Annotated in this window: 65 protein-coding genes (1 of these 65 running past the window's edge); 36 read left to right on the forward strand and 29 right to left on the reverse strand. The window is 69.1% G+C overall.

Translation table 11 applies throughout. The annotated features are described in order from the left end of the window. Window positions 1-45 precede the first annotated feature (45 nt). The 3 genes from sucD to V6M51_RS04705 form a co-directional block, all read right to left on the reverse strand. Window positions 46-924 (reverse strand): succinate--CoA ligase subunit alpha, encoded by an 879-nt coding sequence (sucD, locus tag V6M51_RS04695; protein WP_332765065.1) that lies wholly within the window; start codon window positions 922-924, stop codon window positions 46-48. Further along, window positions 924-2,123 carry an ADP-forming succinate--CoA ligase subunit beta gene (gene sucC, locus V6M51_RS04700; RefSeq protein WP_332765066.1) on the reverse strand — a complete coding sequence of 400 codons (1,200 nt, stop codon included), beginning with the start codon at window positions 2,121-2,123 and terminating at the stop codon, window positions 924-926. The genes sucD and sucC overlap by 1 nt, the downstream gene beginning before the upstream one ends. A gap of 151 nt (window positions 2,124-2,274) precedes the next feature. Continuing rightward, on the reverse strand, window positions 2,275-2,775 hold the full coding sequence (locus tag V6M51_RS04705; RefSeq protein WP_332765067.1) for a DUF2306 domain-containing protein: 501 nt from the start codon (window positions 2,773-2,775) through the stop codon (window positions 2,275-2,277). 165 nt (window positions 2,776-2,940) lie between these two features. Between V6M51_RS04705 and V6M51_RS04710 the strand changes: the two genes are divergently transcribed. Continuing rightward, a complete protein-coding gene (locus tag V6M51_RS04710) occupies window positions 2,941-3,714 on the forward strand; it encodes a LytTR family DNA-binding domain-containing protein (RefSeq protein ID WP_332765068.1) in 774 nt (257 codons plus the stop codon). Here V6M51_RS04710 and V6M51_RS04715 read toward each other — a convergent pair whose 3' ends face one another. After that, on the reverse strand, window positions 3,715-4,254 hold the full coding sequence (locus tag V6M51_RS04715; protein WP_332765306.1) for a GNAT family N-acetyltransferase: 540 nt from the start codon (window positions 4,252-4,254) through the stop codon (window positions 3,715-3,717). It lies immediately after the preceding gene. A gap of 119 nt (window positions 4,255-4,373) precedes the next feature. On the opposite strand from V6M51_RS04715, the gene V6M51_RS04720 reads away from it, so the two are divergent. After that, on the forward strand, window positions 4,374-5,099 hold the full coding sequence (locus tag V6M51_RS04720; RefSeq protein WP_332765069.1) for a lysozyme inhibitor LprI family protein: 726 nt from the start codon (window positions 4,374-4,376) through the stop codon (window positions 5,097-5,099). Window positions 5,100-5,137: 38 nt separating this feature from the next. Here the strand turns inward: V6M51_RS04720 and V6M51_RS04725 are convergent, their stop codons facing one another. Further along, complete coding sequence (locus V6M51_RS04725) at window positions 5,138-6,124, reverse strand: malate dehydrogenase (protein ID WP_442957837.1); 987 nt, start codon at window positions 6,122-6,124, stop codon at window positions 5,138-5,140. Between the two features lie 131 nt (window positions 6,125-6,255). On the opposite strand from V6M51_RS04725, the gene V6M51_RS04730 reads away from it, so the two are divergent. Beyond that, a complete protein-coding gene (locus tag V6M51_RS04730) occupies window positions 6,256-6,663 on the forward strand; it encodes an HIT family protein (protein WP_332765071.1) in 408 nt (135 codons plus the stop codon). On the opposite strand, the gene V6M51_RS04735 is transcribed toward V6M51_RS04730, so the two are convergent. Both V6M51_RS04735 and V6M51_RS04740 read right to left on the reverse strand, forming a co-directional pair. Further along, the gene (locus V6M51_RS04735) at window positions 6,660-7,313 is read right to left on the reverse strand and encodes a hypothetical protein (protein WP_332765072.1); all 654 of its coding nucleotides are present in this window, start codon (window positions 7,311-7,313) and stop codon (window positions 6,660-6,662) included. The two genes, V6M51_RS04730 and V6M51_RS04735, sit on opposite strands and share 4 nt — an antisense overlap. 10 nt (window positions 7,314-7,323) lie before the next feature. Next, window positions 7,324-8,175 carry an HpcH/HpaI aldolase/citrate lyase family protein gene (locus V6M51_RS04740; RefSeq protein WP_332765074.1) on the reverse strand — a complete coding sequence of 284 codons (852 nt, stop codon included), beginning with the start codon at window positions 8,173-8,175 and terminating at the stop codon, window positions 7,324-7,326. A 58-nt stretch (window positions 8,176-8,233) separates the two neighbouring features. Here V6M51_RS04740 and V6M51_RS04745 point away from each other — a divergent pair, with 58 nt between their 5' ends. Then, a complete protein-coding gene (locus V6M51_RS04745) occupies window positions 8,234-8,617 on the forward strand; it encodes a DUF2237 family protein (RefSeq protein WP_332765076.1) in 384 nt (127 codons plus the stop codon). A 158-nt stretch (window positions 8,618-8,775) separates the two neighbouring features. Here V6M51_RS04745 and thpR read toward each other — a convergent pair whose 3' ends face one another. After that, window positions 8,776-9,312, reverse strand: a complete 537-nt coding sequence (gene thpR / locus V6M51_RS04750) for an RNA 2',3'-cyclic phosphodiesterase (RefSeq protein ID WP_332765078.1) — start codon at window positions 9,310-9,312, stop codon at window positions 8,776-8,778. Window positions 9,313-9,439: 127 nt separating this feature from the next. Between thpR and V6M51_RS04755 the strand changes: the two genes are divergently transcribed. Continuing rightward, a complete protein-coding gene (locus tag V6M51_RS04755) occupies window positions 9,440-10,189 on the forward strand; it encodes a Bax inhibitor-1/YccA family protein (protein WP_332765080.1) in 750 nt (249 codons plus the stop codon). 63 nt (window positions 10,190-10,252) lie between these two features. Here the strand turns inward: V6M51_RS04755 and V6M51_RS04760 are convergent, their stop codons facing one another. From V6M51_RS04760 to acnA, 3 genes are all read right to left on the reverse strand, one after another. Continuing rightward, window positions 10,253-10,585 (reverse strand): DUF2794 domain-containing protein, encoded by a 333-nt coding sequence (locus V6M51_RS04760; protein WP_332765310.1) that lies wholly within the window; start codon window positions 10,583-10,585, stop codon window positions 10,253-10,255. A gap of 353 nt (window positions 10,586-10,938) precedes the next feature. After that, on the reverse strand, window positions 10,939-11,619 hold the full coding sequence (locus V6M51_RS04765; RefSeq protein WP_332765082.1) for a DUF1223 domain-containing protein: 681 nt from the start codon (window positions 11,617-11,619) through the stop codon (window positions 10,939-10,941). Between the two features lie 242 nt (window positions 11,620-11,861). Continuing rightward, window positions 11,862-14,552, reverse strand: coding sequence for an aconitate hydratase AcnA (acnA, locus tag V6M51_RS04770; protein WP_332765084.1), 2,691 nt, complete (start codon window positions 14,550-14,552; stop codon window positions 11,862-11,864). 313 nt (window positions 14,553-14,865) lie between these two features. Between acnA and ccmA the strand changes: the two genes are divergently transcribed. The 8 genes from ccmA to V6M51_RS04810 all read left to right on the forward strand — a co-directional run bounded on the left by ccmA (window position 14,866) and on the right by V6M51_RS04810 (window position 19,181). Beyond that, a complete protein-coding gene (gene ccmA, locus V6M51_RS04775; protein ID WP_332765086.1) occupies window positions 14,866-15,468 on the forward strand; it encodes a heme ABC exporter ATP-binding protein CcmA in 603 nt (200 codons plus the stop codon). Continuing rightward, window positions 15,465-16,130 carry a heme exporter protein CcmB gene (gene ccmB, locus V6M51_RS04780; RefSeq protein ID WP_332765088.1) on the forward strand — a complete coding sequence of 222 codons (666 nt, stop codon included), beginning with the start codon at window positions 15,465-15,467 and terminating at the stop codon, window positions 16,128-16,130. The genes ccmA and ccmB overlap by 4 nt, the downstream gene beginning before the upstream one ends. Window positions 16,131-16,192: 62 nt before the next feature. Beyond that, complete coding sequence (locus tag V6M51_RS04785) at window positions 16,193-16,699, forward strand: Spy/CpxP family protein refolding chaperone (protein ID WP_332765090.1); 507 nt, start codon at window positions 16,193-16,195, stop codon at window positions 16,697-16,699. A 153-nt stretch (window positions 16,700-16,852) separates the two neighbouring features. Continuing rightward, window positions 16,853-17,449 carry a Spy/CpxP family protein refolding chaperone gene (locus V6M51_RS04790; protein ID WP_332765092.1) on the forward strand — a complete coding sequence of 199 codons (597 nt, stop codon included), beginning with the start codon at window positions 16,853-16,855 and terminating at the stop codon, window positions 17,447-17,449. A 40-nt stretch (window positions 17,450-17,489) separates the two neighbouring features. Further along, window positions 17,490-18,218, forward strand: coding sequence for a heme ABC transporter permease CcmC (ccmC, locus tag V6M51_RS04795; RefSeq protein ID WP_332765093.1), 729 nt, complete (start codon window positions 17,490-17,492; stop codon window positions 18,216-18,218). Window position 18,219: 1 nt separating this feature from the next. Further along, the gene (gene ccmD / locus V6M51_RS04800; protein WP_332765094.1) at window positions 18,220-18,363 is read left to right on the forward strand and encodes a heme exporter protein CcmD; all 144 of its coding nucleotides are present in this window, start codon (window positions 18,220-18,222) and stop codon (window positions 18,361-18,363) included. Continuing rightward, window positions 18,360-18,878, forward strand: a complete 519-nt coding sequence (locus V6M51_RS04805) for a DsbE family thiol:disulfide interchange protein (RefSeq protein WP_332765095.1) — start codon at window positions 18,360-18,362, stop codon at window positions 18,876-18,878. Before ccmD ends, V6M51_RS04805 begins: the two co-directional genes overlap by 4 nt. A 60-nt stretch (window positions 18,879-18,938) precedes the next feature. Next, window positions 18,939-19,181 (forward strand): hypothetical protein, encoded by a 243-nt coding sequence (locus V6M51_RS04810; RefSeq protein ID WP_332765097.1) that lies wholly within the window; start codon window positions 18,939-18,941, stop codon window positions 19,179-19,181. A 6-nt stretch (window positions 19,182-19,187) separates the two neighbouring features. Here V6M51_RS04810 and V6M51_RS04815 read toward each other — a convergent pair whose 3' ends face one another. The 3 genes from V6M51_RS04815 to ftsY all read right to left on the reverse strand — a co-directional run bounded on the left by V6M51_RS04815 (window position 19,188) and on the right by ftsY (window position 21,381). Beyond that, on the reverse strand, window positions 19,188-19,742 hold the full coding sequence (locus V6M51_RS04815) for a MarR family winged helix-turn-helix transcriptional regulator (protein WP_332765099.1): 555 nt from the start codon (window positions 19,740-19,742) through the stop codon (window positions 19,188-19,190). A 98-nt stretch (window positions 19,743-19,840) separates the two neighbouring features. Further along, window positions 19,841-20,449, reverse strand: a complete 609-nt coding sequence (locus V6M51_RS04820; RefSeq protein WP_332765101.1) for an inner membrane-spanning protein YciB — start codon at window positions 20,447-20,449, stop codon at window positions 19,841-19,843. After that, window positions 20,446-21,381 (reverse strand): signal recognition particle-docking protein FtsY, encoded by a 936-nt coding sequence (gene ftsY / locus V6M51_RS04825; protein WP_332765103.1) that lies wholly within the window; start codon window positions 21,379-21,381, stop codon window positions 20,446-20,448. The genes V6M51_RS04820 and ftsY overlap by 4 nt, the downstream gene beginning before the upstream one ends. A 47-nt stretch (window positions 21,382-21,428) precedes the next feature. Here ftsY and V6M51_RS04830 point away from each other — a divergent pair, with 47 nt between their 5' ends. Then, on the forward strand, window positions 21,429-22,073 hold the full coding sequence (locus V6M51_RS04830) for a trimeric intracellular cation channel family protein (RefSeq protein ID WP_332765105.1): 645 nt from the start codon (window positions 21,429-21,431) through the stop codon (window positions 22,071-22,073). Between the two features lie 130 nt (window positions 22,074-22,203). Here V6M51_RS04830 and V6M51_RS04835 read toward each other — a convergent pair whose 3' ends face one another. Genes V6M51_RS04835 through dapF form a run of 4 tightly spaced genes read right to left on the reverse strand, consistent with a single transcriptional unit; the run spans window position 22,204 to window position 25,379 of the window. Continuing rightward, window positions 22,204-22,677: a GFA family protein gene (locus V6M51_RS04835; protein ID WP_332765107.1), complete on the reverse strand. Its 474-nt coding sequence runs from the start codon at window positions 22,675-22,677 to the stop codon at window positions 22,204-22,206. Further along, complete coding sequence (gene mtaB / locus V6M51_RS04840) at window positions 22,674-23,969, reverse strand: tRNA (N(6)-L-threonylcarbamoyladenosine(37)-C(2))-methylthiotransferase MtaB (protein WP_332765109.1); 1,296 nt, start codon at window positions 23,967-23,969, stop codon at window positions 22,674-22,676. Before mtaB ends, V6M51_RS04835 begins: the two co-directional genes overlap by 4 nt. A gap of 1 nt (window position 23,970) precedes the next feature. Then, window positions 23,971-24,555: a signal peptidase I gene (gene lepB, locus V6M51_RS04845; RefSeq protein ID WP_332765111.1), complete on the reverse strand. Its 585-nt coding sequence runs from the start codon at window positions 24,553-24,555 to the stop codon at window positions 23,971-23,973. Continuing rightward, window positions 24,552-25,379: a diaminopimelate epimerase gene (gene dapF / locus V6M51_RS04850; protein WP_332765113.1), complete on the reverse strand. Its 828-nt coding sequence runs from the start codon at window positions 25,377-25,379 to the stop codon at window positions 24,552-24,554. Before dapF ends, lepB begins: the two co-directional genes overlap by 4 nt. 83 nt (window positions 25,380-25,462) lie before the next feature. Here dapF and V6M51_RS04855 point away from each other — a divergent pair, with 83 nt between their 5' ends. Then, entirely contained in the window at window positions 25,463-27,514 is a 2,052-nt protein-coding gene (locus tag V6M51_RS04855) for a prolyl oligopeptidase family serine peptidase (RefSeq protein ID WP_332765115.1), read from the forward strand. After that, window positions 27,514-28,014, forward strand: a complete 501-nt coding sequence (locus V6M51_RS04860; protein ID WP_332765116.1) for a GNAT family N-acetyltransferase — start codon at window positions 27,514-27,516, stop codon at window positions 28,012-28,014. Before V6M51_RS04855 ends, V6M51_RS04860 begins: the two co-directional genes overlap by 1 nt. Here the strand turns inward: V6M51_RS04860 and V6M51_RS04865 are convergent. The 4 genes from V6M51_RS04865 to V6M51_RS04880 form a co-directional block, all read right to left on the reverse strand. After that, on the reverse strand, window positions 28,011-28,298 hold the full coding sequence (locus V6M51_RS04865) for a DUF2218 domain-containing protein (protein ID WP_332765117.1): 288 nt from the start codon (window positions 28,296-28,298) through the stop codon (window positions 28,011-28,013). The genes V6M51_RS04860 and V6M51_RS04865 overlap by 4 nt on opposite strands. Window positions 28,299-28,312: 14 nt before the next feature. Then, window positions 28,313-28,876, reverse strand: coding sequence for a PadR family transcriptional regulator (locus tag V6M51_RS04870; RefSeq protein WP_332765119.1), 564 nt, complete (start codon window positions 28,874-28,876; stop codon window positions 28,313-28,315). Window positions 28,877-28,986: 110 nt separating this feature from the next. Then, window positions 28,987-29,478, reverse strand: coding sequence for a hypothetical protein (locus V6M51_RS04875; protein ID WP_332765121.1), 492 nt, complete (start codon window positions 29,476-29,478; stop codon window positions 28,987-28,989). A 42-nt stretch (window positions 29,479-29,520) separates the two neighbouring features. After that, a complete protein-coding gene (locus tag V6M51_RS04880; RefSeq protein ID WP_332765123.1) occupies window positions 29,521-30,420 on the reverse strand; it encodes a hydrogen peroxide-inducible genes activator in 900 nt (299 codons plus the stop codon). Window positions 30,421-30,539: 119 nt separating this feature from the next. On the opposite strand from V6M51_RS04880, the gene V6M51_RS04885 reads away from it, so the two are divergent. Continuing rightward, on the forward strand, window positions 30,540-31,097 hold the full coding sequence (locus V6M51_RS04885; RefSeq protein ID WP_332765125.1) for a peroxiredoxin: 558 nt from the start codon (window positions 30,540-30,542) through the stop codon (window positions 31,095-31,097). A gap of 101 nt (window positions 31,098-31,198) precedes the next feature. Further along, window positions 31,199-31,735, forward strand: coding sequence for a carboxymuconolactone decarboxylase family protein (locus tag V6M51_RS04890; protein WP_332765127.1), 537 nt, complete (start codon window positions 31,199-31,201; stop codon window positions 31,733-31,735). Here V6M51_RS04890 and pdxR read toward each other — a convergent pair. Then, complete coding sequence (gene pdxR / locus V6M51_RS04895; protein WP_332765128.1) at window positions 31,732-33,183, reverse strand: MocR-like pyridoxine biosynthesis transcription factor PdxR; 1,452 nt, start codon at window positions 33,181-33,183, stop codon at window positions 31,732-31,734. The two genes, V6M51_RS04890 and pdxR, sit on opposite strands and share 4 nt — an antisense overlap. Before the next feature lie 99 nt (window positions 33,184-33,282). On the opposite strand from pdxR, the gene V6M51_RS04900 reads away from it, so the two are divergent. Beyond that, window positions 33,283-33,981: a pyridoxamine 5'-phosphate oxidase family protein gene (locus V6M51_RS04900; protein WP_332765129.1), complete on the forward strand. Its 699-nt coding sequence runs from the start codon at window positions 33,283-33,285 to the stop codon at window positions 33,979-33,981. On the opposite strand, the gene V6M51_RS04905 is transcribed toward V6M51_RS04900, so the two are convergent. Further along, a complete protein-coding gene (locus V6M51_RS04905; protein ID WP_332765131.1) occupies window positions 33,978-34,511 on the reverse strand; it encodes an SRPBCC family protein in 534 nt (177 codons plus the stop codon). The genes V6M51_RS04900 and V6M51_RS04905 overlap by 4 nt on opposite strands. A 12-nt stretch (window positions 34,512-34,523) precedes the next feature. Further along, window positions 34,524-35,375 (reverse strand): glutamate racemase, encoded by an 852-nt coding sequence (locus V6M51_RS04910; RefSeq protein WP_332765133.1) that lies wholly within the window; start codon window positions 35,373-35,375, stop codon window positions 34,524-34,526. Between the two features lie 212 nt (window positions 35,376-35,587). On the opposite strand from V6M51_RS04910, the gene V6M51_RS04915 reads away from it, so the two are divergent. From V6M51_RS04915 to rimM, 6 genes are all read left to right on the forward strand, one after another. Continuing rightward, window positions 35,588-35,851 (forward strand): hypothetical protein, encoded by a 264-nt coding sequence (locus V6M51_RS04915; protein ID WP_332765135.1) that lies wholly within the window; start codon window positions 35,588-35,590, stop codon window positions 35,849-35,851. 14 nt (window positions 35,852-35,865) lie between these two features. Further along, entirely contained in the window at window positions 35,866-36,510 is a 645-nt protein-coding gene (locus tag V6M51_RS04920) for a TetR/AcrR family transcriptional regulator (RefSeq protein WP_332765137.1), read from the forward strand. Between the two features lie 86 nt (window positions 36,511-36,596). Continuing rightward, the gene (locus tag V6M51_RS04925; RefSeq protein ID WP_332765139.1) at window positions 36,597-38,714 is read left to right on the forward strand and encodes a M3 family metallopeptidase; all 2,118 of its coding nucleotides are present in this window, start codon (window positions 36,597-36,599) and stop codon (window positions 38,712-38,714) included. Between the two features lie 254 nt (window positions 38,715-38,968). Then, window positions 38,969-40,510 (forward strand): signal recognition particle protein, encoded by a 1,542-nt coding sequence (gene ffh / locus V6M51_RS04930; protein ID WP_332765141.1) that lies wholly within the window; start codon window positions 38,969-38,971, stop codon window positions 40,508-40,510. Window positions 40,511-40,529: 19 nt separating this feature from the next. Beyond that, the gene (rpsP, locus tag V6M51_RS04935) at window positions 40,530-41,108 is read left to right on the forward strand and encodes a 30S ribosomal protein S16 (protein WP_332765143.1); all 579 of its coding nucleotides are present in this window, start codon (window positions 40,530-40,532) and stop codon (window positions 41,106-41,108) included. Window positions 41,109-41,137: 29 nt separating this feature from the next. Then, entirely contained in the window at window positions 41,138-41,671 is a 534-nt protein-coding gene (gene rimM, locus V6M51_RS04940; protein ID WP_332765145.1) for a ribosome maturation factor RimM, read from the forward strand. Here rimM and V6M51_RS04945 read toward each other — a convergent pair. Then, window positions 41,668-41,874: a hypothetical protein gene (locus V6M51_RS04945; RefSeq protein ID WP_332765147.1), complete on the reverse strand. Its 207-nt coding sequence runs from the start codon at window positions 41,872-41,874 to the stop codon at window positions 41,668-41,670. The genes rimM and V6M51_RS04945 overlap by 4 nt on opposite strands. 79 nt (window positions 41,875-41,953) lie before the next feature. Here V6M51_RS04945 and V6M51_RS04950 point away from each other — a divergent pair, with 79 nt between their 5' ends. The 3 genes from V6M51_RS04950 to V6M51_RS04960 all read left to right on the forward strand — a co-directional run bounded on the left by V6M51_RS04950 (window position 41,954) and on the right by V6M51_RS04960 (window position 44,337). Next, the gene (locus V6M51_RS04950; protein WP_332765149.1) at window positions 41,954-42,250 is read left to right on the forward strand and encodes a putative quinol monooxygenase; all 297 of its coding nucleotides are present in this window, start codon (window positions 41,954-41,956) and stop codon (window positions 42,248-42,250) included. Between the two features lie 87 nt (window positions 42,251-42,337). Beyond that, window positions 42,338-43,873, forward strand: a complete 1,536-nt coding sequence (locus V6M51_RS04955; RefSeq protein ID WP_332765151.1) for a sensor histidine kinase — start codon at window positions 42,338-42,340, stop codon at window positions 43,871-43,873. Between the two features lie 17 nt (window positions 43,874-43,890). Then, the gene (locus V6M51_RS04960; RefSeq protein ID WP_332765153.1) at window positions 43,891-44,337 is read left to right on the forward strand and encodes a response regulator; all 447 of its coding nucleotides are present in this window, start codon (window positions 43,891-43,893) and stop codon (window positions 44,335-44,337) included. Between the two features lie 4 nt (window positions 44,338-44,341). On the opposite strand, the gene V6M51_RS04965 is transcribed toward V6M51_RS04960, so the two are convergent. Next, window positions 44,342-45,202 carry an acyl-CoA thioesterase gene (locus V6M51_RS04965; protein WP_332765155.1) on the reverse strand — a complete coding sequence of 287 codons (861 nt, stop codon included), beginning with the start codon at window positions 45,200-45,202 and terminating at the stop codon, window positions 44,342-44,344. Between the two features lie 117 nt (window positions 45,203-45,319). Between V6M51_RS04965 and trmD the strand changes: the two genes are divergently transcribed. The 6 genes from trmD (at window position 45,320) to V6M51_RS04995 (ending at window position 48,606) form a co-directional block, all read left to right on the forward strand. Next, window positions 45,320-46,012, forward strand: coding sequence for a tRNA (guanosine(37)-N1)-methyltransferase TrmD (trmD, locus tag V6M51_RS04970; RefSeq protein ID WP_332765157.1), 693 nt, complete (start codon window positions 45,320-45,322; stop codon window positions 46,010-46,012). 37 nt (window positions 46,013-46,049) lie between these two features. Beyond that, on the forward strand, window positions 46,050-46,457 hold the full coding sequence (gene rplS, locus V6M51_RS04975) for a 50S ribosomal protein L19 (RefSeq protein WP_332765159.1): 408 nt from the start codon (window positions 46,050-46,052) through the stop codon (window positions 46,455-46,457). A gap of 116 nt (window positions 46,458-46,573) precedes the next feature. Further along, window positions 46,574-46,936: an ArsR/SmtB family transcription factor gene (locus tag V6M51_RS04980; protein ID WP_332765160.1), complete on the forward strand. Its 363-nt coding sequence runs from the start codon at window positions 46,574-46,576 to the stop codon at window positions 46,934-46,936. After that, a complete protein-coding gene (locus V6M51_RS04985; protein ID WP_332765162.1) occupies window positions 46,933-47,376 on the forward strand; it encodes an SRPBCC family protein in 444 nt (147 codons plus the stop codon). The genes V6M51_RS04980 and V6M51_RS04985 overlap by 4 nt, the downstream gene beginning before the upstream one ends. Further along, window positions 47,376-48,140: a hypothetical protein gene (locus V6M51_RS04990; protein ID WP_332765164.1), complete on the forward strand. Its 765-nt coding sequence runs from the start codon at window positions 47,376-47,378 to the stop codon at window positions 48,138-48,140. Before V6M51_RS04985 ends, V6M51_RS04990 begins: the two co-directional genes overlap by 1 nt. Before the next feature lie 70 nt (window positions 48,141-48,210). Further along, window positions 48,211-48,606, forward strand: a complete 396-nt coding sequence (locus tag V6M51_RS04995; protein ID WP_332765166.1) for a YciI family protein — start codon at window positions 48,211-48,213, stop codon at window positions 48,604-48,606. Between the two features lie 324 nt (window positions 48,607-48,930). Here V6M51_RS04995 and V6M51_RS05000 read toward each other — a convergent pair whose 3' ends face one another. Then, complete coding sequence (locus V6M51_RS05000; RefSeq protein ID WP_442957653.1) at window positions 48,931-49,401, reverse strand: GFA family protein; 471 nt, start codon at window positions 49,399-49,401, stop codon at window positions 48,931-48,933. Then, entirely contained in the window at window positions 49,398-50,285 is an 888-nt protein-coding gene (locus tag V6M51_RS05005) for a LysR family transcriptional regulator (protein WP_332765169.1), read from the reverse strand. The genes V6M51_RS05000 and V6M51_RS05005 overlap by 4 nt, the downstream gene beginning before the upstream one ends. 80 nt (window positions 50,286-50,365) lie before the next feature. Here V6M51_RS05005 and leuC point away from each other — a divergent pair, with 80 nt between their 5' ends. Continuing rightward, entirely contained in the window at window positions 50,366-51,790 is a 1,425-nt protein-coding gene (gene leuC / locus V6M51_RS05010; RefSeq protein WP_332765170.1) for a 3-isopropylmalate dehydratase large subunit, read from the forward strand. 1 nt (window position 51,791) lies between these two features. After that, on the forward strand, window positions 51,792-52,421 hold the 5' portion of the coding sequence (locus V6M51_RS05015) for a hypothetical protein (protein ID WP_332765172.1). It continues 102 nt past the right edge of the window; the window shows 630 of its 732 coding nt (coding positions 1-630); it begins with the start codon at window positions 51,792-51,794; the stop codon falls past the right edge of the window.

Here is a 52,421-nt window from a genome sequence, read left to right on the forward strand (position 1 = left end):
TCGGAAGAAGGAGCCGAGCGCGGACCGCCCATACTTAATTAGCCGTCAGGCGCTTTTCAGCACCTCGAGGAGGGTCTCGCCCAGTTTCGCCGGCGAAGGCGACACGCGGATGCCCGCAGCCTCCATCGCCGCGATCTTGTCCTCGGCGCCGCCTTTGCCGCCGGAGATGATCGCCCCCGCGTGTCCCATGCGCCGACCGGGCGGCGCGGTGCGACCCGCGATGAAGCCGACCATAGGCTTCTTGGTTGCTGAATTCTTGATGAACTCCGCCGCATCTTCCTCGGCCGAACCGCCGATCTCGCCGATCATGATGATCGACTCGGTCTCAGGGTCCTTCAGGAACATGTCGAGGATGTCGATGAATTCGGTGCCTTTGACCGGATCGCCGCCAATTCCGACAGCGGTTGTCTGTCCAAGACCCACCTGGGTGGTCTGGAACACCGCTTCATAGGTGAGCGTGCCGGAGCGCGAGACCACGCCGACCGAGCCCTTGCGGAAGATGTTGCCCGGCATGATGCCGATCTTGCAGGCTTCCGGCGTCAGGACGCCGGGGCAGTTCGGGCCGATCAGGCGGGACTTGGAGCCCGACAGGGCGCGCTTCACCTTGATCATGTCGGCCACCGGGATGCCCTCGGTGATGCAGATGATCAGCGGGATTTCGGCGTCGATGGCTTCCAGGATCGAGTCGGCGGCGAACGGCGGCGGGACATAGATCACGCTGGCGTCGGCGCCGGTCTGCTGGGCCGCCTCATGGACAGTGTCGAACACCGGCAGGCCGATGTGGGTGGTCCCGCCCTTACCGGGGGTGACGCCGCCGACCATCTTGGTGCCGTAGGCGACGGCCTGTTCCGAGTGGAACGTGCCCTGGGCGCCGGTGATGCCCTGGCAGATGACCCGGGTTTCCTTACCGATCAGGATGGACATTACGCACGCTCCCGGACGGCTTTGACGATCTTCTCGGCGCCGTCGCTGAGATCGTTGGCGGCGATCACGTCGAGGCCGCTCTCATTGATGATCTTCTTGCCCAGCTCGGCGTTGGTGCCCTCGAGGCGCACCACCAGAGGCACGCTGAGGCCGACCTGCTTGACCGCGTTGACCACGCCGTTCGCCAGGATGTCGCAGCGGGCGATGCCGCCGAAGATGTTGACCAGGATGCCCTTCACGTTCGGGTCGGCCATGATGATCTTGAAGGCCGCCGTCACCTTCGGCTCGTCGGCGCCGCCGCCCACGTCCAGGAAGTTGGCGGGCTCGGCGCCGTAGAGCTTGATGATGTCCATGGTCGCCATGGCCAGGCCCGCGCCGTTGACCATGCAGCCGATCTCGCCGTCCAGGGCGATATAGGAGAGGTCGAACTTGGCGGCCTCGATCTCCTTGGGATCCTCTTCGCTCTCGTCGCGCAGGGCGACGATGTCGGGGTGCCGGAAGAGCGCGTTGGAGTCGAAGCTGACCTTGGCGTCCAGGACCTTCAGGTGATCGTCGCCGGTGACGATCAGCGGATTGATCTCCAGCATGCTCATGTCCTTGGCCAGGAACGCGGCATAGAGCTGGCCAAGCAGGGTCGCGGCTTCCTTGGCGAGCCCGCCGGAGATGCCCAACGCCTTGGACAGGGTCCGCGCATGGTGCGGGAAGACGCCGGTGGCCGGATCGATGGAGAAGGTCACGATCTTCTCGGGGGTCGAATGGGCGACCTCCTCGATGTCCATGCCGCCTTCGGTGGAGGCCACGACCGAGACCCGGCTCGTTTCGCGGTCGACCAGCAGCGACAGGTAGAATTCCTTGGCGATATCGGCGCCTTCCTCGATGTAGAGGCGGTTCACCTGCTTGCCCTTGGGACCCGTCTGATGGGTCACCAGAACCCGGCCCAGCATCTCCTCGGCGTTGGCGCGGACGTCATCGGCGGACTTGACCACCCGAACCCCGCCCTTGGCGTCGGGGCCCAGGCCCTCGAACCGCCCCTTGCCGCGACCGCCGGCGTGGATCTGGGACTTCACGACGAAGACCGACCCTCCGAGGTTCTTCGCGGCCCTGTAGGCCTCTTCGGCCGAGAAGGCGGCGTAGCCGCGTGGGACCGCCACGCCGAACTCGGAGAGGACGGACTTGGCTTGATGCTCGTGGATGTTCATGAGGTCGCGAAACGCGTTGTCTGCAGCCCGCCCGGTGCGGCGAGTGGCCGGGGTTATAGGCGCCGCACCCCCCTGTGGCAACCGCGCCACGGGAAGAAAAAGCCGCATTGCAGCAAAGATTTGGCGAGCCCCTCCGTCAGTTCCATTTTCATCATCGGGCGAAAAACACAGCCCATAGAATCCGCCCCGGCAGGAAGGCCAGGCCGCCCGCCAGGAACATGCCGCCGACATACATTCCAATCATCGCGCCACGGTGGGCGCGGACCTTGTGGCGCCGCGCCGCGTAGAGCGCCGCCGGCAAGGCGATGATCACCCAGCCGGAGATGGCGTGGATGAAGCTGAGGCCGCCGGGATTGAGCTCGCGGATGAACAGCGAGCTCACCGCCGTGATCGCCATGGTCGCCGCCCAGGTCCAGCCGAGGGTGCGATGCGGCAGGGTTCCCTTGGGCCCCAGCAGCAACACGGCGCCGATCAGGAAGGTGGTGATCGCCGCCGTCAGGTGGATCTGGATCTGGGCAGAGGCCGCCGCGATGGGCGCGAAATCGGGCGCCCGCAGGCTGGAGGCCGCGGCGGCGAGGCCGGCGCCGACGGCGAGGGCGAGGCTGACGGCCAAGGCGTGGCGGCTGGCGGCAGGTCTGGTGGGGTTGGCCATGGACAGGCTCCGGACTGAGGCGACGCCCCTTCCTGCCGCCCTGCCTGTCGCCGTGCAGCAGCCTCTGCACGAGTCGCCGCGCCGGCTGCGCGAACGGCCAGGGTCGCCGCTCGCGCTTCGTCGACCGTCTTCTCACGGGGCCCCAATCATGATCTCAACAGGCCCATGGCGGAGGCGCGAAACCTGAAGACCTTTAGCTGGGGGCCGTATGGCGACCGGGCCGGCTTCCTGCGCAGCCTGCTGGTGGCGGTCATCGCCGGAGGGTTCCTCGCCTTTTCAGGCGCGTTCGGCATGGACGACATGACTCTCGCCCGGCGCCTCGCTTACTGGATCCCGCTGATGGCGGCCGGCACCCTGTGGGGTTCGCTCGCCGCCCGCCTGGTGTTCGGCGCCGATCCGGACGGGTCGCGGATGATCGCGCGCATCCTGGCGGCCGGACTGCTGATCGGAATTCCGTTCACCGGCGTCGTCTGGATCACCAACAACCTGTTCATGGGCTCCCAGATCGGACCTCGGCAGGCCCTGTCGCTCTGCGTCACAGTCACCGTCGTCTCGGTGGTCATGGTGGCCATCAACGCCCTGGTCGCCCGGGGCGACCGGCGGGCCGCCGTCCAGCCGCCCGCGCCGCCGCGCTTCCTGGAGCGCCTGCCGCTGAAGCTGCGCGGCGCCGAGGTCTGGGCGGTGGAGTCGGAGGACCACTACCTGCGACTCCACACTTCCAAGGGTCAGGACCTGATCCTGCTGCGGCTGGCCGACGCGGTCGCCGAGCTGGAGGGGATCGAGGGAACCCAGGTCCACCGTTCCTGGTGGGTGGCCCGCGACGCCATCGCCGACGCCAGGCGCGGCGATGGACGGGCGACCTTGACGCTCAAGGACGGGTCCGAGGTTCCGGTCAGCCGGACCTATGCGAAGATCATCCGCGAGAAAGGCTGGATCTGATCAGCGCCGCCGGGCCCGCCACTGCTCGCGGGTCTGGCCCCAGACGTCGACGCTGTCGTTCAGGGGCGGCGGCAGGACCGCGTGGCGCAGGATCGAGGACCCCAGCCGCCGGGCCACGTTCTGGGAGTTTGTATTGCCGGGGTCGATGCAGTGGATCACCTCGGTCCAGCCCAGATGGTCGAAGGCCCAGTCGATCGCCGCCGTGGCGCCCTCCGGCGCATAACCCTTGCCCCAGTGTTCGCGAGCGATGCCCCAGCCGACCTCGGTGCCGGGCCAACCCTCGGGCGACCAGGGGCCGAGCCGGCCGACCCAGTCGCCGCTGGCCTTCTCCACCACCGAGAACATGCTGAAACCGGCCACGGTCCAGGCTCCGGTCATGGCGCACATGCCGCGCCAGGCGACGGGGCGGGGCTGGGCCCCGCCCAGGAACCGGCCGGCCTCCTCGTCCGCGACGAAGTCCGCCCAAGGCTCGAAGTCCGCCGCTATGGGCGGGCGCAGGATCAGTCGTTCGGTCTCGAGGGTGGGGCCCAGGCTCACGATGACGCTCTCCGGTTCGGATCCCCTCGGCGAGTACCCGCGATGCGCGCGCGCGGCAACCGGTTCAGCCGCCATTCAGCCGGCTGGTGCGTTCTGGAGACGAGCAAGTTGGACACCGCCACATGACCTACGATCCCTGGGAAGACCCGCCGCTGACGATGGCGCGGGAAGAGCCGCCCGCGCCGCCGCCCGGGCCCGCCCCGCGCCGGCTCAATCGCAACGCCGTGATCGGCGGCGTGGCCGTCGCCTGCGTGCTGGGCCTGGGGCTGGGCCTCGCCGCTAGGCCCGACCTGATCGGGCGCGGGCCGAAGCCCGCCCCGATGGAGCCGCGACCCGCGACGGCTGATGGCCAGATCGAGGTGGTGATGGCCGATCCCCCGCCCCCGCCGCCCGTCGTCGAGCGCCCGCCGCTGGAGACCATGTCGCCGGAACTGATCCAGGCCGCCCCCAAGGCCGCGCCGGCGCCGCCGAGACTGGCGCCCGAGCCGGACCCGGAGCCGGAAGCCGTCCCCGACGCCCTGCAGTCGGCGATCGACGCCAGCGTCCGCGCGCCCGACCCCGTCGGCGTCGCGCGGCCCAGCTTCGACTGCGGCCGGGCGAACTCGCTGGCCGAGGAGATGGTCTGCGCCGATCCCGCCCTGGCGGCCGCCGATCGGCGCCTGTCGCGCGCCTTCCGGCGGGCGCTGCGGGCCGGCGCGCGCCATGACGAATTGCGCGGCGAGCAGGACGACTGGCTGGATATCCGCGAGGACGCCGCCCGGCGCTCGCCCCGAGCCCTGGCGGCTGTCTACGACCAGCGGATCGAGGAGCTGAACGCCATCGCCGACGAGGCCGAGCGGCGCTGGTAGGACGACGGCCCGCGAGCCGCCGTCCTATGGCCTAGGCCCTAGCCCAGCATGTCCTTGACGGTGTCGCGCTCACCGACCAGTTCGTCGTTGGTCAGCGCGATCTTGCTCTTGGCGAAATCGTCCATCTCATAGGTGGTGATGACGTCGTAGCCCGTGGCGGTGGTCTTCACCGGCATGCCGGCCCAGACGCCATCGGCGAAGCCGTAGCGGCCCTGGCTCTCGACGGCGACGGAGTGGATCGCGCCGACGGTGGTCAGATCACGGACATGGTCGACCAGGGCGTTGGCCGCCGAGGCCGCCGAGGACAGGCCGCGGGCCTCGATGATCGCCGCGCCGCGCTTGCCGACGGCGGGCAGGTAGTCGTTCTTCAGCCAGGCCTCGTCGCCGATGACTTCGGCGGCCGGCTTGCCGCTGATCTTGGCGTGGGTGAAGTCGGCGAACATGGTCGGGCTGTGGTTGCCGTAGATGAACAGGTCGCTGACCTCGGTGATCGCCACGCCGGCCTTCTTGGCCAGCTGGGCGCGGCCGCGGTTCTGGTCCAGCCGCACCATGGCGGTGAAACGGTCCTTCGGCAGGCGCTTGGCCTGGCTCGCGGCGATCATGATGTTGGTGTTGCAGGGGTTGCCCACCACCGCGACGCGGGCGTCGTCGGCGGCCACGGCGTCGATGGCCTGGCCCTGGGCGATGAAGATCTTGCCGTTGTCCTTCAAGAGGTCGGCGCGCTCCATGCCCGGGCCGCGCGGCTTGGAGCCGACCAGTAGCGCCCAGTTCACATCCTTGAAGGCGACATTGGCGTCGCCGGTCAGCACCATGTCCTGCAGCAGCGGGAAGGCGCAGTCCTCCAGCTCCATGGCCACGCCCTTCAGCGCCTTCTGCGGGCCTTCGACCGGGATTTCCAGAAGTTGCAGGATCAGCGGCTGGTCCTTGCCGAACATCTCGCCCGAGGCGATGCGGAAGAGGAGGGCGTAACCGATGTTGCCGGCGGCGCCCGTGACCGCGACGCGGATCGGCTTCTTCATGGTCATGGAACTGTCCCGTGGTTGCAGTGCGAAAATTCGCGGGCGGTCTAGCCCCCATGGGCCCCTGCGGCAAGGCCAAGTGACAGGCGCGGAGCCTGCGGCTACCAACGGTTGGCAGGTCACACGGGGAAGCGGCGATGTTTCAGGCGGATCCGGCGTTCCTCGCCACATCGCACCAACTAGGCGACCTTGTGCTGAGCCACGCCCGGCTGCAGGACGACGTCCGGTATCCCTGGATCGTGCTGATCCCGCGCGTCGCGAGCGCCCGCGAGTTGGAAGACCTGTCCCGAGAGGATCTGGCGATCCTCACCGACGAGATCCTCGCCGCCGGCCGGGCCGTCCGCGTCCTGGGCGTAGCGGTCGACAAGCTGAATGTCGGCGCGCTCGGCAATGTCACGCCCCAGCTCCATGTACATGTGGTGGGCCGCCGGGTCGGCGACCCAGCCTGGCCCGGTCCGGTCTGGGGCCATAGCCCCGCCGAGCCCTACCCCGCCGACGCCCTGGCGCGGGCCCTGGCGGCGGCCAAGGCGGCGCTCGGTCTCTAGTCGCGGCGCAGGACCACAGCCCGGCGCTCGCCGCCCTCCTCCAGCCGCCCGGTCCAGGACCCGTCGGCGGCGGCGTTGAGGACCAGGGTGGCTGCGCCCGCGCCGGGGCGCGGGTGGAAGGTGACGATCAGCTCGCCGCCGATGCGTTGGACGGTGCTGAGGAAGCCCGACGAATCGGTGGACCCGCGCCGGCGCGGGTCGCGCCAGGCCCCTTCCGGCGGCGTCAGGCCGCTGTCGACCATCTGTAGGCTGTAGAGCGCCGTCCCCTCCCCCTCGCGCAGGGTCCAGGCGCCGTCCAGCGGCCCCTGCAGACCTTGGGCCGAGGCGGAAGAGGACCGCAGCCGCGCCTCATAGCTCAGCTCGACGGGGCTCGGCGCCGCCTCGGGCGACCGGCCGGTATCGTCGACAAAGGTCGGGGCGGTGAGCTCCGGCTGAGCCAGAGGCGGGATGTAGGCCGGGGGCGGCGTGGGTTCTGGGGCAAGCGGCGGCTCGGCCGCCAGCGCGTCGGCGGTCTCGGGATCGGCGGCCTGCGCCTGGGCGGGCGGCGGCTGGTCCAGCAGGGCCGCGATGGGATCAGCCTCCTGGGCGGCGGCGGGCGCGGCCACGGAGAACGCCAGGGCGATCTGCAGGAGCGGGGTTCTCAGTCTCAAGGCCGACATCTCACGCCGCGGCGATGGCGTCCGCGACGGCGATCAGACGCCGCGCCTCGTCCAGATGCAACAGCTCCACCATGCGTCCCTCGACCCGGATCACCCCCTTGGCGGCATTTTCCGGCAGATCGAAGGCCGCCACGATGGTCCGTGACCAGGCGACCTCGTCGGGGGTTGGACTGAAGGCCAGATTGGCGGCCTCGATCTGGCGCGGATGGATCAGGGTCTTGCCGTCGAAGCCGAAGGCCGCCCCCTGGTCGCACTGGGCGGCCAGGCCGGCGTCGTCCTCGATGCCGTTGAACACCCCGTCGAGGACGGCCAGCCCGTGGGCGCGTCCCGCCGCGACCATCAGCGATAACGGAGCGGCGAGCGGCGCGCGCGCCACATCCAGCCGGCAGCGCATCTCCTTGGCCAGGTCGTTGGTCCCCGCCACCAGGGTCGAAAGCCGACCACCCGCCCCGGCGACCTGCGGCAGGGCGAAGATCGCCGCGCAGGTCTCGATCATCACCCAGAGCCGGGTGTCGCCCGAGAGCCCGGCGCCATAGGCCGCCACGTCAGCCGCCGAGGACACCTTGGGGGCCAGGATCGCGTCCGGGCCCGCCGCTCCGGCCGCCGCCAGGTCCGCCGCGCCCCATGGCGTGTCCAGCCCGTTGATCCGGATGACCACCTCGCGCCGGCCGAAGCCGCCGGCCTTCACCGCCTCGACCGCCTGGGTCCGCGCCAGGTCCTTGGCGTCGGGGGCGACGGCGTCCTCCAGGTCCAGGATCACCACGTCGCACGGCAGGTCGCGCGCCTTTTCGACGGCGCGCGCATTGGCGGCGGGCATGTAGAGGGCGCTGCGGCGCGGGCGGGGCAAGCTCAAGCGTCCGGCTCCATGGTTCCGATGGCGAACCCCCCTTCTTAGGAGCTAGGATGGGTCCATGACCATCCGCTACGACGACGGGGCCAAGAACGTGCTGGGCGGCGAACTCGTCCCCTGCTCGCTCGACCCGGTGACGGGCTTCTTCCGCAACGGCTGCTGCGAGACCGGACCGCACGACACGGGCATGCACACCGTCTGCGCGGTGATGACCGCCGAGTTCCTGGCCTTCTCCAAGAGCATGGGCAACGACCTCTCCACCCCCATGCCGGACTACGCCTTCGCGGGGCTGAAGCCGGGCGACCGCTGGTGCCTCTGCGCCCCGCGCTGGAAGGAAGCCCTGGACGCCGGCATGGCCCCCCAGCTGATCCTCGAGGCCACCCACGAGGAGACCCTGGCCATCGTCCCGCTCGGCGTCCTCAAGGACCACGCGGTCGACGCCTAGGCTCCTAGATCCTCCCCCAGCGCGCAGCGCGGTTTGGGGGAGGTGGCGCGTCGCCCTCTTCGGCGACGTGACGGAGGGGTTGAAGCCCACAGAGTCAAAGTCCCCCTCACCCGGCCATTCGGCCGGGAGCTCCCCCAGAGGGGGAGCATTTAGAAGCCTCAAACCAGCGGATATTCCCGCTCCAGCCGGTAGCGGGAGCCCTCGGCGGTGCGCCAGCTTGAATAGAGCCCGAAGCTGGTCGCCCGGAACGGCGGCGACTTGAGGAGGTTGTTCCCGGCAAGCCAGGCGGCGACCTCGTCCGGATTGGGCCGGCGCAGATAGGCCAGGGTCACGTGCGGCTTGTAGACCCTCGTGTCCGGCTTCAGCCTCGCCCGCCGCGCGGCGGTCTCGCAGCGCCGGGCCAGCTGGCGCAGGTCGGGGTCCTCGACGACGCCGGCCCAGACCGCGTGGATCTCGTGGCCCTCGCCGAACGCACCCACCCCTTCCAGCTCCAGGTTCAGCGGCGCGCCGGTCACCATGGCGAGCTCCGCGTCCAGGTCGGCGGCGACGTTCTCGGCCACGTCGCCGAAGAAGCGCAGGGTGATGTGGAAGGCCTCCATGGGCCGCCAGCGGGCGTCGGGCAGGCCGTCCTGGCGCGAGACCAGGCCCGCGCCGATTTCGGACGGTATGGCGATGGCGGCGAACAGGCGGATCATCGTCCTCTACCTAGGATGCGAAACGGCTGACGCAAACGTAATCCGGCCTCCCTTGCGCCGAACAGCCCGGACCCCGATATTCGGGGGTGCGCCCACTCGGGGCGTTTCGAAAAGGGCTTTGTCTCTGATGAGCGACTTCAACCGCGGCTATGCGCGCACGGTCCCCGCAGATCGCGCCGACATGTCGGTGGACGCGGGTCTGCGCAGCTTCATGCTCGGCGTCTACAACAAGGTGGCGCTGGGGCTTCTCGTTTCGGCCGGACTGGCCTTCCTGACCGGCAGCTTCCCGCCGGTGCGGGACCTGATGTTCTCGACCTCGCCCACGGGCCGCATCGGCTACACCCTGCTGGGCATGGTGGTGGCGTTCTCGCCGCTGGCGGTGATGCTGTTCGGCATGTTCGCCATGAAGAACGCGACGCCGCGGTCTTCCGGCATCTTCTACTGGACCATCGTCAGCCTGATCGGCGCGGGTCTCGGCGTGCTGAGCCTGATCTATACGGGCACGTCGATCTTCTCGACCTTCCTGATCACCTCGGCGGCCTTCGGCGGCCTGTCGCTGTTCGGCTACACCACCAAGAAGGACCTGACCGGCTTCGGCAGCTTCCTGATCGTCGGCCTGATCGGCCTGGTGATCGCCATGGTGGTCAACATGTTCCTGCAAAGCGGCGCGATGGCCTTCATCATCAGCGTCATCGGCGTGCTGATCTTCGCGGGCCTGATCGCCTATGACACCCAGCGCCTGAAGATGAGCTATTATGAGATGGGCGGGAACGAGGCCGCCATGGGCGTGGCCACCAACTACGGCGCGCTCAGCCTCTACCTGAACTTCATCAACCTCTTCCAGTTCCTGCTCAGCATCTTCGGCGACCGCCGATAGATCTGATCCAGAACCTGAGATCTCGAAGCCCCGGCGGGAAACCGCCGGGGTTTTTTGTTGGGCTTAGTCCACCACCTTGAAGCGGCCCTTGTCGAAGAACCGCAGCACCTGGTCCAGCTCGTGGCCGCGGCGCAGGATCAGGCCGCCCTGGCCGATGATCGCCCAGGCGCCCTGGCGTCGCGCCAGCGAGGGCCGCTTCTCGATGCGGTAGACCGGCGCCTCCGAGGCCCGGTGGAAGATCGAGAAGATGCAGGCGTCCGTCGTGGCGCCGACGCCGTAGTCGCGCCACTCGCCGGCGGCGACCATTCGACCATAGAGCGAGAGGATGCGCCCCAATTCGTGGCGGTCGAAAAAGACCTGCGCGCGGGAGGTCTGGTGGGACGGATCGAAGACCATCGCCGTGAAGGGTAACCCCAAATCGCTCCGGTCGACAATCCAGGCGAAGCGTGGCCACGGAGACACGCCCTCCGACCAATCTAAAACAACCGTAACCTCCCGCCTTGGAATGACCTTATTTCGGTCTCCCGCCCGCCTGATCCACTACCGATAGTCCTAATCGTCGGTTGGTCGGAACCTGCTGGTCCCGGATCCTGAACAGCCCCCCCAGCCCCCCTGGATCGTGGGCTTCGATCAGCCGACGCTTTATCCTCCAGACCCCTCCAGTCTGGACCACATGAGACAAAGGCCCGCGCGGGATGCCCCCCACCTGCGCGGGCCTCCTCATGTCCGGGTCTTGGACTACGCCAGGGTCAGGGCGTCCGCTGGGCCGCGGCTAGGATGCGCCCGCCGTCGGGGCCCTGGACCAGGACCGCCGTGGCCAGGCCGTCCTCGGTCGGCGGCGGCAGGCGATAGGCGGTGGGCCGGCCGCGCCAGCTTCCTAGCCGTCTGATCTCGCGCACCACGTTCCTGTGGGCCACGGTCTGGCCGCGGTTGTCGCCCTTCTTGACCACCACGTCCTGCGCGCGCGGATCGTAGCGGACCAACCAGACCTCGGCCCCGCCACGCGGGACCGGGCCGGAGCCCACGTCCACCCGGCGCAGGCCGATGAAGGCCATGTCGGGCGCGCGGCGCGAATCGTTGGCGGCGGTGGCCAGCAGCTTGTCGACCTTATCGGTCTGCAGACCCCCCGCCTGAGCGTGGCCGTCGACCACCACCTGGGGCGTGTAGGGCTCGCGCAGGGAGAGCCGGGTCACATAGGCCCGCTGGCGGTCGGCGAACTCCGGCTTGGCGAAGGTGTCGGACCAGCCGAGATAGTCCCAGTAGTCGACCGGGAAGGTCAGGGCGAGCACGCCGGGCTTCTCGGCCAGCTTGCCGACATAGCTGTTGGCTTCGCCACAAGAGGCGCAGCCCTGGGCGGTGAAGAGCTCGATGACCACGGGCGGCTTGGCCGCCGCGGCCAAGCCAGGGGTCGCGATGAGGGTCAGGCACAAAAGCGCGGCTTTACGCATCGTGGCGCAATAAAGCGGACTTCCCCGGAGAATTGGGTTCAACAAGGTGTGACCGCCTCTTTTCCCTCCCTTTCATGGGGAGGGACAGATCGCCCCCGGGTCCGACCAGCGGTCGGCCCGAGGATGAACTTCACGATCAGGGTGGGGCAATTGCAGGAGAACCCCACCCGTCTGTCGCTTCGCGCCAGCCACCCTCCCCATAGAGGGGAGGGAAAGCTCAGGTCCTAGGCGGCCGAGCGCGCGAGGTTGCGCAGCACGTAGTTCAGCACGCCCCCGTGCTTGTAGTACTCGAGCTCGGTGGGCGTATCGATCCGGCAGCGGACCGGGAAGCGGGCGATCCGACCGTCCGACGGACGGTACATCTCCACCGTCAGCTGCTTGCGGGGCGAAAGCTCCGTCAGGCCGCGGATGGTGACGATCTCCTCACCGGTCAGGTTCAGCTTCTGCCAGCCCTCCTGGGTGAACTGCAGCGGCAGCACGCCCATGCCGACCAGGTTCGAGCGGTGGATGCGCTCGAAGCTCTCGGCGATCACCGCGCGGACGCCCAGCAGCTTGGTGCCCTTGGCCGCCCAGTCGCGCGACGAGCCGGTGCCGTATTCCTTGCCCGCGAACACCACCGCCGGCCGGCCCTCCGACTGGTAGCGCATGGCCGCGTCATAGATCGACATGACGTCGCCGGACGGGAAGTGCTTGGTCACCCCGCCCTCGATGTCGGAGGTGATCTTGTTGCGGATCCGGATGTTGGCGAAGGTGCCGCGCATCATGATCTCGTGGTTGCCGCGGCGCGCGCCGTAGGAGTTGTACTCCGTGGGCGGCACCTGGCGTTCGCGCAGATAGACGCCGGCCGGGGCCGTGGCCTTGATCGAACCCGCCGGGCTGATGTGGTCGGTGGTGATCGAATCCCCGAACACCCCCAGCACCCGGGCCTCGACGATGTCGACGACCGGGGTCGGCTCCATCTTCAGGCCCTGGAAATAGGGCGGGTTCTGGACGTAGGTGGAGCCCATGTCCCAGGCGTAGGTCTGGCCGCCGGCCACCTTGATGCCCTGCCAGTTCTTGTCGCCCTTGAAGACGTCGGCGTAGCGGGTGTCGAACATCTTCTTGGTGACGTGCTTGCGCTGCAGGACGGCGATCTCTTCCGAGGTCGGCCAGATGTCCTTCAGATAGACCGGCTTGCCGTCCTTGCCTTCGCCGAGCGGCTCGGTGGAGAGGTCGATCTTCATGGAACCGGCGAGCGCGTAGGCGACCACCAGGGGCGGCGAGGCCAGGTAGTTGGCCCGCACGTCCTGGTTCACCCGGCCTTCGAAGTTGCGGTTGCCCGACAGCACCGAGCAGGCCACCAGGTCGCCCTGGTTCACCGCGTCGGAGATGGCTTCCGGCAGCGGGCCGGAATTGCCGATGCAGGTCGTGCAGCCGTAGCCGACCAGGTTGAAGCCCAGCGCGTCCAGCGACTTGGTCAGGCCGGCGGCTTTCAGATAGTCGGTGACCACCTGCGAACCGGGCGCCAGCGAGGTCTTCACCCAGGGCTTCACCTTCAGGCCCTTTTCGATCGCCTTCTTGGCGACCAGGCCCGCGGCGATCAGCACCGAGGGGTTGGAGGTGTTGGTGCAGGAGGTGATGGCGGCGATCACCACGTCGCCGTGGCCGACATCGAACTTCTCACCGGCGACGGGAACGCGGGCGTCAGGCGCGTCGCCCTTGCCGAAGTCCTTGCTGAGCGCGGCCGCGAACTCGGCGGCGGCGTCGGAGAGCAGGACACGATCCTGCGGACGCTTCGGACCGGCCAGCGAAGGCAGGACGGCGCCGAGGTCGAGCTCCAGGGTGTCGGAGAACACCGGATCGGCGTCGCCCGGTTCGACCCACATGCCCTGTTCCTTGGCGTAGGCCTCGACCAGGGCCACGCGCTCCTCGGCGCGTCCCGTCGCCCGCAGATAGTCGATCGTCGACTTGGTCACCGGGAAGAAGCCGCAGGTGGCGCCGTATTCCGGGGCCATGTTGGCGATGGTCGCCTGGTCTTCCAGGGTCAGGCCCGACAGGCCCGGCCCGAAGAATTCGACGAACTTGCCGACCACGCCCTTCTTGCGCAGCATCTGGGTGACGGTGAGCACCAGGTCGGTGGCCGTCGCGCCGTCCGGCATGGCGCCGGAGAGCTTGAAGCCGATGACCTCGGGGATCAGCATCGGGATCGGCTGGCCCAGCATCGCGGCCTCGGCCTCGATGCCGCCCACGCCCCAACCCAGGACCGCCAGGCCGTTGACCATGGTGGTGTGGCTGTCGGTGCCGACCACGGTGTCGGGATAGGCGACGGCGTCGGAGCCTTCCTCACCCAGCCAGACGGTTTGGGCGAGGTACTCAAGATTCACTTGGTGACAAATTCCGGTGCCGGGGGGCACGACGCGGAAGTTGTTGAAGGCCGAGGAGCCCCAGCGCAGGAAGCGGTAGCGCTCGATATTGCGCTCGTATTCGCGCTCGACGTTCTCGCCGAAGGCCTTGGCGGTGCCGAAGTGGTCCACCATCACCGAGTGGTCGATCACCAGATCGACGGGGTTCAGCGGGTTGATCTTCTCCGGGTCGGCGCCCAGGCTGGTCATGGCGTCGCGCATGGCGGCCAGGTCGACCACGGCGGGCACGCCGGTGAAGTCCTGCATCAGCACCCGGGCCGGGCGGAAGCTGATCTCGTGTTCGACCGAGCCCTTGTTGTCGAGCCAGGCGGCGAGCGCCTTGAGATCGTCGGGAGTGACGGTCTTGCCGTCTTCGTTGCGCAGCAGGTTTTCCAGCAGCACCTTCATGGAGACCGGCAGGCGCGAGACGCCCGAAAGACCGGCTTCCTCCGCGGCGCGAAGGCTGTAGTAGACGTAAGACTTGTCGCCCACCGCGAGTTCGCGGCGGCTATTCAAACTGTTGGCTGACGCCATTTTCAAGGATCCTTCCTCTGTTCGCGGCCGCTCAACGTCCAATCCGGGGATCGCGCGCTTTTGGAGGCGGACACACAGCGTTCGCCCCAGCGCCGCGTACGCCCCCCGAGGTGGCGACGGCCGCGCGCGTCATAGCCCCTGGAACCCGGCTCGTCCATGCGGCGGGCCGGTCCTTTTCCTCCCCCGTTCACGGGGGAGGGGGACCGCCGGCAGGCGGTGGAGGGGGCGGCTTCAAGCTCAGAGCCCGGTCTCGCCCCCTCCACCACGCTGACGCGTGGTCCCCCTCCCCCGCTACGCAGGGGAGGAATTGGGCATGATCGGGCGCCTGGAGATCGGAAACCTGGCCCTGCGCCGGGGCGGGCGCCTGCTGTTCCAGGGCCTGGAGCTGCGCCTCAAGGCGGGCGAGGCCGCGGCGCTCACCGGCCGCAACGGGGCGGGCAAGACCAGCCTGCTGCGCGCCGTCGCCGGCCTGGTGGGCCTGGAGGCCGGCGCCATCGGCTTCGGCGATCTCGACCCCACCCTGGCCCGCAGCGACCACATCCACCTGGTCGGCCACCAGGACGGCCAGAAGCCCGCCCGCACGGTGCGCGAGGAACTCGGCTTCTGGACGCTTTGGACCGGAGGAACCCCGGCCTCGGCCGAGGCCGCCGCCCAGGCCCTTGAGTTGACGCCGCTGCTCGACCTCGAGGTCCGGCGCCTGTCCGCAGGTCAGAGGCGCAGGCTGGCCCTGGCCCGGCTGCTGGCCGCCCCGCGCGGCCTGTGGCTGCTGGACGAACCGCTCAGTCCGCTCGACGCCGACTGGCGCGCGCGATTCGGGGCGATGATGGCGCAGCACCTGGCCGGCGGCGGGATGATCGTCGCCGCCGTCCACGACCCCCTGCCGATCCCCGCCAAGACCCTGGAGATCTCCGCGTGAGCCGGGCCCTCGCCCTGCTCCGCCGCGAGACGGCCCTGGCCTGGGGCCGCGGCGGCGGGCCGCTGGTCTCGGTGGGATTCTACGCCGGGGTCGCCACCCTGCTGCCGCTCGCCATCGGGCCCGAGCCCGCGCGGCTGATGGCCGTGGCGCCGGGCGCGGCCTGGGTCGCCCTGGCGCTCGCCGCCCTGCTGTCGCTGGATCGCCTGTTCGAGCGCGACTACGAGGACGGGGCGCTGGACCTGCTGGTCATGTCGCCAACGCCCCTGGAGATCGTCTGCGCCATCAAGTGCCTGGGCCAGTGGATCGCCACCGCCGCACCTCTGGCCCTCGCCGCGCCGGTCGCCGCCATCGCGCTCGGCGCCGAGCCGCGCCTCGCGCCGCTGATCTTCGCCTGCGCCCTGATCGGCGGCCTGGCCTTTTCCTTCGTCGGCGGGATCGGGGCGGCGCTCAGCCTGGGCGCGCGGCGCGGCGGCCTGCTCACGGCGGTCATCGTCCTGCCGCTGTTCGTGCCGCCGGTGATCTTCGGCGGCGGGGCGCTCGACGCCTTCTCGGGCGGCCTGCCCTGGACCTCCGGTTTCCTGTTGCTGGCGGGCTACGCCGCGGGCGCGGTGGCGCTGGGCCCCATCGCCATGGCCGCGGCCTGCCGCAACGCCCTGTCCTAGCGACGGACTCCCGACGACCGCCCGTTCAAGCTGCAAGGGGCGCGAAACTGGAGTTGCGATCAATGAACCTTGGAAAGCTCGCGCCGCTGGCCTTGGGCGGCGTCATCCTCACGGCCGGCCTCGCCACGGCGAGCCTGGCCCAACAGCCGCCCCTGCCCGCCACCGCCATGCCCGGCCATGGCGGCGACCACGACGGTCGACACGGCGGCATGCGCCACGCCGATCCAGCCGCGCGCGCCGAACACCTGCGCGCGGCCCTGCAGCTGCGTCCCGACCAGGAGGCCGCGCTCAAGGCCTTCGTCGACTCTCACCAGCCGCCGGCCGGCGGCCGCGAGAAGCGTCAAGAACGCCGTGGCGAGATGGCTGGGCTCACCACCCCGCAAAAGCTGGACGCCCAGAAGGCGCGGATGGCCGAGCACCAGGCGCGGTTCGAGCAGCATGCCGCGGCCACCAAGCGGTTCTACGCCCAGCTCTCGCCCGCCCAGCAGAAGGCCTTCGACGCCCTGCACGCCGGACGTGGCGGTCACGACGGCGGCGGGCGTCACGGCCGCATGGGCGGACACGGTTAGACGCTCGATCGCGGGACGGGCCCGGCGTCCGTCCCGCGACATTACGAAAGCTTCACCTGGAAGCGTCGCCATTGGCCACTTTTCGCCATGGTCGGCGCGGAACGTCGGCCTCTCGGCAACCGCCAACAGGGAGAAACGGCGATGTCTCGAGGCTTGACCTGGCTCCTCGCGGGAGCCGCCCTATCCCTTTCCGCCGGCGCGGCGCTCACCGCCGAACCCAAGCCGGCGCCGGCCCCCAAGACCTGGACCAAGGAATTCGTCGACAAGGACGTCAAGATGCACGCCGGCCCCGACCGGCGCGTCATGATGCGGAGCCACGGCGACCACGACGGCCACCTGAGCGCGATCCTGCAGCTGCGCCCTGACCAGGAGCCGGCGCTCAAGACCTATCTCGAGGCCGTGAAGCCCAAGCACGAGCACATGGCCAGCTTCGACCACGCCGCCGAACAGCGCTCCACCCTCGCCCGCCTGGACGAGATGGAGTCCAGGATGGCCCAGCACCAGGCCGCCATGCAGGCCCGCATCGCCGCGACGCGGACGTTCTACGCGGCGCTGGACGAACGCCAGAAGCGCGCCTTCGACGAGATGCCGATGATGATGTTCGCGGGACCCGGTTTCGGCCCCATGCCGCTTGGCCCCATGGCCATGATGCACCGCATGCCGAGGATGCATGATTTCCACGGCGAACCCCTGCCGCCGCCGCCGCCCATGCCCCCGGAGCCGCCCGCCCCGCCGCGGCCGCCACGCTAGGCGCCTTGCCCACGGCCGCGCCGGGGTCTAATCCGCCCGCATGATCCCGGCGCCGGCCTTTCTGTCGAACCCCGAGCGGTTCATGGCCTTTTCCCGCTGGGCCGCGCCGATGTTCGGCGTGCTGGCGGCCGTCCTGGCGCTCGCCGGCCTGTGGCTGGGCTTCACCGCGCCGGAGGACTACCAGCAGGGCGACACGGTGCGGATCATGTTCATCCACGTGCCGGCGGCCTATATGAGCATGTTCGTCTATGCCTGCCTGGCCGGGGCGAGCTTTCTGTCGCTCATTTTCCGCCACGCCCTGGCTGACGCCGCGGCGCGGGCGGCCGCCCCGCTAGGCGCGGCCTTCACATTCCTGGCCCTGGTGACGGGCTCGCTCTGGGGACGCCCGATGTGGGGGACCTGGTGGGAGTGGGATGCGCGCATGACCTCGGTGCTGATCCTGTTCCTGCTGTACGTGTCCTACATGGCCCTGCGCGCCTCGCTGGACGACGAGACCAAGGCGGCGCGCGCGGCGGCGATCCTGGCCCTGGTGGGGATCGTCAACCTGCCCGTCGTCAAGTTCTCGGTCGACTGGTGGAACAGCTTGCATCAGGGCGCATCGGTGTTTCGCGCCGACGGCCCCGCGATGCCGCCGATCTTCCTCTGGCCGCTTGGCCTGATGGCGCTGGCCTATACCGCGGCCTTCGGCTCGCTGTGGCTGGTGGGCATCCGCGCCGAGGTCTGGCGCCGCCGCGCCGAGGCCGCCGCCCTGCGCGCGGCGAGGAGCTGACATGCTGGATTTCGACGCCGGCAAGTACGCGGCCTTTGTCTGGCCGGCCTATGCGATCACCGGAGTGGTCTTCGCCGGCATGATCTGGGCGACCCTGGCCCGCGCCCGGCGCTGGCGCCGCCGCGCGGAGAAGGACGGCCAGTGAGCCGTTGGCTGGCCCTCCTGCCGCTGGTCGCCCTGGCGGCTCTGGCCGTGCTGTTCGGGGTCTATTCGCTGAAGCGCGACCCGCAGGTGCAGCCGGACGCCCTGGTCGGCAAACCCGTGCCCGAACTCACCCTGCCGCGCCTGGACGACGGCCGCCCCGCGCCTCTGCGCGCGGCGCTCGGCGAAGGCCCGGCCCTGGTCAATATCTTCGCCTCCTGGTGCGCCCCCTGCGAGATCGAGCATCCGGTGCTGGTGGACCTGCGGCGCCAAGGCGTGCGGATCATCGGCGTCGCCTACAAGGACGCGCCGGAGAACACCAAGGCCTTCCTCGGCCGGCTGGGCGATCCCTTCGCCGAGCGGCTGGTGGACCGCGACGGACGCGCCGGCATCGAGCTCGGCGTCACCGGGGTGCCTGAGACCTATCTGGTCGGCGCCGACGGGGTGATCCTGGCCAAGCACACCGGCCCCCTCACCCCCGAAACCGCCCGCGCGCTGATGGCCAAGGCCCGCCGTTAACCAAACCTTGAGGTGGCGCAGGCAGGTTCGCGAGGACTTCGTTAACCATAAGGTCCGCCCGTGAGCACGGTCCGCCCGCCGATCTTTCCGCAGGCCCAGGTCCCCGGCCAGGGCGTCCAGCCGGCGCGCAATCCCGGCCAGCGCGCCTTCTTCGAGGCGGCGCTGGGCAAGACAGCGCCGCAAGCCGCCCCGGCCATGGCCGCGCCCGCCGCCGCGCCGGTTCAGAAGATCCCCACGTCCCTGCCCGCCGATCCCCCGGAGAAGATCCTGCGCCCGGGCTCGTTGCTGGATATCCGGGTCTAGGCCGCTCTAAGCCGCCTTCTTGAGCTTCTTCTTCTTCGGCTTGTCGGCCTTCTTGGGTTTCTCGGCCTTGGGCGGCTTTTCGGCCGGCGGATCGCCCGCGGCCTCGCCGGCCCGGACCAGGTCGCGTAGGGCGCCCACCAGGGCGTCGCGTTTGTTCGAGCCCAGAAGCTTCAGCAGCCGGGCGTCGGCCTTGGCCATCTTCGGCCGCGCGTCCTCAAGCGCCAAGCGGCCAGCGTCGGTAAGGCTGACCGCATTGGCCCGCGCGTCCGAGCTCGAGCGCTGGCGCTCCAGCAGGCCCTTGGCGATCATCCGCGCGGCCATGTCGGCCAAAGTCGAGCGGTCGATGCCGGTGATCTTCACCAGGTCGGTCTGGGTCAGGCCCTCGTGGGCCTCCACCGCGGCCAGGACCGCGTACTGGCGCTGGGTTATGGCGCCGGCGCCTAGCTCGTCGCCATAGATGTCGAGGGCGAGTTGCAGGGCCCGGTGCAGGAGGTGGCTGGGAGAGCGGTCCAGGGCCGGCAGCCCCTTGCCCGACTTGTCGTTCGACTTGGTCTTGGCCATCGGCTGTCCCAATCTGAGCGTCATCCGCACGCTGACGCTAGCGCGCCACAGTGTCGATTTGACGACAGATGGTCCGTGGGCGGCGCAACCGCCAGGGGCTACTCGACGTGGGGCGGCGGCGGCTCGTCGGTCTTGGCGTATTTCATCATCAGCGGCACCTGGGCGAAGGAGAAGATCACCGTCAGGATCAGGATGCCCGGGAAGCGGAAGGCCACCCAGATATCGTCCGGCTGGGTGCGCCAGACCGCCTCGTTCAGCCCCGCCAGGGCCAGGAAGAACAGGGCGTAGTGCAGGGTCAGCCGCCGCCAGCCCTCGTCCGGCATCTGGATGGACTCGCCCATCAACAGCTTCAGCGGGTTCCTGCGCAGCGCCAGGCCGCCCAGCAGGGCGAGGCCGAAGACCGTGTTCATCACGGTCGGCTTGATTTTCAGCAGCCTGGGGTCGTGGAAGAACAGGGTGAGCGAGCCGAAGAACAGGGCCGCCACCCCGCCGATCAGCGGGAAGGGCGCGATCCGCCGCTCGACGATGAAGCCGACGGCCAGGGCGACGGCCGAGCCGGCCACCAGGGCCCAGGTCGCCTGCATGAGCGCCTCGGACTGGGCCACGCCCGAGACCCGGAAATAGATGAAGGCGGCGAGGAAGGCGATCAGCCCGCCGAAGTCCACGAAGCCGCGCACATACTTCTTCGCGGTGGGAGACAGGGTCATGCGTCCTCCAGACCAACGAGCGACCGGGCGAAGGCGCGCGCCTTGAAGGGCTGGAGATCCTCGATCCCCTCGCCCACGCCGATCAGTTTGATGGGGCTGTCGCTGGCCTGGGCCACCGGCACCAGCACACCGCCGCGGGCGGTTCCGTCCAGCTTGGTCATCACGATGCCCGACACCCCGATCTGGTTGCCGAAGATGTTCTCCTGGGCGAGCGCATTGCGACCCACCGTGGCGTCCAGCACCAGCAGGGTCTCGTGCGGGGCCTCGGGCAGGGTCTTCTTGACCACCCGGATCACCTTCAGCAGCTCGTCCATCAGGCCCTGTTTGTTCTGCAGCCGTCCGGCGGTGTCGATCAGCACGACGTCGTGGCCCTTCTCCTTGGCCGTCTCGATGGCGTCGAAGGCCAGGCCCGCGGCGTCCGAGCCGGTGGGCCGCGACATGAAGTCGGCCTGCGCCCTATCGGCCCAGATCTTCAGCTGCTCGACGGCGGCGGCGCGGAAGGTGTCGCCGGCCACCACCAGGACCTTGGCCCCGCGCCCAGTCAGGTCGGCGGCGATCTTGCCCAGGGTCGTGGTCTTGCCGGAGCCGTTCACCCCGATGAACAGCACCACATAGGGCTTGGGTCCCGACAACGGGTCGAAGTCGCCCTCGCGGGTTTCCAGCTCCGCCCCGATGTACTCGGCCAGGGCTTCCTTGATCTCGCTCTCGTCGACGCTCTTGCCGAACTTGGCGTCGGAGAAGCGCTGGGTGATGCGCGCGGCCGAGTGCGGACCGAGGTCGGCCTCGATCAGCATCTCTTCCAGCTCGTCGAGCTTGGCCTGGTCCAGCGGCTGCTTGGTGAAGGTGGAGACCACCTGCTCGGTCATCTGCTTCGACGAGCGCGACAGCCCGCTGGTCAGACGCTGGAGCCAGCCCTTTTTCGGTTCGGTCATGGGCGGGCTTCTAGCGGGAAGAAGGCTTGCGCGATAGAGGTTCGGGCATGGACGCGCTCGCCGCCACCCTCGTCTGGCTCGACTACGGAGCGGTGGCGGTCTTCGGCGCCACCGGGGCGCTGGCCGCCGCGCGCCAGAAGCACGACATCATCACCTTCAGCTTCTTCGCCGCCGTGACCGGCGTGGGCGGGGGGACCCTGCGCGACCTGCTGATCGGGGCGCCGGTCTTCTGGGTCGACCGGCCGGGCTACATCCTGGCCTGCCTGGCCGCCGCCGTGGCGGTGTGGGTGTTCGGCGCCGGCCAGGCGCGGATGCGGGTGCTGCTGTGGCTCGATGCGCTGGGTATGGCCGCCTATTGCGTCGTGGGCGCGGCCAAGGCCGGAGCGCTCGATGTGCCGGCCTTCTCCGCCGTGGTCATGGGCACGCTCACCGCCTGCTTCGGCGGCGTCATCCGCGACGTCCTGGCCCACGAACCCTCGATCCTCCTGAAGCGGGAGATCTATGTGACCTGCGCCCTCGTCGGCGCCGGGGTCTTCGTGGGGCTGGAACTGCTGGGCCTGCCGTCCGTCTGGGCCGGGATCGCCGGCTTCCTGGCCGCCTTCCTGATCCGCGCCGGCGCCATCCTCTGGGGCTGGAGCCTGCCCGGCTTCCCGGGGCGCGGGCGCGACCGTGAGCCGTCAAACTCTGAATAGATGCTCCCCTCCTGGGGGAGCTGTCAGCGAAGCTGACTGAGGGGGATTTTGACTCGCTTCTGGGGGCTGCAGCCCCCTCCGTCACCTCGCCGAAGTGGGCGACGCGCCACTTCCCCCAAGAGGGGAGGATCTAGGAGGCCGGCGGCCACTCCGCCGTGTCGTGGTCGGGGTGCTGGCGGGAGACGATGTCAGCCTGGAAGACTTGCATCTGGGCCTCCTCCTCCGGCGTCTTCACCGGCAGGCCGGGCAGCTCGGCCACCCAGGGCAGGGCGCTCTCCAAAGCCATCTGCACCACCGGCCGGATCGGCGCCGGGTCGTCGAAGGCGCCGATGGCGAGGTCGACAACCTTCGAGCTCCATTCGAAGGTGAGCGGCGTGCCGCAGGCGCCGCAGAACCCGCGGTCCACCTTGTTGGAGCTGGCGAAGCGCTTGCGCTCGCCCCGCGTCCATTCCAGGTCGGCGACCTTCACCGAGACGAACGGGCCGTAGAAGCTGCCGAACGCCTTCTGGCACATGCGGCAGTGGCAGATGGAGGCGCGGCCGAGTTCGCCCGTCACCTCGAAGCGCACCGCGCCGCACTGGCACCCGCCGGTCTCACCGCTCATTCCGCCGCCTCCAACACCGCAACGTGACCGAGCGCCTTGCCGCCCGCGTGGCCGGTGATCCGCATCGCCACGATGGCGCCCACCGCCGCCTCGCCGGTGAAGGCGATCTCGGTGAAGTCCTCCGCGCGCGCCACGCCGTCGCGCTCGACAAGGCCAGTGATCGTGCGGCCGACCTGGCGCTCCAGGTGGCGGACCAGGGCCGCCTCACCGGCCGCCCGCAGGCGCGCCGCGCGCTCCTTGATCACCGGGCGCTGCAGCTGCGGCATCCGCGCCGCCGGGGTGCCCGGACGCGGGCTGAACGGGAAGACATGCAGGAACGACAGGGCGCCCTCCTCCACCAGCCGAAGGGTGTTCTCGAACATCTCCTCGGTCTCGGTCGGGAAGCCGGCGATCAGGTCGGCGCCGAAGGCGGTGTCGGGGCGCACGGCGCGGACGTCGGCGATCAGCTTGAGCGCGTCGGCGCGCAGGTGGCGGCGCTTCATGCGCTTGAGGATCATGTCGTCGCCGGCCTGCAGCGACAGGTGCAGATAGGGCATGAGGCGCGGGTCCTCGGCCAGGCAGCGCATCAGGTCCGGATCGATCTCGGCGGCGTCGATGGACGACAGCCGCAGGCGCGGCAGCTCCGGGACCAGCTTGAGAATCCGGGCGACCAGTTGGCCCAGGGTCGGCTGGCCCGGCAGGTCGGCGCCCCAGCTGGTGATGTCCACCCCGGTCAGCACCACCTCGAGATAGCCCTGGGCAGTCAGCTTACGGACCTGCTCCACCACCTCGCCGGCCGCCGCCGAGCGGGAATTGCCGCGGCCATAGGGGATGACGCAGAAGGTGCAGCGGTGGTCGCAGCCGTTCTGGACCTCCACATAGGCCCGCGCCCGGTCCTTCAGCCCGTCGATCAGATGGCCGGCGGTCTCGCGCACGCTCATGATGTCGTTGACCCGGACCCGGCCTTCCGGGGCGCCGGCCGAATAGGCGCCGGCCTGGGACTTCTCGGCGTTGCCCAGCACCAGGTCGACCTCGGCCATGCCGGCGAAGCCGGCGGGATCGATCTGAGCCGCGCAGCCGGTGACGATCAGCCGCGCGTCGGGGCGTTCGCGGCGCGCCTTGCGGATCGCCTGGCGGGCCTGGCGCACGGCCTCGCCGGTCACCGCGCAGGTGTTGAAGACGATGGCGTTGGAGAGCCCGTCCTCGCTCGCCCGCGCGCGGATGACCTCGCTCTCATAGGCGTTGAGCCGGCAGCCGAACGTCACGATGCGGACATCGGCGTCTTCGCCGGGCACGGCCACGGGCAGGTCCATATCAGGGCTTTGCGCCGACACGCTTCTTGTCCTTGGCCTGGAGGATGACGGTGGCGACGGCGCAGATGTCCTTGTTCTCGAACGGGCCCCAGATCCGCGAGTCCGACGCGTCGTCGCGGTTGTCGCCCAGGATGTACCAGTCCTGCGGCCCAAGGCGCACCGGGGCGATCTCGTCGAACAGGGCCTCCTCGCCGCCGGCCAGGGTGAAGTAGCTGCGCCCGTTGCCCAGGGTCTCCTGCACCACCGCGCCCGCTCCGCCAGGGGCCTCGGCGACGCGGGCGGCCGGCACGGTGCGGCCGTCGATCACCAGCCGGCCCCGGCGCATCCGCAGGGTCTGGCCGGGTCCGGCGACCACGCGGCCGAGATAGGGCTGGGCCTTGTCCTTGGGGCGATAGACCACGACGTCGCCGGGCTGGGGACGGGTCTTGCCGCACATCCCCTCCAGCATGTCGGCCCCGACCAGGTCACCCTTTTCCAGGTTCGGGCGCATGGAATCCGAGCTCATCGCATAGGTGGCGATCGGCGGGCTGGCGGCCCCCAGCAGCGGCGCGAGGATGAGGCCGAGGATGGCGATGCGTCGGGTCACGGCAGGATCCCCGTGAAATCCACCTGGGCGGGCCCGGTCATGATCACATGGCCGTCGGACTCGCGCCACTCGATGGTGAGTTCGCCGCCGTCCAGCACCAAGGTCGCCTTGTTGTCGGTCAGGCCACGGCGGTGTGCAGCCACCAGGGCCGCGCAGGCCCCCGTGCCGCAGGCCTTGGTCAGGCCCGCCCCGCGCTCCCAGACCCGCAGGCGGATGCGGTCGCGGGCGACGATCTGGGCGAAGCCGACGTTCACCGCCTCGGGAAAGAGATGATGGTGCTCGATCATCGGCCCGACCTCGACCACCGGCGCGGTCTCGATGTCGGGCACGAAGAACACCACGTGCGGATTGCCCATGGAGACGCAGCCCGGCGTGTGCAGGATCGGGGCGTCGATGGGCCCGACCTGCAGCTCGATCCCCTTGGTGTCCATCTCCTCGGCGAGCGGAATGTCCGTCCAGTCCAGGCCCGGGACGCCCATGTCGACGCTGACGATCCTGTCGCCGGCGCGGGTCGCGGTCAGCAGGCCCCCTTGCGTCTCCATCACCGCCTGGTCGCGGCCCGAGGCTTCCATCAGCAGCCAGCCCACGCAGCGGCTGGCGTTGCCGCAGGCGCCCACCTCCTCGCCGTCGGCGTTCCAGAAGCGCACGGCGGCGTCGGCCTTGTCGGAGGCCTCAATGGAGACCAGCTGGTCGCAGCCGATCCCCGCCTCGCGACTGGCGATCGCGCGCACCTCTTCAGGCGTCGGCGCGAAGGGCGCGGATCGGGCCTCGACCACGACGAAGTCGTTGCCGAGCCCGTTCATCTTCAGGAACGGACGGCTCATGATGGCGGGCTATATAGGGGAGAATTGTCCGCCGATCACCTTTAGGAAGACAGGCCCTGCCCAGGCGATTTATCCATGTGGTCATGAAACTCGTTTCCGCGGCGCTCGCAGGCGCCCTGCTCGTCGCCCCGGCCACCGCCGTCGCCCAGGCCGAGGACCCCTTCATCTGGCTCGAGGACATCGACTCGCCACGATCGATGGCCTGGGTCGAGGCGCAGAACGCCAAGGCGGCCAAGCGCCTCGAAAGCGACGCCCGATATGCGCCGTTCTTGGCGCAGGGGCGGGCGATCTTCACCGCCAAGGACAGGATCGCCCAGCCGAGCTTCCGCGGCGCGGGCGTGGACAATTTCTGGCAGGACGCCGTCCACACGCACGGGATCTGGCGCAGCGCCTCGCTGGCGTCGTACCGCGGCGCCGATCCGGCCTGGGAGGTCCTGCTCGATCTCGACGCCCTGGCCGCGGCCGAGAGCAAGAACTGGTTCTGGAAGGGCGCGACCTGCCTCAAGCCGGCCGAGACCGTGTGCCTGGCGCGGCTCTCCAACGGCGGCGGCGACGCCGTCGAACTGCGCGAGTTCGACACCGCGACCAAGGCCTTCGTCGTGGGCGGCTTCAAGCTGTCCGAGGGCAAGCAGTATGTGGACTGGCTGGACGCCGACAGCCTGATCGTCGGACGTGAATGGACGCCGGGCGAGCTGACCGCCTCGGGCTATCCCTATGTGCTGAAGGTCCTTTCCCGCTTGGGCGAGGCCCGCGAGATCTTCCGCGGCCAGAAGACCGACGTCTGGGCCCAGCCGAACGTCCTGCGCGGCGAGGGCGGCAAGGTCGACGCCATACTGATCCAGCGCGGCCTGTCGTTCTTCGAGTCCGAGTACAGCCTGCATGCCGCCGGCAAGCTGACACCGGTCCCCCTGCCGCCCAAGGCGCAGTACCAAGCCTATGTCGACGGCCGCATGATCTTCACCCTGCAGGAGGCTTGGTCCGGCTTCGGCAACGGGGCGCTGATCGGGGTCGACCCCGTGACTCTGAAACCGGAGCTGATCTTCCAGCCCGGCCCGCGCCAGGCGATCCAGAACGTATCCGACACCAAGGGCATGCTGGCCGTCGAACTTCTGGAGGACGTGAAGGGCGCGGTCGACGTCTATGACCGCAAGGACGGCAAGTGGGCCGCCCGGCGCCTGGCCCTGCCCAAGGACGCCACCCTGACGATCCGTTCCACCTCGGCGAAGGACGACCAGCTTTTCGTGGCCGGCGAAAGCTTCCTGGCCCCCAACAGCCTGTGGCTGGCCGACGCCGCCAGGGGCAAGGCGGCCCAGGTCAAGACCCTGCCCGCCCGCTTCGACGCGTCCAAGGACCGGGTCGACCAGTACTGGGCGACCTCCAGCGACGGGACCGAGATCCCCTATTTCGTGGTCCGCCCGAAGGCCGCCAAGCTGGACGGCTCGACCCCGACCATCATGTACGGCTACGGCGGTTTCGAGGTCGCCAAGCCGCCGGTCTACATCCCCGAGATGGGCAAGATCTGGCTGGAGCGCGGCGGCGCCTATGTGATCGCCAATATCCGCGGCGGCGGGGAGTTCGGCCCGGCCTGGCACCAATCGGTGTTGCGCGAGAAGCGCCAGCTGGCTTTCGACGACTTCGCCGCCGTGGCCCGCGACCTGGCCGCGCGCAAGATCGCCTCGGCCCGCCGGTTGGGCATCTACGGCCGCTCGAACGGCGGGGTGCTGACCACCGTGTCGCTCACCCAACATCCGGAACTCTGGAACGCCGTGGTGGTGGAGAGCCCGCTGACCGACATGCTGCGCTACCACAAGCTCTCGGCCGGCGCCTCGTGGGTGGGCGAGTACGGCGACCCCGAGGTCCCGGGGGACCACGCCTTCATCGCCAAGTACGACGGCTACCTGAACCTGAAGCCGGGCCAGAAATATCCCGAGCCCTATGTCACGACCAATACTCGCGACGACCGGGTCCATCCCGGCCACGCCCGGAAGTTCGCCGCCAAGCTCGAGTCTCTCGGGTATCCTTACCTCTATTTCGAGAACACCTTCGGCGGCCACGCCAACGACGCCGATCCCGAGTTGAACGCCCGGCGCTGGGCGCGGCACTATGTCTATCTGAGCCAGAAGCTGTTCGACTGATGCTGCAGATCAGCTGGCTTGCGAAGGACGATCCGGCGGCCTTCGAGGCGGCCTTCGCGGACATGGGTTGGATCAAGCCGGCCGCCCAGTACGAACGCTATCTCGACGAGCAGACCGCCGGGGAGCGGCCGGTGCTGGTGGCGCGCCTGGACGGGGCCTTCGCGGGCTACCTGACCGTACGCTGGGAATCCACCTACCGGCCATTCCGGGCCATGGGCATTCCGGAGATCCAGGACTTCAACGTCCTGGCCCACCTCCGCCGCCGCGGGATCGGTTCACGCCTGATGGACGCAGCCGAGGCCCTGATCGCCGAGCGCTCGCCCGTCGCCGGGATCGGGGTCGGTCTTTATCCGGACTATGGGCCAGCGCAGCGGCTTTACGTGCTGCGCGGCTATCTGCCGGACGGGCGAGGGATCGCCTGGAACGGGACCAACGTATCACCCGGCCAGACCGTCGAGGTGGACGACGAGCTGGCGCTCTATTTCACTAAGTCCCTTTAGGCGCCCCGACGCCATTCCACGGCCAGGTCCGGCTCGCGGAAGGCGAAGCGCTTGAGGTGGCTCGCCACCACCCGCTCGACCCGGGTCAGGCCCTCGGGGTCGGCGGCGGAGCTCACCAGCAGCAGGGTGTCGGGGGTGGCGCGCAGGGCCGCCTCGCCCGCCTCGAAGCTGATGCGCCCTTCCTGGCCGCCCCAGGTCGCCGGGACCTTGTGGCCGAAGTGCTTGCAAAGCTGCACCATGTAGCGGGCGGCGTGGGCCGTGGGCACGGTGGCGCTGGACTTCATCGGCGCCTCCATCCCTAGACCCGCTCGATCTTGGCGGCGGCCTCGTCGATCGCCGCGGCGATGGCGTCGATCTGCGCCTCGGTGGGGCGTTCGCCCTGCAGACGCAGCTTCAGCGCCACGCCCAGGTTCTGCATGGCCCGGGCCACCCGGGGCGAGGAGCGGGGCGACTGCTCGCCGGCCTCGTCGAGGCGGGCGAAGACGGCGTCGACGGCCGCGCGGTTCTGTTCCAGGGCCTTGTCGCCCTCCGGCGTGATCTCATAGGCCTTGCGACCGCCGTCGCCGCCCGTCTGCCGGACGAAGCCTTCGTCCTCCAGCAGGGACAGGGTCGGGTAGATAACGCCCGGGCTGGGGCGATAGGCGCCGCCGGTGCGTTCCTCGAGCGCGCGGATCAGCTCGTAGCCGTGGCTGGGCTTTTCCTTCAGCAGGGCCAGGATCACGAAGCGGAGGTCGCCGTGCTCCAGGATGCGGCCGATGCGCCCGCCTCGTCCGGGGCCGCCGCGATGATGGCCGCCATAGCCGTGGCCGCCGAACGGATGGCGGCTCCGTTGTTCGTGTCGCTTCCAGTGATGTCGATACATTTTCGATCCTATTTAGATATGTCGATTTCGCAGATATATCTCGACCGGACCGGATTGCAATAGATATATCGAAAATATTCTTTTCAGCGCCTCGAGGAATATCGGGCGGCCTAGTTCGGCGTCGGGAAGGCTTGTTTGCAGAGTTCGTCGCCGAAGGCCTCGGAGAGCTGCTCCTCGGCCTCGCCCATGACCACGATGGCGAAGCGGCCGCCGACGATGGTCTGGCCGACCTTGTAGTCGGCGACGACCTTGCCCGTGGCGATGTCCACCAGCCGCGCCTCGCCGCGCAGGACATTGGCGCCGGCCACCACGGTGGTCATGACGGGATTGGCCTTGTCGAGACGGTCGATCTTGGCCTCCAGGCGCAGGGGCCGGGTCCCCTTGGCGCAGGCGTCCAGCTTCGCCTTCACCTTGGCCTTGAAGATGTCGTCGAACTGCGGCGTCACCTTCAGCTCGGCCTTGGTCAGGGTGATCTCGTCCACCCGGCCGTTGGCCGTCCAGTCGGTGGAGAGGGCCGAAACCGTCTCGCTGCGCGACATGCTCATACAACCGGAGAGGCAGACGGCGGCGGCCGCGAGCGCCAGTTGGGGAAATCGGTTCAAGGGGATGCTCCTGTCAGCCGGCCTTCAACGCGCCAGCTAAGCTCAAGCTCCGTGAAGAGTCTCGGCCAACAACCGACCCTCGGGCGCGCGGCTGGACCCTGCCCGCCAGGCGACCACGATCTCGCGGTTGGGATGGTCGCCCTTCAACGGCAGGACGGCGACGTCGGCGGCGTCGGTGAGGCCCGCGGCCACGGCCATGGCGGGGATGAAGCTGACCCCCAGGCCCGAACCCACCATCTGCACCAGGGTCGGCAGGGAGGTGGCGGCGAAGGCCTCCTCCTCGCCGGTGGCCTTGGGCGGCTTGAGGCCGCAGGCGGCGAGCGCGTGGTCGCGCAGGCAGTGGCCGTCCTCCAGCAGGATCAGGTCGTCGTTCTCCAGGGCCGAGGGCGGCGCCTCCTTCTCATGGGCCAGGGGGTGGTTGCCCGGCAGGGCGGCCAGCAGCTCGTCGTCGGAGACGTGGGCGTGAGCGAGACCCGCCATGTCGTAGGGCAGGGCGATCAGGGCCGCGTCGAGCTGGCCGGCCTTCAGCGCCGCCAGCAGCCGATGGGTCAGGTCCTCGCGCAGGAACAGCCGCAGCTTGGGGAAGCGGGCCCGCAGCAGCGGCAGGGCCTTGGGCAGGAGGAAGGGGGCCACGGTGGGGATCACCCCCAGCCGGAAACGGCCGGTGAGCGGCTGGCCGGCGTTGCGGGCGGCCTGGACCAGCTCCTCGGCCTCGTTGAGGATGACGATCGCCCGATCCAGGGCCGCCTGGCCCACGGCGGTGAGGATCATGCCGGAGCGGGCGCGGTCGACGACGGGGGCGCCGAGGATCTTCTCCAGTTCCTGCACCCCCGACGAGAGGGTCGGCTGGGTCACGTGGGCGGCGTCGGCCGCCCGGCCGAAGGAGCCGTGCTCGGCCAGGAGCTTCAGATATTGCAGCTGTCGCAGGGTAGGCAGGCTCATGAATCGAAGATAGGGAAAATCTATCCAATTTCCAGAGACAATCGATTGGATATTGCAGCGCAGCATCCCTATCTCCCCGTCACGGCTTCGGCCGCGAGTGTTTTTTCAAGGAGAGACTGATGCTGGGCGTTGGCGAAAAACTGCCGGACTTCAAGGTCGTGGGCGTGAAGCCCAAGTTCAACCGTCACGAAGAGAACGGCGAGAGCGCCTTCGAGACCGTCACCCAGGACAGCTTCCCGGGGAAGTGGAAGGTCATCTTCTTCTATCCGAAGGACTTCACCTTCGTTTGCCCGACCGAGATCGCCGAGTTCGCCCGCCTGAACAGCCAGTTCGAGGAACGCGACGCCGTGGTCCTGGGCGGCTCGACCGACAATGAGCACTCCAAGCTGGGCTGGCGCCGGGAGCACCCGGACTTGAACAGCCTGCCGATCTGGAACTTCGCCGACAATTCCGGGAAGTTCGCCCGCGCGCTCGGCGTGCTCAACGAGGAAGAGGGCGTCGCCCTGCGCGCCACCTATGTGGTCGATCCGCACAATGTCGTGCAGCACGTCTACGTCACCAACCTGAACGTCGGCCGCGCCCCGGCCGACACCCTGCGGGTGCTGGACGCCCTGCAGACCGACGAACTCTGCCCGTGCAACCGCTCGGTTGGCGGCGAAACCCTGAAGGCCGCCTAGGTTTCTCCCTCCAGCCCCCTAAGGCTGGCCTTCCGGTCCGGGTGCGCGCGGTCTCCCGCGCGCCCCGGACCCCCCAATTTCCCGATTTCCGGAGCCGTCCCATGTCGCTCGACGCCCTGCGCGAGACCCTGCCCGCCTATGCCAAGGATCTGAGCCTGAACCTCTCGAGCCTGGCCGCCGAGACCCTGCTCAGCGACCAGCAGAAATGGGGCGCGTTCGTCGCCTCGGCGCACGCGGTCGGCGTGCCGGCCGTGGTCAAGGCCATCGAGGCCGCGGCGACCGCCGCGGGCCTGACCGATGAGGCCAAGACCGGCGCCAAGGCCGCGGCGGCGATCATGGGCATGAACAATGTCTATTACCGCTCGCTGCACCTGCTCTCGAACGGCGAGTACAAGACCCTGCCCGCCAAGCTGCGGATGAACGTCCTGGCCAATCCCGGCGTGGAGAAGGTCGACTTCGAGCTCTGGTCCACCGCCGTCTCGGCGATCAACGGCTGCGGCATGTGCCTGGACGCCCACGAGGCCGAGCTGAAGAAGCACGGCGTGCCCAACACCAGCATCCAGGCGGCCCTGCGCATCGCCTCGGTCGTCAACGCCGTCGGCCGCGTGATCGCGGGCGAAGCCGCCGCGGCGGCCTAGCTCAGCGCCTTCTTCAACCGCGCCACGCCGCCGGCCATGATGCGCGCCGGAAAGCCGGAGAAGCCCAGCATCAACCCTGACCGAGGCTCCACGGCGCGATAGAGCCGGCTGATGGCGCGCACATAGATCCCCGCCCGGTCCGCCGCCGCCTCGGCGTCGAGGTCCGAGCGGCCGTCCTTGAAATAGGCGATCAGGTGCATCCCCTGGTCCGGGACGTGGACCTCGAAGACGTCGCCCATCTGCTCGGTCAGGGCTGTGGCGAGCGCGTCGCGCTTGGCCTTATCGGCCAGCCGGCGGCGGCGGATGTGGGCGGCGAAATGGCCCTCGCGCATGAAGTCCAGCAAGATGGCCTGGGTCAGGGTCGGCGGCTGGCGATCGATCACCTGGCGGGCGTTGGCGAAGGCGGTGGCCAGCGCCTTGGGCACGACGGCGTAGCCCATCCGCAGGCCGGGGAAGAGCGCCTTGTTGAGCGTGCCCACATAGATCACCCGCTCGCCGCCATCGAGGCCCTGCAGGGAAGCCAGGGGCGGGCCGGCGTAACGGAACTCCGAAGCGTAGTCGTCCTCGACGATCCAGGCGCCGGTCTCCCGCGCCCAGGCCAGCAGCTCCAGCCGCCTCGCCATCGAGAGCGTCACCCCCAATGGATACTGATGCGACGGCGTCACGAACACCACCCGCGCGTCGGGCGCCGCGGCGACGCCCTCGGAGACGACCAGGCCTGACCGGTCCACAGCCACGTGCTGGACCACCACCCCCGCCGAGGTGAGGGCGTGCAGGGTCGCCGGATAGCCCGGATCTTCCATCCAGACCCGGTCGCCGGGGTGCAGCAGCAGGCGCGCGGCTATGTCCACCGCATGCTGGGCGCCTGAGGTGACGATCACCTGGTCCGGGTCGCAGACCACCCCGCGGGCGGCGCGCAGATAGTCGGTGATCGCCTCGCGCAGGGGCCGTTCGCCGGCGGCGTCGGAATAGCCGAAGTGGACCGGCCCGAGCGTACGAAGGGCCCGCCGCGTCGAGACCGACCAGGCGTCCAGGGCGCGCGCGTCCAGCAGGGTGCGGCCGGTGGCGAACAACCGGGGCTCGGCCTGGGGCGTGGGAAAGGTGATCTCGTCCAGAATCCGCGCCCGGGCCGGGATCGGCGGCGGCGGGGCGGAGGTCGGCGGCGCCTGCGGCTTGACGTCGATCACCCCGCTGAGGTCGCTGGAGACATAGGTGCCCGAGCCGGCGCGGCCCACCGCATAGCCCTCGGCCAACAGCAGGTCGTAGGCGGCCACCACCGAGGCCCGCGCCACCCCCAGCCGGGTCGAGAAGTCGCGGCTCGACGGCAGGCGGCCGCCAGGCTTGAGCGCCCCCGACAGGATCGCCCCGCGCACCTGGTCGTACAGGCGCCGGACCACCGGTTCGCCCGGCTCCGGCGGACTCCAGGGATAGATGTCGGCCCAGCTCATGGGTCGATCATGCCGGAAAGTGGTCTGACCGACCAGCAGAAACTGGACCTATCAGTCAGACCGCATCGCCTCTACCGGGATGTTCGAACGGAGCCTGAGATGAGCGAGACCTTCAACCCCACCGTCCGGTCCAGGGCACGGCGCAAGCCCGACAGGGCCGCCTATGACGAGGCGAGCGTCTACGCGATCCTCGATGCGGCCGTCCTCTGCCACGTGGGCTATGTCCTGGACGGTGAGCCCCTGGTCACGCCCACCACCTTCTGGCGGGAGGGGCGCAAGCTCTACTGGCACGGGTCGGCCGCCAGCCGGATGATCCGCGCCCAGGGTGCGGGCCTGCCGGTCTGTGTCACCGTCACCCACATGGACGGCCTGGTCCTGGCGCGCTCGGGCCTGGCCCATTCGATGAACTACCGCTCGGTCATGGCCTTCGGCACGGCGCGGATGGTCGAGGGGCTGGAGGCGCGGCGCGCGGCGATGAGCGCCTTCATCGACCGGCTCTATCCGAACCGTTCGGCCGAACTGCGCCCGGCCCTGGACAACGAGATCAAGCTGATCGGCCTCGTGGAGATGACCATCGAAGAGGCGTCAGCGAAGGTCCGGGCTGGCGGCGTCAACCGCCTCGCCGAGGACGAGACCTGGGGCGCCTGGAGCGGCGTCGTTCCGATCACCACCGTGCTCGGCGCCCGCCAGGCCGACGCCGTGCAGAGCGCCGGCGCGCCGCCGTCGCCGAGTCTGGACCTCTATCTGGAAGGCGCGCGGCTCGACGCCGTGCTGACCGCGGCGGCCTCCGCCTCCTAGTCCGGCTTGCCGGTGTCCACGAACTTGCCGAACCTTACCGCCTGGGTCCCGATCACCTGGTCGACGGGGTCGGCGAAGGCCTTGGCGGCGGCGGGGCGCATGCCGCCCACGTGATAGGTGACGGTGACCGTCGAGCCGCCGCCGGCCTTCGGCGAGATTTGGAACGTGAGGGCCCCGGCCGCGCCTTCATCCTGCAAGGGGCCGAGGGCCGCGTCGAGGCGCAGGGTGTGCTGGTCGGGCCAGGCCAGGGCGACCACGCCGTGACGCACGCCGCCGCCGGGCAGAGCCTCGCAGAAGCAGGCCCCGGCCTCCAGCTTGACGGTCATGTTGGACGCCTTGCCGGTATAGGTGTGGGCGCCGTCCCACCACGACCCGATCTGCCCAAGAGCCGCATAGGCCTTGTCCGGCGAGGCGGCGATCTCGACGGTCCTCTTCGTGCGGAAGCCCGCTTCGGTGCGCTCGACCACCTCCGCCTGCGCGGCGAGAGGCGCGAACGACAGGATCAACACGGCGGCCCATTCGATCTTCATCAGGTCAGCTCCCTAAGCTTTCTCGAAGCTTAGCGGTCCGCCCCAGAAAGTCTCCACCAGGCTGGACTGGGCGCCCGGCTTTCCGGTGGTCAGGAACCGCCGGGAGCCACCCTTGCCCGCCCGATATTCCGGGTGCTTGGCGAGATAGCCCTCCAGGGCGTCGGCCGTGGCGTCGGGCTGATGGATCAGCGGGGTGCCCGGCTTCAACGCCGCGCGGAACATGTCGGCGACGATCTCATAGTGGGTGCAGCCAAGGATCGCTCGGTCCGGCGCGCGGCCGATCCGCCGGCTGATGGCCTCGACGTGGCCCTTGATGGCGGCGGCGAGCTCGGCGTCGCCGGCGCCGGCCTCGATCATCGGCGCCAGGTTCGGGCAGGCCTCGGAGAACACCGCCACGTCCTGGCGGCGCTTGTCGATCTCGATCTCATAAACGCGCGAGCGGGCGGTGGCCGGCGTCGAGAACACCGCCAGCACGTCCAGCTTCTCGATCTTGTCGCCACGGCGATCGGCCTCGTGCTCCCAGGGTAGGCCCGTGGCCGCCTCGATGGTCGGTACGATGATGCCCAGGATATTCACCGGCCGCCCCAACTGCTTGCGGTAGCCCGGCAGCCAGGTCTGCTGCAGCCGGCGCAGGGCGATCCCGGAGGCGGTGTTGCAGGCCAGGACGACGAGGTCGCAGTCCTCGGCGAACAGCCGCTCGCAGCCGGCCCGGGTCAGGTCGACGATGTTCTCGCCCTCGCGCCCGCCGTAGGGAGCGTTGGCCTGATCGGCCAGATAGACGAAGTCCGCGGAGGGGAGGCGCTCTACGAGCGCACGGTGGACGGAAAGACCGCCCACGCCGGAATCGAAAATGCCAATGGCCATGAATCCGATGTAGCCGGGCGCCGTTCAGGCGTCCATGAGCGGCTTGATGACTTCGTTCAGCGAATCTCGATATTTCGAATTGACACCGATGTCAGCCTGACATAGTCGTCAGCCCGAAGTAATTGAGACGTGGCCAAGTCAGGGTCGCGACGGGCGGCCCAGGACGCTCCTGCCCGTGGAGTTTTACGCGTCGTCATCCGCCGAGATTTCTTATGAGCTATCCTTTGGCCGCCAATCGCGACCTGTCTTTGGACGACCCGGCCTCCACCTGGGTCGTCGGTGTCGAGGTGGACCTGCAGACAGCGCTGGCGCTGGCGCGGGCCACCACCAAGGCCCTGCTCTATCTGTCCCCCCTGTCGCATCGCGAGATCAGCGCGGCCCTGCAGCAGGAGATCGCCGCCCTGGAGATGCAGAGCGATCCGCTCTCGCTCGCCGCGGCCAACGCCGTGAAACAGTACCTGCCCGAGGCTGCCTGACCGAACGCCGTCCCATGCGGGTCAATCTGGAGGCCCGGGCCGCCACCGCGGAGAATCGCCGCGCGAAGACGCGCGAGCGCCTGCTCGACGCGGCGACGGAAGTCATCTCCCGCAAGGGGCCGGAGGCCGCGTCCATCGAGGACTTCGTCGCCGCGGCCGGCGTTTCGCGCGGCACCTTCTACAACTACTTCCCCGCGATCGGCGACCTGATCATCGCCCTCAACGCCCGGGTCTCCTCGGCCATGGTCCAGGCCCTCGGGCCCGTGCCGCCGCACCAGGACGTCGCCGTCCGTTTCGCCACGGTGCTGCACCACATCCTGGCCACCTTCACCGCCGACCCGGTCCAGGGGTGGATGGCGCTGCGGCTGAGCGAGTCCGGCGCCCCGACCGATCCAAGCTTCGCGGCGCGGTTCGACGCCCTCTTCCTGCGAGGGGTCGAACAGGGGCGATTCAGCAAGTCCGCCAACGTGGTCGCCGCGCGCAACATCGTCGTGGGCGCCTTCCGCATGGCCCAGCGCGACATCTTCCGCGGCGACGCCCCGCCGGACCACGGGACCCAGGTCGTGGCCCTGCTGCTCATCGCCTGCGGACTGCCCGACGACGAGGCCCACCAGATCAGCCGCACGTGCGCCGAGTCCGCCCGGCGGACGCCTGCCTAGGCGCCACATTACCATCCCGTCATGTGACGTTCAGCAAGGTTGACCCTAAGGTCCCGCCGACTCTGAACGAACTCTCGGGAGACTCCATGAAACGGCGCACTTTCCTTGCCGCCTCGGGCGCGACCATCGCCGCCTCGACGCTGCCCGCCGCCGCCTTCGCCCAAGGGTCGACCGGCGCGATCACCGCAGCCTGGACCGGGCCCTATGGCGGCGTGCCCGCCTTCGACAAGATCGCCGTCGCCGACTTCAAGCCCGCCCTCGAACTGGCCATGAAGACCGAGCGGGCCGAGATCGACGCCATCGCCGACAGCAAGGCGCCGCCGACCTTCGAGAACACCATCGCGGCCCTGGAACGCTCCGGCGACATGGGCGACCGGGTGGGCACCTTCTACGGCGTCTGGTCGGGCACGCTCTCGACGCCCGAGCTGCGCGCCATCGAGAAGGAGATGTCGCCCAGGCTCTCGGCCCACAGCGACGAGACCCTGCAGAACGAGAAGCTCTTCAAGCGCATCGAGGCGGTCTACGAGGCCCGCGCCAAGCTGACTCCCGAGCAACAGCGCCTGTCCTGGCTCTACTGGAACCGCTTCGTGCGCGCCGGCGCCCGCCTCTCGCCCGCCGACAAGAAGCGGGTCGCCGAGATCAATCAGGAACTGGCCGGCCTGTTCACCAGCTTCACCCAGAACCTGCTGGCCGATGAGACCGACTACGTCCTCTACCTACGCACCGAGAGCGAACTGGCGGGCCTGCCCGACGACGTCCGCGCCGCGGCCGCCGCGGGGGCCAAGGATCGCGGCCACGAGGGCGAGTGGGCGATCCTCAACACCCGCTCCTCGATGGATCCGTTCCTGACCTATTCCACCCGCCGCGACCTGCGCGAGAAGGTCTGGCGCACCTATTACAGCCGCGGCGACAACGGCGACGCCAAGGACAACAACGCCAATATCAAGAAGATCCTCAAGCTGCGGGTCGAGCGGGCCAAGCTGCTGGGCCATCCGACCCACGCCCACTGGCGGCTCGAGAACGCCATGGCCAAGACGCCGGAGGCCGCCATGGCGCTCATGCTTCGCGTCTGGCCCTCGGCCATCGCGCGGGTCAAGGAAGAGGTGGCCGAGATGCAGGCCATCGCCGACAGGGAGAAGGCCGGCCACCGCATCGAGCCCTGGGACTACCGGTTCTACGCCGAGAAGGTCCGGGCCGACCGCTACGACCTCGATATGAACGCGGTGAAGCCGTACATGCAGCTGGAGAAGCTGCGCGAGGGCATGTTCTGGGCCGCGGGCCAGGTCTACGGCTTCCAGTTCGAGCAGATCTCGAACCTCCCCGTCGCCCACCCAGACATCCGCGTCTGGGAGGTCAAGCGCGACGGTAAGCACCAAGGCCTCTGGTACTTCGACCCCTATGCCCGGGCCGGCAAGCGCTCCGGCGCCTGGATGAACGCCTATCGCGACCAGGAGAAGTTCGACAAGCCGGTGACGACCATCGTCTCCAACAACTCGAACTTCGTGAAGGGCGCGCCCGGCGAGCCGGTGCTGATCTCCTGGGACGACGCCGAGACCATGTTCCACGAGTTCGGCCACGCCATCCACGGCCTGAACTCCGACGTGGCCTATCCCTCGCTCTCGGGCACGGCGGTGGCCCGCGACTATGTGGAGTTCCCCAGCCAGATCAACGAGCACTGGCTGCCGACCCCGCAGGTCCTCAACACCTACGCCCTGCACCACAAGACCGGGAAGCCGATCCCGGCCGAGTTGGTGGAGAAGCTGGAAAAGGCCTCGACCTTCCGCCAGGGCTTCGAGGTCACCGAGTACCTCTCCTCGGCGATCATCGACATGAAGCTGCACCTGGCCGGCGACGTGGACATCGATCCCGACGCCTTCGAGCGCGAGGAGCTCGCCAAGCTGGGCATGCCCAGCGAGCTGGTCATGCGTCACCGCACCCCGCAGTTCCAGCACGTCTTCGCCAGCGACGGCTATTCCGCCGGCTATTACAGCTACCTGTGGTCGGAAACCCTGGCGCTGGACGTGGTCGACGCCTTCAAGCGCTCGCCGGGCGGCATGTACGACAAGCCCATGGCCGCCAAGCTGCGCGCCAACGTCATGAGCATCGGCAACTCGGTCGACCCGGAGATCGCCTATCGCAAGCTCATGGGCCGCGACGTGGACGTGAAGCCCTACCTGCGGAACAAGGGCTTCCCGACGGCGTAAAGGTCATCTGCCTTCCAGTTGCTCCCCCTCTGGGGGGCTGTCGGCCGGATGGCCGACTGACGGAGCAACGTCAGGCCCGCTCGCCTTGACCTTCGCCCCCCTTCGGCGCATAAGCCGCCCCTTCCGGCGCAGAGCAATCGCGCCCTCCACCGCCACGACCCCCGCTGACTGATGCGGGACGAGGGCGGCGAGGCCCCCCGTCGACGTGATCGTCCACGGGGGTCGATTGCGTTTGGGCCTCCAGGAGCGACCGCTTGTTCGACGCGCTGACAGATCGGCTATCCGGGGTTTTCGACCGCCTCTCCGGGCGGGGCGTGCTCTCGGAAAAGGACATCGACGAGGCCCTGCGCGAGGTGCGCGTGGCCCTGCTCGAGGCCGACGTCGCCCTGCCCGTCGTCCGCGAGTTCATCGCCAAGGCCAAGGAACGCGCCTCCGGCGAGGACGTGATCCGCTCGATCCGCCCCGCCGACCAGGTGGTCAAGATCACCTATGACGGCCTGGTGGAGATGCTGGGCGGCGACGCCGCCGAGGGGCTGAACATCAGCCTCAACCCGCCGACCGTCATCCTGATGGCCGGCCTGCAGGGCTCGGGCAAGACCACCACCGCCGGCAAACTCGCCCTGAAGCTGGTCAAGGACCGCAAGAAGGTCCTGCTGGCCTCGCTGGACACCCGTCGTCCGGCCGCCATGGAACAGCTGGGCATGCTGGCCAAGCAAGCCGGCGCGGAATTCCTGCCCATCGTCGCCGGCCAGATGGCGACCGACATCGCCAAGCGGGCCATGACGGCCGCCAGGCTGCAGGGCTACGACATCCTCATCCTCGACACCGCCGGGCGCACCACGCTCGACGAGGCGATGATGAGCGAGGCGGCCGAGATCGCGCGGATCTCGACCCCGTCCGAGACCCTGCTGGTGGCCGACAGCCTGACCGGCCAGGACGCGGTGCGCACCGCCAAGGCCTTCCATGAACGCCTGCCGCTCACCGGCCTGGTCCTGACCCGAGCCGACGGTGACGGCCGGGGCGGGGCGGCGCTCTCCATGCGCGCGGTCACCGGCCTGCCGATCAAGTATCTGGGCGTCTCGGAGAAGATCGACGGCCTGGACGTGTTCGACGCCCGCCGGGTGGCCGGGCGGATCCTGGGCCAGGGCGACGTGGTGGCCCTGGTCGAGAAGGCCGCCCAGGACCTGGACCAGGCCAAGACCGAGGCCATGGCGCGCAAGCTCGCCAAGGGCCAGTTCGACCTGGACATGATGGCCGACCAGTTCGCCCAGATGAAGAAGATGGGCGGCATGGAAGGCCTGATGGGCCTGCTGCCCGGCGTCCAGAAGATCAAGAAGCAGATGGCCGAGGCCAATGTCTCGGACAAGACCCTGGACCGACAGTCGGCGATCATCTCGTCGATGACCAAGGCCGAGCGGAAGAAGCCCGACATCCTGCAGGCCTCGCGCAAGCGCCGCATCGCCGCCGGCGCCGGGGTGGACGTGGCCGACGTCAACCGGCTGCTGAAGCAGCACCGGCAGATGGCCGACGCCTTCAAGATGATGAGCCGCGACGGCGGCAAGGGCTTCGCGCGCATGGCCGGCATGATCGGCGGCGGGGGCGGTTCCGACCGTCTCAAGGCCCTGGGCGGCGGCAAGCTGCCTCCGCCCGACACCAAACAGCTCGAGGAGCTGGGCAGGCTGGCGGGCAAGCCCGGCGGCCTGGCCGCCAATCTCGGCGCGCCGGAACCTCCGAAACTCCCGGGACTGGGCGGCATGAACATGCCCTCGGTCTTCAATCCCTTCAAGAAATCCTAGATCTTACAAAGGACTACCCATGCTGAAGATCCGTCTCGCCCGTGGCGGCGCCAAGAAGCGCCCCTACTATTCCATCGTCGTCGCCGACAGCCACTCGCCCCGCGACGGCCGCTTCATCGAGAAGGTCGGGACCTACAACCCGATGCTCAAGAAGGAAGACGGCAACCGCGTCACCCTTAAGGTCGAGCGCATCCAGGAATGGATCGGCAAGGGCGCCCAGCCCACCGACCGCGTCGCCCGCTTCCTCTCCAACGAGGGCGTGGTGAAGTGGGAGCACGGCAACAACCCGAAGAAGGGTGAGCCCGGCCAGAAGGCCAAGGAACGCGTGGAAGAGCGCGCCAAGCGCGAGGCCGACCTGGCCGCCGCCGCCGCCGAAGCCGCCGCCCGTCCGCCCGAGCCGGAACCGGTGGTCGAGGAAGCTCCCGCCGCCGAAGCCGTGACCGAGGAGGCTCCGGCCGCCGAAGCCGCCGCTGAAGAGGCCCCCGCCGCCGAGGAAGCTCCCGCCGCCGAAGCCGCTGCTGAAGAGGCCCCGGCCGCTGAAGCCGCCGCCGAGGAAGCTCCGGCCGCCGAAGCCGACGCCGACAAGGCCGAAGGCTAAGACCCCATGGTGCGAGGAGGAGCCCCCGCGTGAGCGACCAGCTCCTCCTCGTGGCCCAGGTCGGGGGCGCCCATGGCGTCCGCGGCGAACTGAAGATCACCACCTACACCGCCGATCCCATGGCGGTGGCCGACTACAAGAACCTGATGCGCCAGGACGGCTCGCCCGGCCTGGTCATCGCCTCGGCCCGCCCCGCGAAGGGCGGGATCGTCGCCCGCGTAAAGGGCTGTGATGACCGCAACGCCGCCGAGGCCCTGCGCGGCCTGAAACTGTTCATCGCCCGCGATGTCCTGCCCGAGCCCGAGGAGGATGAGTTCTATCTGGCCGATCTGATCGGGCTGGCGGTCGAGACCGCCGCCGGCGAGCCGCTGGGCAAGGTCAAGGACGTCCGGGACTTCGGCGCGGGCGACCTGCTGGAGATCCAGCCCCGGGCCGGCCAGAGCTGGTGGCTGCCCTTCACCCGCGAAGCTGTTCCCGAGGTCCGCCTCGCCGAGGGCAAGGTCATCGCCGCCCCGCCGGCGGTCATCGAAGCCGACCCCAACGAAGGCCGCGACGAGCCCTAGGCGCCCGAGGGCGGTCCGCCCTGCCGCGCCAGATAGGCCGCGCCCGCCGGCGTAATGTCCCAACCCTCTTGGCTGCGCTCGGCCAGGCCGAGGTCGGTCAGGGCCCGGGCCGCGCTGATATTGACAAACGGCACCGCCGCCCCGGTCTTTTTCCGGGCCAGGTCGCGCAGGGCTTCCAGTTGGCCGCTCGTCAGGTCATCCATGGGCGGACGCTACACCCATTGGCCGGTTTGCGCGCCGACCGAGATGGGGCTTAGTCGGAACAATGGCGAAGGAGGCTCCATGATCCTGGTGACCGGCGCGGTGGACGCCAAGCCCGAGACCTTCGACGAACTGCGCCAGCTCTGCGTCGACCATTCGGTCCGCTCACGCGCCGAGCCGGGCTGTCGGTCCCACAACGTCCATGTGGATTGCGAGGCGCCCCTCCGGCTGGTTTTCGTCGAGCGCTGGGCCGACCTCGAGGCGCTGAAGACCCACTTCGCCCGCGCCGACGCCATCGGTTTCGTCAAGGCCGCGCGCAGGCTCGCGACCGGCGGCACGCGGATGGAGATCCTGGACACCACGCCCGCGACGCTGTGACGCCCGGGGATCCGGCGGCCAATTTCAATCCTTGGGTGTCCTGGTGCTACAACCTGGACGTCGCATGCGTCGCAAGAGGCCGGCCTGATGAGTCCCAAACCGCTGCGCGCGCCGCTCGCGGCCGAGAGCGTCGAGTTTCTTCCCCTGGTGCTGGACACCGCCCTCGATGCGGTGATCGTCATGGGCGACGACGACATCGTGCGGGACTGGAACCATCAGGCGCAGGTGATCTTCGGCTGGACCCGGGCGGAGGCGGTCGGCGAACCCCTGGCCGATCTGATCATTCCCAGGACGCTGCGCGAGGCGCATCGAAAGGGGCTCGAACGGTTCCTCGCCACCGGCGAGGGCCCCTTGCTCGGCCGCCGGATCGAGGTCACCGCCCTGAACCGCTCGGGGGAGGAGTTCCCCATCGAGCTGTCGATTTCGCCGGTGAGGGTCGCCGGCGCGGTGCTTTTCCTCGGGTTTGTCCGCGACATCTCCGAGCGATGGCGGCACGAATCCTTCCTGCAGCGCCAGGCGCGCGAGGCGGAACTGCTCAACCGCGTGACCACCCTGGCGGCCGAGACCGAGTCGCTCGACGATATCCTGCGGCTCTGCCTGGATTCTGTCTGCGAACTAACCGGCTGGCCCGCCGGACACGCCTACCTCCCGGCCAAGGGCCCGCTCCCGAAATTGGCGCCGACCATGATCTGGTGCGGCGACCCCGACGAGTTCGCCGTCCTGAGGGCCGTCACCTCCAAGACGACCTTCGGACCCGGCGAGGGATTGCCCGGCCGGATCTGGAGCACGCGCGAGCCCTGCGCCATCTTCGAGGTCAACGACCCCGACGCCTTTCCGCGGGCGTGGCTGGCCGACGACCTCGGCGTGCGCTCGGCGTTCGGCTTTCCGATCATGAGCGGCGGCGAGGTGGCCGCGGTGCTCGAGTTCTTCAGCCGCGACGCCGCCGAGCCGGACGCTCGGCTGATGCATATCGTTGGTGTCCTCGGCCAACAGGTCGGCCGGGTGCTGGAGCGCCGTGCGGTGCAGGAGCGCCAGACCCTGCTGCTGGCCGAGCTCGACCACCGCGCCAAGAACATGCTTGCGGTGGTCATGGGCATGGCCGACCAGACCGCCCGCCGCGCGGACTCCCTGGAGTCCTTCCAGTCCGCCTTTTCGGCCCGCCTGACCGCGCTCGCGCGCGGCTACAGCCTGGTCACCGCGAGCCGGTGGCGCACGACCTCCCTGGAAGAGATCGTCCGCGAGATCGTCCAACCCTATGTCGCGGAGGGCCAGGCGCGGCTGGAGACCAACGGCCATGGCGTGGTCCTGTCGCCCAAGGCGGCCCTGGCGGTGACCATGATCCTGCATGAGCTGGTGTCCAACGCCACCAAGTACGGCGCGCTCTCCACGGCCGACGGCAAGATCGCGATCGAATGGTCGGTGTCGGCCGCCAGCCCGCGCACGATCGGGCTGGAGTGGCGCGAGACCGGTCTCCGCGGATTGCAGACGCCCACCCGGCGCGGGTTCGGCGCGAAGCTGATCGAGGCCACCGCCCAGCGCGATCTCGGCGGCGAGGTCGAGATTGAGTTCGCCGCCGAGGGCGTGTGTTATCGATTCGAATTCCCGGAACCCGTATCGGCATGACTTCGAGCGACGGTTTGATGTCTTCGACCCAGCAAGCCCTCCACGCGGCGCCCGCGCCCCGGCCGCATTCACACACTCAGGGCGCCCCGGCGACCCAGGCGCTCCGTGTCCTGATCGTAGAGGACGAGGCGATCGTCGCCATGAGCCTGGAGTCCCTGATCGAGGACTTCGGCTTCGAGGTCTGCGCCATCGCCGCCACGGGCGCCCAGGCCGTGGCCTTGGCCACCTCGCTCCGCCCCGACCTCATCCTCATGGATGTGAACCTGATCGGTGAGATGGACGGCGTGGAGGCCGCGCGACAGGCTCGCCTCGCGACCAACGCGCGGATCGTCTTCGTGACGGCCTACGGCGCCGGCGAGGTGCTGCAACGCATCCGCGCGACGGTTCCCGACGCCCTCGTGGTGGCCAAGCCGGTCTCGGCCCCAGCCTTGCGGGCCGCCATCGAGCAGATGCGGCCCCAATAGCGGCCTATTTCCGCATCCGGATCAGGCCTTCCTGGGCCGTCGAGGCGACCAGCACCCCGGCCTCGTTGTAGATCGCGCCGCGCACGAAGCCGCGACCGCCCGAAGCCGAGGGGCTGTCCTGGGTATAGAGGTGCCATTCGTTGAAGTTCGACGGCTGGTGGAACCACATGGCGTGGTCGAGGCTGGCCGACTGGAAGCCCGGGGTCTGCCACTGCACCCCGTGCGGCCGCATGGCGGTCGACAGCATGTTCATGTCGGAGGCGTAGGCCAGGATCACCTGATGCATGTGCGGGTCCGACCCGATCGGAGCCCGGGCCCGGAACCAGACATCCTGGGTCGCAGGCTTGGGGCCCTTGGCGGCGGCGCCGAACAGGTCGCCGTCCACCGGCCGCATCTCGATGGGCCGGGGACGCGACATCATCTTGCGCATCTCCTCCGGCATCTTGGCCATCATCTTCTTCTGCGCTTCGGACTCGTCGGGCAGGTCGTTCGGGCCGGGCACGGCAGGGATCGGCGTCTGGTGCTCGAAGCCCGTCTCGGCCACCTGGAACGAGGCGGCCAGGTTGAAGATCTGCTTGCCGCCCTGGATCGCCACCACGCGGCGGGTGGTGAAGCTGCCGCCGTCGCGCGAGCGGTCCACGTCGAAGACGATGGGGATGCGCGGATCGCCCGGCCGGATGAAGTAGCAGTGCAGCGAGTGGCAGACCCGGTCCTCGACCGTCTCGTAGGCCGCCAGCAGCGACTGGGCGATCACCTGGCCGCCGAAGATGCGCGGCGGACCGAATTCCGGACTGACGCCCCGGAACAGGTTCACCTCCAGGCGCTCCAGCGACAGGGTCTCGGGCAGGCTCTCGGGGGTGTCCATAATCGGTCTCGGAATATGCTGCGGTGCGAAAGGACCCCGGATTAGGCCCATAGCGCCGCGGCGGCAAGTTTGAGGGGCAGGTGGAAAACCCGCGGCGTTTGGTCCAAAAGCCGCACCATGTCCTTCGACGCCACCGTTCTCACCATGTTTCCCGAGGCCTTTCCGGGGCCGCTCGGCGTGTCGCTGATCGGCACGGCCTGGCGCGAGCTTGGGCTTTGGACCTTGGAAACAGTGGACATTCGGGGATTTTCCAAGGATAAGCGCGGCTTCCTCGACGACACCCCCGCGGGTGGCGGCCCGGGACAGGTAATGCGGGCGGACGTCATCGCGGCTGCGCTGGACAGCGTGGACCAAAGAGGACGGCCGCTTTTGTACATGAGCGCCCGGGGTCGGCCCCTGACCCAGGCGCGCGTTCGAGAGTGGGCTGACGGGCCTGGACTGATCGTCCTGGCCGGCCGGTTCGAAGGGGTGGACCAGCGGGTGCTCGACGCCCGGGGGTTCGAAGAGGTCGCCGTCGGCGACGCGGTGCTCGCCGGTGGCGAGGCGGCGGCTCTGGTGACGATCGAAGCGTGCGTAAGGCTCGTGCCCGGCGTCCTCGGCCAGGCTGAGAGCTTGAGTGAAGAGAGTTTCGAGGACGGGCTCCTGGAGCATCCGCAGTACACGCGACCGCGGACGTTCGAAGGGCTCGACATTCCCGATGTGCTGCTTTCAGGCCACCACGCCGAGGTTCGGAAGTGGCGGCAGGCCCAGCGGGAAGAGACCACGCGGGAACGGCGTCCGGACCTCTGGGCGCGGCGTCCCGCCAAATAACAGGCAAAGGGCGATCAAGCCCGAAAGGATCAGACCGATGAACATCATCCAGCAGCTCGAAAAAGAAGAGCGCGACCGCCTCCTGGCCACCCGCGCCATTCCGGACTTCCAGCCGGGCGACACCGTCCGCGTCAATGTGAAGATCAAGGAAGGCGAGCGCGAGCGCGTCCAGGCTTACGAAGGCGTCTGCATCGCCCGTCAGGGCGGCGGCATCAACGAGAGCTTCACCGTCCGCAAGATCTCCTTCGGCGAGGGCGTGGAACGTGTGTTCCCGATCCACTCGCCGAACATCGACTCCATCGAGGTGAAGCGTCGCGGCGTCGTCCGTCGCGCCAAGCTCTATTACCTGCGCGACCGTCGCGGGAAGTCGGCCCGGATCGCCGAGCGCCAGATGGGCGCCAAGGTCGACAAGGCCGAAGCGGCTCCGGAAGCCGCCGAAGACTAGACCCTTCGGACTCAACGATCTTCCAGCGGCGGCCGTGGCGACACGGCCGCCGCTTTCGTTTCCGCTCGGCACGGAGTCCTATTGACAAGGCTCGGTCGATCTTATCAGTTCTCTACATGGTGAACTATCAACACAGAGACCTTGATCGCGTTTTCGCCGCCTTGGTCGACCCCACGCGGCGGGCGATCCTGACGCGGCTTGAGCAAGCCGAGTCGCTCTCGATCACGGCGCTCGCCGAGCCGTTTCCCATCAAGCTCCCGGCGGTGATGAAGCACCTCGACGTGTTGTCGGACGCCGGTCTGATCTCCCGCTCCAAGCAGGGTCGCACGGTGGCGGTCCGCCTTTCGCCCCAGCCACTTCGCGAGGCGCGTGACTGGTTGAGCCGATATGAGCGGTTCTGGTCGCCGGCCCTGGACCGCCTCGCGGCCTACGCGGAAGCCAAGGAAGCCCAGGCTGGGGCCAGGGCCGAAGGCGAATGACCACCAGCCTGACTCTGGTGCGGCGTATTCGCGCCCGCCCCGCCATCGTCTTCGACGCCCTGACGACAGCCGACGGCGTCAGCGCATGGTGGGGACCTGACGACCTGCCTGTGATCCTGGCCGAGATCGACGCCCGGGTCGGCGGGTCGTTCCGCGTCCGCTTCAAGACCCTGGACGGGCAGGAGCACGAGGTCTGCGGGGAATATCTGGAAGTCGCCCCGCCGCACCGCGTCGCCATGACCTGGCGCTATGTTTTCGGCGGCGAGCCCGAGGAGTTCGGTCGCGTCTCGCGCATCGAATGCGATCTGGCGCCTATCGCGGGGGGAACCGAACTCACCTTCACCCACGCCGACCTCAAGAACGAAGCTTCCCTCGCGAGCCACGAGCAGGGCTGGACCGGATCGATGACCAAGCTCGTTGGCCGGCTCGGCCAGCTTTGATGGCGACCCATCTCAACCATCCTAAGGGGATCCTGAAGGCGATGCAGACAATTGGTTCTCGGGCTCGCGCGGCGACCGCCGGCGCGGTCCTGATCCTGGCTGGCGCGATGTCCGCCGGCGGGCTCGCCCAGGCCCAACCCACGGCGGGCCCCTACCCCGCGATGGCCCCGCTCAGCGCCTATCGGACCCAGAGCCGGGCCGAGGAGATCGCCATGGCGCGCAGCGCCGCACCGGCGTCGGTCTCCGACAAGGCCGAGGTGCTGGTGCTGGGCGACAAGGGCTATGAGACCGCGGCCAAGGGGTCGAACGGGTTCAGCTGCATCGTCCAGCGGTCCTGGGCCAACGACTTTGGCTCCGCCGAGTTCTGGAACCCAAAGGCCCGAGCGCCGATCTGCTTCAATCCCGCCTCGGCTCGCACCGTGCTGCCGACCTATCTGATGCGCACGTCCTGGGTGCTGTCGGGGATATCGGTCGAGGAGATGGCGTCCAAGACCAGGGACGCGCTGGCCAGCGGCGCCATCCCGCCGCCCGAGCCGGGGGCCATGTGCTACATGATGTCGAAGCACGGCTACACCGACGACGCCGCCGCCGGCCCTTGGCGCGCCCACCTGATGTTCTACGTGCCGCGCGCCCAGCCAGAGACTTGGGGCGCGAACCTCCCTGGCAGCCCGGTTATCGGCGGCGCCAGCAGCATCGAGCCGCTGTCGGTCTTTATCGTGCCGGTGCCGAACTGGTCGGACGGGTCGCCGGACCACGGGCACTGAGGCAAAGACCGCGGCGCTGCGCACCCTGAGCCCGGGGAGCCGGGCTCCCTTCCAATGCAAAGGGCATCGAATGAGGTTTCTCTGCCTCGGCTACTACGACGCGGCCAAGATGGACGCGCTCCCCAGGCCCGAGATCGACGCCATCATGGCGCAGTGCCGGCCGCACCTCGATGATCTCCACGCGACCGGACAGGTGCTCCTCGACCTTGGCCTCGAGGTCGAAACCAGATCCGTCCGCAGGGTGGATGGTGTCGCGAGCGTCACCCAGGGCCGTGTGGTCGAGTCCCGCGCGCTCATCGGAAGCGCCTTCGTCATCGAGGCCCGCGACTTTGAAGAGGCCATCGCCGTAGCCTCCAAACACCCCAGCATTCAGGTGTCCGCCGGCGAACAGTTCGGCTGGGCGATCGAGATTCGCCCCATTCACACCTACCGCGCCCCGACGACGGCCGAGCCGCTGAAGGCCTGAGCCAACGCGAATGCCTGTGATCGTCCCCGGACGACTATTTCATCGCCCCGGACGACATCGCCGGCGAGGTCTTCCACCTCAGCCAGCAGCCGAGGAGCGCCCGGAGATTCCTGGCCGAGGCGCCGCCGTTCGGGGAGACCTGGTAGGGCTCAGCGGGCCAATCCATTCCAACTATTTTCGTCATCCCCGGGCTTGTCCCGGGGACCCATACGCGCGAACGCTCCAGGCAGGCCCCGAACCTCGGAGTTTATGGGTGGCCGGCACAAGGCCGGCCATGACGAGCGAAGGAAGGAAAGACGCGCAACGACCGTCGAGGGAGCCTTACTAGCCTTCGCAAATTTCCCGCCAGCGACGCGCCACCGGCATGATGTCGTCGGGAACCGTGTCGTAGAGCAGCGTACCCTCCGGAAAGCTGAGCCAAGGCGCCTTGCTGCGCAGATAATAGGCTGCGGCCGGCTGCACCCAGCCAGCCTCGTCGAGGGTGCCGGCTCGCACGGTCACGGTCTGCGGCCCCCAGTAGGGCTCGCTGTAGAGCCGCACCCCGCAATGGGCGCAGATGTTCTGCGGGATCTCGTTCCCCGCTTCTGATCTGCGGATCCAGGTGGCGACCTCGCCCCTGGTGACTCTGAAATGCTCACGCATCACCGCCATGGCCAAGCTGAACCCGGATCCGGTCAGGGTCTGGCAGTCGGTGCAGCAGCAGGCGAAGGTGACGGGCGGGCTCGACAGGACTTCATACCGCACGGCGCCGCAAGCACAGCCGCCGCGCACGGGAAAGGCTGGGAGCCGGCTCACCGGCTGGCGGCCGAGAACACCGTCAGCCGCTCGGCCAGGTGGTCGAACATCAGGCGCATCCGCCGGCTGCCCTTCAGGTTCTCGTGCATGGCGATCCAGATCTCCAGCTTGAAGGCGAAAGTCCCCGGCAGCACCTGGACCAGGCCACTGCGCTCGGCCAGCCGATGCTGGCAGACCCCTATGCCGTAACCGGCCCGCAGGAAGGCGACCTGGGCGATGTCGTTGTCGCTACGCAGTGCGAACATCTCGCGGCTGATCGGCCGGCCGATGTCGAGCCCGCCCGGGACGCTGACGTCGCGCTTGTCGTAGCCGATGATGGTGTGGTCATCGAGGTCGTCCAGGGACTTGGGCGTCCCCGCCCGCTCCAGGTACTCCGCGGTGGCGTAAAAGCCGAAATGCAGCTCGCCGACCCGGCGGGCGACCAGGGTGTTCTGGGTCGGCCGGGCCATGCGCACGGCGATGTCGGCGTCACGGCGCGACAGGTCTTCGTTGCGGTTGGTCAGCACCAGCTCGATGTCGATGGTCGGGTGGGCGATGCGGAACTCCGTGAGGATCTCGGGCATGGCCTCCACGCCCATGATCTCGCTCGCGGTGACCCGCACCGTACCGCCGATCCCGTCGGCGCCCGAGGCGTCGCGCAGGGCCGCGGCGGCGGCCGAGGACATGTCCTCCAGGTGCGGTCGCAGCTCGTTGGCCAGGTCGGTGGCGATCAGGCCCCGCGGACTGCGCAGGAACAGCGGCGCGCCGAGGCGTCGTTCCAGCTCGTCGATGTGGCGCCCGAGCGTCGGCTGGGTCAGCCCCCGCGCGCGGGCTGCGGCGGAGAGCGAGCCGGCCTCGAGGACGGCGTGCAGGGTCTGGAACAGGTCCCAGTCGGTTGATGCCATGCCCGCATGAATAACCGATCCGGCTCGCTCGGCAATTGCGGCTGCTGGACTTTGGGGCCCCCGCGGAACTAGATGCGGCCATGGTTGGAAAGACGCTTTACGACAAGATCTGGGACTCCCACGTGGTCGACGAGACCGACGGGGAGGCGATTCTCTATATCGATCTGCACCTGATCCACGAGGTGACCACGCCGCAGGCCTTCGCCGGCCTACGCGCGGCCCATCGTCCCGTGCGGCGTCCGGACCGCACATTGGCGGTCGCCGACCACAATATCCCCACCGAAGGTCAAGGCCTCGGCGTGGACGCCGTGGCCGACGAAGAGGCCCGCCTGCAGCTCCAGACGCTCTATCGCAACGTCAAGGACAACGGCATCGAGTTCTTCCCCATGGGCGATATCCGCAACGGGATCGTCCACGTGGTCGGCCCCGAGCAGGGCCGCACCCAACCGGGCATGACCATCGTCTGCGGCGACAGCCACACCTCCACCCACGGCGCCTTCGGGGCCCTGGCTCAGGGGATCGGCACGTCGGAGGTCGAGCATGTGCTGGCCACCCAGACCCTGCGCCAGAAGAAGTCGAAGAACCTGCGGGTCACCATCGACGGGGCTCCCGCGCCTGGGGTCGGCGCCAAGGACTTCGCCCTGGCCGTCATCGGCGCGATCGGCACCGCCGGCGGCACGGGTTCGGTCATCGAATTCGCCGGCGAGGCCATCCGCGGCCTCTCGATGGAAGGCCGGATGACGCTCTGCAACCTGACCATCGAGGGCGGCGCCCGCGCGGGCCTGGTGGCGCCCGACCAGAAGACCTTCGACTACATGATGGGCCGCCCGGCCGCGCCCAAGGGGGCCGCCTGGGAGATGGCGCTCTCCTACTGGAAGACGCTCTATTCCGACGACGACGCCGTCTTCGACCGCGAAGTCCGGCTGGACGCCGCCAAGATCGCGCCCCTGGTCACCTGGGGCACCAGCCCCGAGGACGTCATCGCCGTGACCGACACCGTCCCCGCGCCCGAGAGCTTCGCCAGTCCCGACAAGCGCGCCTCGGCCGAGCGGGCGCTGGACTATATGGGCCTGGCCGCCGGACAGCCGATCAGCGACGCCAGGATCGACGTCGTCTTCATCGGCTCGTGCACCAACAGCCGCATCGAGGATCTGCGCGCCGCCGCGGCGATCGTGCAGCACGCCTTCCTGCACGGCCGCCTGGTGGCGCCGCACGTGCGGGCCATGGTGGTGCCGGGCTCCGGCCTGGTGAAGGCCCAGGCCGAGGAAGAGGGCCTCGACGCCATCTTCAAAGCCGCCGGGTTCGACTGGCGCGAGCCGGGCTGCTCCATGTGCCTGGGCATGAACCCCGACCGCCTGGCGCCGGGCGAACGCTGCGCCTCGACCTCCAACCGCAACTTCGAGGGCCGTCAGGGTCGGGGCGGACGCACCCACCTGATGAGCCCGGCCATGGCCGCCGCCGCCGCCATCGCCGGCCATATCGTCGACGTCCGGGAGTTCCTCTGACATGGATCCGCGAGCCCGGTTTCTGCTCTGGTTCGGACTTCCGGTGCTCAGCGCGGGCCTCGGCGCGGCCATCGCCATCCTCACCGGCATCGTCGACGGCTTCGACGTCGGTGGGCTGCGGCTGACGCCGCTGCTCGCCGTGGGGCTCTATGTGGTCGGCGCGGGCCTGGTCGCCGTGATCGTCCGCATGCGTCAGAGTCAGCTGGCCCTGGGCGAACGCGAGCGGTTCGAACGTCCCCTGGAGGCGGCGCTGGTGGCCATGTGCGCGCCGTTCATCATCGCCGGGCTGTGGGCGTTCGGCGCGAACCTGTTCAACGACTTCGGCAGCGTGAAGAAGGCCAGCGGCGAGATCGCCCGGGTCGAGGCCATCGGCGGCCTGCGCGCCCGCTACGCGCTGACCCTCGACAACGCCGTCCAGCCCTATGTCCTGCCTTGCTACGGCCGCCCCAACTGCGGCCAGGCCGTCCCCCTGATGCGCTTGCCCAAGGGCGCGAAGGCCGACCTCTACCTGTCGCGCAACGAGGTCATCGGCATGACCGTCGACGGCAAGAACGTGCTCAAGCCCTTCGGCCAGCGCGCCTGGCGGATCGTGATCGACGGCGCTCTCCTGGTCCTGATGATCCTCTACACC

Origin of the sequence: Phenylobacterium sp. (assembly GCF_036677185.1) — a bacterium.
Taxonomy (GTDB): Bacteria; Pseudomonadota; Alphaproteobacteria; order Caulobacterales; family Caulobacteraceae; genus Phenylobacterium.

Excerpts from the sequence above, each read along its gene's own strand:
- rpsP (WP_332765143.1), top strand. The coding sequence starts at position 40,530 with ATGCTGAAGATCCGTCTCGCCCGTGGCGGCGCCAAGAAGCGCCCCTAC.
- sucC (WP_332765066.1), bottom strand. The coding sequence starts at position 2,123 with ATGAACATCCACGAGCATCAAGCCAAGTCCGTCCTCTCCGAGTTCGGC.
- V6M51_RS04730 (WP_332765071.1), top strand. The coding sequence starts at position 6,256 with ATGTTTCAGGCGGATCCGGCGTTCCTCGCCACATCGCACCAACTAGGC.
- V6M51_RS04705 (WP_332765067.1), bottom strand. The coding sequence starts at position 2,775 with ATGGCCAACCCCACCAGACCTGCCGCCAGCCGCCACGCCTTGGCCGTC.
- leuC (WP_332765170.1), top strand. The coding sequence starts at position 50,366 with ATGGTTGGAAAGACGCTTTACGACAAGATCTGGGACTCCCACGTGGTC.
- dapF (WP_332765113.1), bottom strand. The coding sequence starts at position 25,379 with ATGAGCCGTCCGTTCCTGAAGATGAACGGGCTCGGCAACGACTTCGTC.
- V6M51_RS04835 (WP_332765107.1), bottom strand. The coding sequence starts at position 22,677 with ATGAGCGGTGAGACCGGCGGGTGCCAGTGCGGCGCGGTGCGCTTCGAG.
- V6M51_RS04955 (WP_332765151.1), top strand. The coding sequence starts at position 42,338 with ATGAGTCCCAAACCGCTGCGCGCGCCGCTCGCGGCCGAGAGCGTCGAG.
- ccmC (WP_332765093.1), top strand. The coding sequence starts at position 17,490 with ATGATCCCGGCGCCGGCCTTTCTGTCGAACCCCGAGCGGTTCATGGCC.
- V6M51_RS04820 (WP_332765101.1), bottom strand. The coding sequence starts at position 20,449 with ATGACCCTGTCTCCCACCGCGAAGAAGTATGTGCGCGGCTTCGTGGAC.
- V6M51_RS04725 (WP_442957837.1), bottom strand. The coding sequence starts at position 6,124 with ATGACCATGAAGAAGCCGATCCGCGTCGCGGTCACGGGCGCCGCCGGC.
- V6M51_RS04720 (WP_332765069.1), top strand. The coding sequence starts at position 4,374 with ATGACCTACGATCCCTGGGAAGACCCGCCGCTGACGATGGCGCGGGAA.
- V6M51_RS04920 (WP_332765137.1), top strand. The coding sequence starts at position 35,866 with ATGCGGGTCAATCTGGAGGCCCGGGCCGCCACCGCGGAGAATCGCCGC.
- V6M51_RS04985 (WP_332765162.1), top strand. The coding sequence starts at position 46,933 with ATGACCACCAGCCTGACTCTGGTGCGGCGTATTCGCGCCCGCCCCGCC.
- V6M51_RS05005 (WP_332765169.1), bottom strand. The coding sequence starts at position 50,285 with ATGGCATCAACCGACTGGGACCTGTTCCAGACCCTGCACGCCGTCCTC.
- V6M51_RS04925 (WP_332765139.1), top strand. The coding sequence starts at position 36,597 with ATGAAACGGCGCACTTTCCTTGCCGCCTCGGGCGCGACCATCGCCGCC.
- ftsY (WP_332765103.1), bottom strand. The coding sequence starts at position 21,381 with ATGACCGAACCGAAAAAGGGCTGGCTCCAGCGTCTGACCAGCGGGCTG.
- V6M51_RS04855 (WP_332765115.1), top strand. The coding sequence starts at position 25,463 with ATGAAACTCGTTTCCGCGGCGCTCGCAGGCGCCCTGCTCGTCGCCCCG.
- sucD (WP_332765065.1), bottom strand. The coding sequence starts at position 924 with ATGTCCATCCTGATCGGTAAGGAAACCCGGGTCATCTGCCAGGGCATC.
- V6M51_RS04745 (WP_332765076.1), top strand. The coding sequence starts at position 8,234 with ATGACCATCCGCTACGACGACGGGGCCAAGAACGTGCTGGGCGGCGAA.
- acnA (WP_332765084.1), bottom strand. The coding sequence starts at position 14,552 with ATGGCGTCAGCCAACAGTTTGAATAGCCGCCGCGAACTCGCGGTGGGC.
- V6M51_RS04885 (WP_332765125.1), top strand. The coding sequence starts at position 30,540 with ATGCTGGGCGTTGGCGAAAAACTGCCGGACTTCAAGGTCGTGGGCGTG.
- V6M51_RS04815 (WP_332765099.1), bottom strand. The coding sequence starts at position 19,742 with ATGGCCAAGACCAAGTCGAACGACAAGTCGGGCAAGGGGCTGCCGGCC.
- V6M51_RS04900 (WP_332765129.1), top strand. The coding sequence starts at position 33,283 with ATGAGCGAGACCTTCAACCCCACCGTCCGGTCCAGGGCACGGCGCAAG.
- V6M51_RS04880 (WP_332765123.1), bottom strand. The coding sequence starts at position 30,420 with ATGAGCCTGCCTACCCTGCGACAGCTGCAATATCTGAAGCTCCTGGCC.
- pdxR (WP_332765128.1), bottom strand. The coding sequence starts at position 33,183 with ATGAGCTGGGCCGACATCTATCCCTGGAGTCCGCCGGAGCCGGGCGAA.
- V6M51_RS04950 (WP_332765149.1), top strand. The coding sequence starts at position 41,954 with ATGATCCTGGTGACCGGCGCGGTGGACGCCAAGCCCGAGACCTTCGAC.
- V6M51_RS04870 (WP_332765119.1), bottom strand. The coding sequence starts at position 28,876 with ATGTATCGACATCACTGGAAGCGACACGAACAACGGAGCCGCCATCCG.
- V6M51_RS04785 (WP_332765090.1), top strand. The coding sequence starts at position 16,193 with ATGAACCTTGGAAAGCTCGCGCCGCTGGCCTTGGGCGGCGTCATCCTC.
- V6M51_RS04960 (WP_332765153.1), top strand. The coding sequence starts at position 43,891 with ATGTCTTCGACCCAGCAAGCCCTCCACGCGGCGCCCGCGCCCCGGCCG.
- V6M51_RS04945 (WP_332765147.1), bottom strand. The coding sequence starts at position 41,874 with ATGGATGACCTGACGAGCGGCCAACTGGAAGCCCTGCGCGACCTGGCC.
- V6M51_RS04760 (WP_332765310.1), bottom strand. The coding sequence starts at position 10,585 with ATGGTCTTCGATCCGTCCCACCAGACCTCCCGCGCGCAGGTCTTTTTC.
- V6M51_RS04905 (WP_332765131.1), bottom strand. The coding sequence starts at position 34,511 with ATGAAGATCGAATGGGCCGCCGTGTTGATCCTGTCGTTCGCGCCTCTC.
- V6M51_RS04995 (WP_332765166.1), top strand. The coding sequence starts at position 48,211 with ATGAGGTTTCTCTGCCTCGGCTACTACGACGCGGCCAAGATGGACGCG.
- ccmA (WP_332765086.1), top strand. The coding sequence starts at position 14,866 with ATGATCGGGCGCCTGGAGATCGGAAACCTGGCCCTGCGCCGGGGCGGG.
- mtaB (WP_332765109.1), bottom strand. The coding sequence starts at position 23,969 with ATGGACCTGCCCGTGGCCGTGCCCGGCGAAGACGCCGATGTCCGCATC.
- ccmD (WP_332765094.1), top strand. The coding sequence starts at position 18,220 with ATGCTGGATTTCGACGCCGGCAAGTACGCGGCCTTTGTCTGGCCGGCC.
- V6M51_RS04710 (WP_332765068.1), top strand. The coding sequence starts at position 2,941 with ATGGCGGAGGCGCGAAACCTGAAGACCTTTAGCTGGGGGCCGTATGGC.
- V6M51_RS04910 (WP_332765133.1), bottom strand. The coding sequence starts at position 35,375 with ATGGCCATTGGCATTTTCGATTCCGGCGTGGGCGGTCTTTCCGTCCAC.
- V6M51_RS04980 (WP_332765160.1), top strand. The coding sequence starts at position 46,574 with ATGGTGAACTATCAACACAGAGACCTTGATCGCGTTTTCGCCGCCTTG.
- rplS (WP_332765159.1), top strand. The coding sequence starts at position 46,050 with ATGAACATCATCCAGCAGCTCGAAAAAGAAGAGCGCGACCGCCTCCTG.
- V6M51_RS04755 (WP_332765080.1), top strand. The coding sequence starts at position 9,440 with ATGAGCGACTTCAACCGCGGCTATGCGCGCACGGTCCCCGCAGATCGC.
- V6M51_RS04890 (WP_332765127.1), top strand. The coding sequence starts at position 31,199 with ATGTCGCTCGACGCCCTGCGCGAGACCCTGCCCGCCTATGCCAAGGAT.
- V6M51_RS04915 (WP_332765135.1), top strand. The coding sequence starts at position 35,588 with ATGAGCTATCCTTTGGCCGCCAATCGCGACCTGTCTTTGGACGACCCG.
- V6M51_RS04865 (WP_332765117.1), bottom strand. The coding sequence starts at position 28,298 with ATGAAGTCCAGCGCCACCGTGCCCACGGCCCACGCCGCCCGCTACATG.
- V6M51_RS04965 (WP_332765155.1), bottom strand. The coding sequence starts at position 45,202 with ATGGACACCCCCGAGAGCCTGCCCGAGACCCTGTCGCTGGAGCGCCTG.
- V6M51_RS04830 (WP_332765105.1), top strand. The coding sequence starts at position 21,429 with ATGGACGCGCTCGCCGCCACCCTCGTCTGGCTCGACTACGGAGCGGTG.
- V6M51_RS04990 (WP_332765164.1), top strand. The coding sequence starts at position 47,376 with ATGGCGACCCATCTCAACCATCCTAAGGGGATCCTGAAGGCGATGCAG.
- trmD (WP_332765157.1), top strand. The coding sequence starts at position 45,320 with ATGTCCTTCGACGCCACCGTTCTCACCATGTTTCCCGAGGCCTTTCCG.
- V6M51_RS04860 (WP_332765116.1), top strand. The coding sequence starts at position 27,514 with ATGCTGCAGATCAGCTGGCTTGCGAAGGACGATCCGGCGGCCTTCGAG.
- thpR (WP_332765078.1), bottom strand. The coding sequence starts at position 9,312 with ATGATCCGCCTGTTCGCCGCCATCGCCATACCGTCCGAAATCGGCGCG.